This is a genomic window from Pseudobacter sp. (assembly GCF_051955275.1).
Lineage (GTDB): Bacteria > Bacteroidota > Bacteroidia > Chitinophagales > Chitinophagaceae > Pseudobacter.
In genome coordinates, this window is sequence record NZ_JBQCGW010000024.1 from 1 (window position 1) to 45,704 (window position 45,704).

43 protein-coding genes are annotated in these 45,704 nt (G+C 46.9%); 20 read left to right on the forward strand and 23 right to left on the reverse strand.

All coding sequences use genetic code 11. The features are described from left to right. Together ACTHMC_RS02630 and ACTHMC_RS02635 are read left to right on the forward strand one after the other, a co-directional pair. On the forward strand, nt 1–786 hold a 786-nt coding region (locus ACTHMC_RS02630), incomplete at its 5' end, for a helix-turn-helix domain-containing protein (RefSeq protein ID WP_440410559.1). Nucleotides 787–883: 97 nt separating this feature from the next. Beyond that, nucleotides 884–1,570, forward strand: coding sequence for an SH3 domain-containing protein (locus ACTHMC_RS02635; protein ID WP_440410561.1), 687 nt, complete (start codon nt 884–886; stop codon nt 1,568–1,570). A 46-nt stretch (nt 1,571–1,616) separates the two neighbouring features. On the opposite strand, the gene ACTHMC_RS02640 is transcribed toward ACTHMC_RS02635, so the two are convergent. Then, complete coding sequence (locus ACTHMC_RS02640; RefSeq protein ID WP_440410563.1) at nt 1,617–4,058, reverse strand: prolyl oligopeptidase family serine peptidase; 2,442 nt, start codon at nt 4,056–4,058, stop codon at nt 1,617–1,619. A gap of 1 nt (nt 4,059) precedes the next feature. Then, the gene (locus ACTHMC_RS02645) at nt 4,060–4,278 is read right to left on the reverse strand and encodes a hypothetical protein (protein WP_440410565.1); all 219 of its coding nucleotides are present in this window, start codon (nt 4,276–4,278) and stop codon (nt 4,060–4,062) included. Between the two features lie 264 nt (nt 4,279–4,542). On the opposite strand from ACTHMC_RS02645, the gene ACTHMC_RS02650 reads away from it, so the two are divergent. The 4 genes from ACTHMC_RS02650 to ACTHMC_RS02665 are packed head-to-tail and all read left to right on the forward strand — an operon-like array spanning nt 4,543 to nt 5,754. Continuing rightward, nucleotides 4,543–4,878 carry a hypothetical protein gene (locus ACTHMC_RS02650; RefSeq protein ID WP_440410566.1) on the forward strand — a complete coding sequence of 112 codons (336 nt, stop codon included), beginning with the start codon at nt 4,543–4,545 and terminating at the stop codon, nt 4,876–4,878. Further along, nucleotides 4,875–5,267 (forward strand): ATP-binding cassette domain-containing protein, encoded by a 393-nt coding sequence (locus ACTHMC_RS02655; protein WP_440410568.1) that lies wholly within the window; start codon nt 4,875–4,877, stop codon nt 5,265–5,267. Before ACTHMC_RS02650 ends, ACTHMC_RS02655 begins: the two co-directional genes overlap by 4 nt. Continuing rightward, nucleotides 5,261–5,551: a hypothetical protein gene (locus ACTHMC_RS02660; protein ID WP_440410570.1), complete on the forward strand. Its 291-nt coding sequence runs from the start codon at nt 5,261–5,263 to the stop codon at nt 5,549–5,551. Before ACTHMC_RS02655 ends, ACTHMC_RS02660 begins: the two co-directional genes overlap by 7 nt. Nucleotides 5,552–5,553: 2 nt before the next feature. After that, on the forward strand, nt 5,554–5,754 hold the full coding sequence (locus ACTHMC_RS02665; RefSeq protein WP_440410572.1) for a hypothetical protein: 201 nt from the start codon (nt 5,554–5,556) through the stop codon (nt 5,752–5,754). On the opposite strand, the gene ACTHMC_RS02670 is transcribed toward ACTHMC_RS02665, so the two are convergent. Continuing rightward, nucleotides 5,748–6,761 (reverse strand): hypothetical protein, encoded by a 1,014-nt coding sequence (locus tag ACTHMC_RS02670; protein WP_440410573.1) that lies wholly within the window; start codon nt 6,759–6,761, stop codon nt 5,748–5,750. The two genes, ACTHMC_RS02665 and ACTHMC_RS02670, sit on opposite strands and share 7 nt — an antisense overlap. A gap of 621 nt (nt 6,762–7,382) precedes the next feature. Here ACTHMC_RS02670 and ACTHMC_RS02675 point away from each other — a divergent pair. Next, nucleotides 7,383–9,014 (forward strand): tetratricopeptide repeat-containing sensor histidine kinase, encoded by a 1,632-nt coding sequence (locus tag ACTHMC_RS02675; protein WP_440410575.1) that lies wholly within the window; start codon nt 7,383–7,385, stop codon nt 9,012–9,014. A 4-nt stretch (nt 9,015–9,018) separates the two neighbouring features. After that, nucleotides 9,019–9,684 (forward strand): response regulator, encoded by a 666-nt coding sequence (locus ACTHMC_RS02680; protein ID WP_440410577.1) that lies wholly within the window; start codon nt 9,019–9,021, stop codon nt 9,682–9,684. 8 nt (nt 9,685–9,692) lie between these two features. Here ACTHMC_RS02680 and ACTHMC_RS02685 read toward each other — a convergent pair whose 3' ends face one another. The 7 genes from ACTHMC_RS02685 to ACTHMC_RS02715 form a co-directional block, all read right to left on the reverse strand. Next, the gene (locus ACTHMC_RS02685) at nt 9,693–11,351 is read right to left on the reverse strand and encodes a serine hydrolase domain-containing protein (protein WP_440410578.1); all 1,659 of its coding nucleotides are present in this window, start codon (nt 11,349–11,351) and stop codon (nt 9,693–9,695) included. Between the two features lie 21 nt (nt 11,352–11,372). Next, entirely contained in the window at nt 11,373–12,638 is a 1,266-nt protein-coding gene (locus ACTHMC_RS02690) for a hypothetical protein (protein ID WP_440410580.1), read from the reverse strand. 66 nt (nt 12,639–12,704) lie between these two features. Further along, a complete protein-coding gene (locus ACTHMC_RS02695) occupies nt 12,705–13,013 on the reverse strand; it encodes a winged helix-turn-helix domain-containing protein (protein WP_440410581.1) in 309 nt (102 codons plus the stop codon). Continuing rightward, nucleotides 13,010–13,615, reverse strand: coding sequence for a hypothetical protein (locus tag ACTHMC_RS02700; protein WP_440410583.1), 606 nt, complete (start codon nt 13,613–13,615; stop codon nt 13,010–13,012). Before ACTHMC_RS02700 ends, ACTHMC_RS02695 begins: the two co-directional genes overlap by 4 nt. 192 nt (nt 13,616–13,807) lie before the next feature. Beyond that, nucleotides 13,808–14,032, reverse strand: a complete 225-nt coding sequence (locus ACTHMC_RS02705) for a hypothetical protein (protein ID WP_440410584.1) — start codon at nt 14,030–14,032, stop codon at nt 13,808–13,810. Nucleotides 14,033–14,099: 67 nt separating this feature from the next. Then, the gene (locus ACTHMC_RS02710; protein ID WP_440410586.1) at nt 14,100–16,253 is read right to left on the reverse strand and encodes a DNA topoisomerase 3; all 2,154 of its coding nucleotides are present in this window, start codon (nt 16,251–16,253) and stop codon (nt 14,100–14,102) included. A gap of 36 nt (nt 16,254–16,289) precedes the next feature. Further along, nucleotides 16,290–19,079 carry a glycoside hydrolase family 2 gene (locus ACTHMC_RS02715; protein WP_440410588.1) on the reverse strand — a complete coding sequence of 930 codons (2,790 nt, stop codon included), beginning with the start codon at nt 19,077–19,079 and terminating at the stop codon, nt 16,290–16,292. Nucleotides 19,080–19,376: 297 nt separating this feature from the next. Here ACTHMC_RS02715 and ACTHMC_RS02720 point away from each other — a divergent pair, with 297 nt between their 5' ends. Both ACTHMC_RS02720 and ACTHMC_RS02725 read left to right on the forward strand, forming a co-directional pair. Beyond that, complete coding sequence (locus ACTHMC_RS02720; RefSeq protein ID WP_440410590.1) at nt 19,377–19,646, forward strand: SemiSWEET family sugar transporter; 270 nt, start codon at nt 19,377–19,379, stop codon at nt 19,644–19,646. A 130-nt stretch (nt 19,647–19,776) separates the two neighbouring features. Further along, nucleotides 19,777–20,355, forward strand: coding sequence for a YciE/YciF ferroxidase family protein (locus ACTHMC_RS02725; protein WP_440410592.1), 579 nt, complete (start codon nt 19,777–19,779; stop codon nt 20,353–20,355). Between the two features lie 75 nt (nt 20,356–20,430). Here the strand turns inward: ACTHMC_RS02725 and ACTHMC_RS02730 are convergent, their stop codons facing one another. Together ACTHMC_RS02730 and ACTHMC_RS02735 are read right to left on the reverse strand one after the other, a co-directional pair. Continuing rightward, complete coding sequence (locus ACTHMC_RS02730; RefSeq protein WP_440410594.1) at nt 20,431–20,727, reverse strand: hypothetical protein; 297 nt, start codon at nt 20,725–20,727, stop codon at nt 20,431–20,433. A 24-nt stretch (nt 20,728–20,751) separates the two neighbouring features. After that, nucleotides 20,752–20,934, reverse strand: coding sequence for a DUF3606 domain-containing protein (locus ACTHMC_RS02735; RefSeq protein WP_440410596.1), 183 nt, complete (start codon nt 20,932–20,934; stop codon nt 20,752–20,754). A gap of 170 nt (nt 20,935–21,104) precedes the next feature. On the opposite strand from ACTHMC_RS02735, the gene ACTHMC_RS02740 reads away from it, so the two are divergent. Beyond that, nucleotides 21,105–21,491, forward strand: coding sequence for an acyl-CoA thioesterase (locus tag ACTHMC_RS02740; protein WP_440410598.1), 387 nt, complete (start codon nt 21,105–21,107; stop codon nt 21,489–21,491). Between the two features lie 129 nt (nt 21,492–21,620). Continuing rightward, entirely contained in the window at nt 21,621–22,682 is a 1,062-nt protein-coding gene (locus ACTHMC_RS02745) for a hypothetical protein (RefSeq protein WP_440410600.1), read from the forward strand. 238 nt (nt 22,683–22,920) lie between these two features. Here the strand turns inward: ACTHMC_RS02745 and ACTHMC_RS02750 are convergent, their stop codons facing one another. The 9 genes from ACTHMC_RS02750 to ACTHMC_RS02790 form a co-directional block, all read right to left on the reverse strand. After that, complete coding sequence (locus ACTHMC_RS02750) at nt 22,921–24,075, reverse strand: DUF4476 domain-containing protein (RefSeq protein WP_440410602.1); 1,155 nt, start codon at nt 24,073–24,075, stop codon at nt 22,921–22,923. Nucleotides 24,076–24,301: 226 nt separating this feature from the next. Next, nucleotides 24,302–25,837, reverse strand: a complete 1,536-nt coding sequence (locus tag ACTHMC_RS02755; protein WP_440410604.1) for a DUF4832 domain-containing protein — start codon at nt 25,835–25,837, stop codon at nt 24,302–24,304. Nucleotides 25,838–25,855: 18 nt separating this feature from the next. Beyond that, on the reverse strand, nt 25,856–27,472 hold the full coding sequence (locus tag ACTHMC_RS02760; protein WP_440410606.1) for a glycoside hydrolase family 31 protein: 1,617 nt from the start codon (nt 27,470–27,472) through the stop codon (nt 25,856–25,858). A gap of 9 nt (nt 27,473–27,481) precedes the next feature. Then, nucleotides 27,482–28,297 carry a hypothetical protein gene (locus ACTHMC_RS02765; protein WP_440410608.1) on the reverse strand — a complete coding sequence of 272 codons (816 nt, stop codon included), beginning with the start codon at nt 28,295–28,297 and terminating at the stop codon, nt 27,482–27,484. 17 nt (nt 28,298–28,314) lie between these two features. Continuing rightward, a complete protein-coding gene (locus tag ACTHMC_RS02770) occupies nt 28,315–29,877 on the reverse strand; it encodes a RagB/SusD family nutrient uptake outer membrane protein (protein WP_440410610.1) in 1,563 nt (520 codons plus the stop codon). A gap of 18 nt (nt 29,878–29,895) precedes the next feature. Then, entirely contained in the window at nt 29,896–33,114 is a 3,219-nt protein-coding gene (locus ACTHMC_RS02775) for a SusC/RagA family TonB-linked outer membrane protein (RefSeq protein WP_440410612.1), read from the reverse strand. A gap of 77 nt (nt 33,115–33,191) precedes the next feature. Beyond that, nucleotides 33,192–34,268, reverse strand: coding sequence for a FecR family protein (locus ACTHMC_RS02780; protein WP_440410614.1), 1,077 nt, complete (start codon nt 34,266–34,268; stop codon nt 33,192–33,194). Next, nucleotides 34,265–34,813 (reverse strand): RNA polymerase sigma factor, encoded by a 549-nt coding sequence (locus ACTHMC_RS02785; protein ID WP_440410616.1) that lies wholly within the window; start codon nt 34,811–34,813, stop codon nt 34,265–34,267. The genes ACTHMC_RS02780 and ACTHMC_RS02785 overlap by 4 nt, the downstream gene beginning before the upstream one ends. 164 nt (nt 34,814–34,977) lie before the next feature. After that, a complete protein-coding gene (locus tag ACTHMC_RS02790; protein ID WP_440410618.1) occupies nt 34,978–35,856 on the reverse strand; it encodes a MerR family transcriptional regulator in 879 nt (292 codons plus the stop codon). Between the two features lie 400 nt (nt 35,857–36,256). Here ACTHMC_RS02790 and ACTHMC_RS02795 point away from each other — a divergent pair, with 400 nt between their 5' ends. From ACTHMC_RS02795 to ACTHMC_RS02830, 8 genes are all read left to right on the forward strand, one after another. Further along, complete coding sequence (locus tag ACTHMC_RS02795; RefSeq protein ID WP_440410620.1) at nt 36,257–37,231, forward strand: fasciclin domain-containing protein; 975 nt, start codon at nt 36,257–36,259, stop codon at nt 37,229–37,231. A 78-nt stretch (nt 37,232–37,309) separates the two neighbouring features. Then, nucleotides 37,310–38,314, forward strand: coding sequence for a sensor histidine kinase (locus ACTHMC_RS02800; protein ID WP_440410622.1), 1,005 nt, complete (start codon nt 37,310–37,312; stop codon nt 38,312–38,314). Between the two features lie 4 nt (nt 38,315–38,318). Then, nucleotides 38,319–39,074, forward strand: a complete 756-nt coding sequence (locus ACTHMC_RS02805; protein ID WP_440410624.1) for a LytR/AlgR family response regulator transcription factor — start codon at nt 38,319–38,321, stop codon at nt 39,072–39,074. A gap of 14 nt (nt 39,075–39,088) precedes the next feature. Continuing rightward, complete coding sequence (locus ACTHMC_RS02810) at nt 39,089–40,588, forward strand: phytoene desaturase family protein (RefSeq protein ID WP_440410626.1); 1,500 nt, start codon at nt 39,089–39,091, stop codon at nt 40,586–40,588. Further along, nucleotides 40,585–41,421 carry a phytoene/squalene synthase family protein gene (locus ACTHMC_RS02815; RefSeq protein ID WP_440410628.1) on the forward strand — a complete coding sequence of 279 codons (837 nt, stop codon included), beginning with the start codon at nt 40,585–40,587 and terminating at the stop codon, nt 41,419–41,421. Before ACTHMC_RS02810 ends, ACTHMC_RS02815 begins: the two co-directional genes overlap by 4 nt. Nucleotides 41,422–41,442: 21 nt before the next feature. Continuing rightward, nucleotides 41,443–41,904, forward strand: coding sequence for a beta-carotene hydroxylase (locus ACTHMC_RS02820; RefSeq protein ID WP_440410630.1), 462 nt, complete (start codon nt 41,443–41,445; stop codon nt 41,902–41,904). 138 nt (nt 41,905–42,042) lie between these two features. Next, nucleotides 42,043–43,062, forward strand: coding sequence for an SDR family NAD(P)-dependent oxidoreductase (locus tag ACTHMC_RS02825; protein ID WP_440410632.1), 1,020 nt, complete (start codon nt 42,043–42,045; stop codon nt 43,060–43,062). A 21-nt stretch (nt 43,063–43,083) separates the two neighbouring features. Beyond that, nucleotides 43,084–43,821, forward strand: coding sequence for an SDR family NAD(P)-dependent oxidoreductase (locus ACTHMC_RS02830; protein WP_440410634.1), 738 nt, complete (start codon nt 43,084–43,086; stop codon nt 43,819–43,821). 62 nt (nt 43,822–43,883) lie between these two features. On the opposite strand, the gene ACTHMC_RS02835 is transcribed toward ACTHMC_RS02830, so the two are convergent. Next, complete coding sequence (locus ACTHMC_RS02835) at nt 43,884–45,503, reverse strand: serine hydrolase domain-containing protein (RefSeq protein ID WP_440410636.1); 1,620 nt, start codon at nt 45,501–45,503, stop codon at nt 43,884–43,886. Nucleotides 45,504–45,546: 43 nt separating this feature from the next. Then, the coding region (locus ACTHMC_RS02840) for a helix-turn-helix domain-containing protein (protein WP_440410638.1) at nt 45,547–45,704 on the reverse strand (158 nt) is incomplete at its 5' end.

Here is a 45,704-nt window from a genome sequence, read left to right on the forward strand (position 1 = left end):
CAGCACGGTCGTGTGAATTTCGGGTTTTACACTGTATTCCTGAAAGATGTTAAATGCGGCGATATGCAGTACGGGAAAAATTATTACGATTACCAGGAAGGCACCCTCGTGTTTGTGGCCCCTGGCCAGGTGATCGGATTCGAGAATACAGGTGTGCCCTACCAACCGCAGGGATTCGCCCTTGTATTCCATCCGGACCTCATCCGCGGCACCAGCCTGAGCAGGAATATCGGTCAATATAATTTCTTCTCGTATGACGTACATGAAGCCCTGCACCTTTCCGAGCAGGAAAGACAGATCGTTGTGGATTGTTTCCGGCGCATCGATATGGAGCTGAGACGCGGTGTTGACAAGCACAGCAGGAACCTCATCGTATCCAATATTGAATTGTTTCTCAACTATTGCACCCGGTTTTACGACAGGCAGTTCATTACCCGCGATACTGCCCATAAAGGAACACTGGCCAGTTTCGAGGGCCTGCTGAACGAATACTTCCAGACCGGCAAGCCTCAAACGGAAGGCCTCCCTTCTGTGGGTTATTTTGCGCATCAACTCCATTTATCCGCCAATTATTTCGGAGACCTGGTAAAAAAAGAAAGTGGAAAGACCGCCCAGGAATATATCCAGCTCAAACTGATGGACCTGGCCAAAGAGCGGATCTTTGATACCAGCAAGTCCGTAAGCGAAATTGCCTACGAGCTGGGATTCAAGTACCCACAGCATTTCACGCGGTTGTTCAAGAAAAGGGTTGGTTTTACCCCCAATGAATACAGGATGCTGAACTGATGCTATAGAAGTTTTACTACAGCATATTTCAATATTTTCTATATCCTGTTCCTCCAAAAAAAATGTAATATTGGGGGTACCCTAAACGCTAGCCCAAATGCGCCCCCTATTGTTGATCATCCTGCTATCGGGAATTTCCCGTTCGCATGCTCAGTTTGCATATGTATCTGACAAGGACGGATATGCGAATGTCCGGAAATCCCCCAGCTCAGGAAATAATGTTATCACCCCACTTTTGAACGGCCACCTGGTTTATCTACTGGAGGCAAATGGTAACTGGACAAATATTCTCTTCACTAAAAACGGGAAACAGCAGACCGGTTATATTTTCAATGACCGTGTAAAGATCATTGCCGGCTACAATACTATTCCTATTATTGAGGATGATGCACACAATGTACTTTGTCAGAAAGATTCAGTGAAAGTGCTGGTAAGCACACAGCCTTTCAATAAAGAAAAATACAAACTCTGTTACAGTAAGGACAATCCCGCATACCTGGAAAGCATCAATGGAAAGCACGGCTGGGGTGTTGATGGTTACATGCCCACTTCCGAGTACAAATCCATTCAGATCCAGATCGGGAACAGAAAAACAAACCTTCCGGCAGTTGCGCTGAGCAACCTGTTTGAGCCATCACTCAGTAATACCCGCGTGCAGTATGATCACCGGAAAGACATCCTGTATATCGAGTCGGTGAACAGTGAAGGCGCCGGTAATTATATGGTGATGCTGAAAGTGGAGAAGGGTGTATTCCGTGAAAAATTAACGACGTATGGAGAATAAAAAATGCCTTCAGGCTGCCAACTGAAGGTGTTTTTTTATGCATTGATCAGAAACCTTTTTTTCTGCCATCAGTTGCACTACTCTTTCCTGCATTCTTCACATACTTCTCCAGCCATGCATTCTGTTCGTAGAGCATATGCAACAGGTTCTCTTTTCCCCTGTACCCGTGGGCTTCGTAAGGCAGGCTCACAAAACGCACTGTGCCTCCATGCCCCTTCACGGCATTGAACAGGCGCTCACTCTGAATGGGGAAAGTACCGGGATTATCATCCATTTCTCCATGGATCAGCAACAGCGGAGTTTTTATCTTATCGGCATAACTGAAAGGGCTCATTCCTGCATACAGCTCAGGTGCCTGCCAGTAAGTGCGGTCTTCATTCTGAAAACCGAATGGTGTGAGGCTTCTGTTGTATGCACCGCTTCTTGCAATGCCAGCTTTGAACAGATTCGTATGTGCCAGCAGGTTAGCTGTCATGAAAGCCCCATAACTATGCCCGCCTACGGCCACGCGGTTCCTGTCGCCCACTCCCAGGTCCCACAGTTTATCGATGGCCGCTTCCGCATTCATCCTCAGCTGATCTACAAAATTATCATTGGGCTTTTTGCTGGTGTCAGTTGCCACGATGGGCATCTCTGCATTGTCCAGCACTGCATATCCCTGGGTAACCCAGAATACCGGTCCGCCATAGCTCACCATGGTAAAACGGTCCTGTGAGCCACGGATCTGCGCCGCATCAGCAGCCGAATTGAACTCACGGGGATAGGCCCAGATCAATACCGGCAGCCTGCCGTCTTTCTGAGGATCATAATTTTCAGGAAGATAGAGATCACCACTCAGATCTACCCCATCCGCTCTCTTGTACGTGACCTTTTGTTTGCTGATGCCTTTTAGTTGCGGGTAAGGATTCGCGAAATTTGTGATGGGCAGATCAGCGATCCGCAGTACCAGGTTCTTGATAAAATAATTCGGCATATCCTTCTGCGATTCGCGGCGGGTGAGCAATACCAGCTTATCAGCATCCAGCACTTCTGTTACAGCCTCGTAAGTTCCGGGCTGGCTGCGCCAGAGAATTTCATTCTTTTTTGTGGTCAGATCAAATCTTGCGAGGAAGGGAAGATCTCCCTTCGGAGAACTGCCAACCTGGTTGTTCATGAGCATTTTAGTACCATTATCCACCAGTTTGATCACAGGCCTTCCATATTTATTCTTCTCCGTTACAGGTGTACCGGGATTTGCATACGCATCAGTTGAATTGCGCTCCCACAGCATTTCGAGCTGTCCGGTTGAAGGATTATAACGGCTCATGCGCCCGCTCTGTCTGCTTTGCAGCCGCTCTGATACCAAAGCAAAATCTGCGTTGCCCCAGCTGATGCCACCGAAGCGCCAGGTAGTTTTGAAAAGCTCCCTGGGCTCACTGCTGAATGGCGCGCTGAGTGATAAAACCTGGTCGTGGAAATCAGTCCTGCTTTTGTAAATACCACTGTCAAGCGGCATGCACCAGGTAAGTGTTGCCGGCTCATCATCGCGCCAGTCGAATCCGCGAGGGGCATTCAATACATTGTCATATCCAGATGGGGATAATTCTGAAGAAGGTATGTCTGCGATCCGCTTCACCAGTTTACCGGTGAGGTCGGTGATACTCACTGTTGCATTGAAACCCGATGCAGGCACCAGGTACGAGAACGGTTTGTTGATGGTGCGCAGCAGCAGGAATTTTTTATCAGGCGATAGACTGTAAGAAGAATAAATAGCAGGCTTGCCGATCTTCGTTTCAATTCCGTTCACGTTCTTTACCAGTTGTGCCGTGGCATAGAAAGCAAATAACTGCTCATCGTATGGGGATCTGATCAGGTCCTGGTAAGTACGGCTGGGCGCCGTTTTCCCAAGGTTCTGCTGAATGGCCGGACCGGATGGCATCAGTGATTTCACCGGTGCCGCCGAGGCTGGTTGCAGGATGTTTTTGTACAGGATGGTCTGATCATCCATCCAGGAATACTCCTGCCCGGTAATCACATTGAGTGGCTGCCTGTTCATTTTAGCAGCCTTGCGTGAGGATACATCGATTATATAAAGATCCACTCCTTTATTGGTAGTATTGAGGAATGCGATCTTCTTCTCATCAGGGCTCCAGCTTACATTGCCTGCCAGCATACCTGCAGGAAGGCCTGTTACCTGGTATTCTTTATTGGCCGTGATATCTTTAATGATGAAGTTGTTGATGAAATTCTGACGGCTGGGAGCGAAGTTATTGGGATTGATACGGAGCCCCGCGATCTTCAGTTCGGGTTGCGCAAGCTCTTCCACCGAGGGATAACTGTTTTTTTCCATCAACAGCATCCGGCTTGCGTTTGCATTGATGCTTACAGAAGGAGTGGGTTTCGCGAGAAGCAGGTCTGCAATTTCTTTGGGTGGTGTCTTGTAACCTTCATCCTGGGAAAAGCAGGTAGAGAAAGTGAACAGGCTAAGGATCAGCAGCAGTTTTCTCATGTTATATAGAAATTTTTTTTTCAAATGGATACCAACTTGGACGACAAGCTATGAAAAATCCTGTGCAGAAATAGAAATTTGATGACAGCGGATTGGATTTCCATGTGAAAAAACCGAAAAACCATCCTTTCAAAAATGCGGCTGCCGCATTTATACATTTCGCAAAACCCGCACCAGTAGCGGGTTTCGAAAAATATTTATTACTTAATTGTTGCAACATATATTTAGTTTGTATAACTTTAGTAAATATCCGTAACGCAAAGTAATTTCTCCAACCCATGAAGACTTTTCGTTCCACTTCCAGTATCCTTTCACAATTATAAATCACGATAGCACATCTCTCGTTTCTCTTTTAGCCATGACTCACATTGAACCTGCTTTCGCCAGGTTAGTTTGTTTTCATCAACTTTCAGCTTGCGTCAATTCATGATTGATTGACGAACCATTATTACCAGTCCGGTGAAGGACCGGAAACCTTGTCGCCATGCATAAAAAGACCTACTGGCTGACACTGCTCGTGTCATGCTTAATCAGTTCTATTGCCTTTACACAACAGACGATCAGTATACAATTGATAGAGATCGTCAGGAAGACACCTGTTGCCTATGGCACACTGATCATCAAAGTCACAGATAACAGTAATAAAAAACAACTATACGTTACCGATAGTAATGGCATATCTGTATTCCAGGTAACCGGTCTCAACATCAGTATACGTGCATCACATGTGAACTACCTGCAGGTAGATACGGTGATCCGCCGGATATCGAGATCAGCAATATTTCTTACCGGTACAATGCACTCAACAATGATGTATTGAAAAACATTTCATTGACACTTCCCAGGGGAAAGATCACCGCCATTGTAGGGGCTAGTGGTAGCGGCAAGACCACCCTGGTAAAACTGTTACTTGGCTTTTACAAACCAGACCAGGGAAGTATCCGGATAGGGAATACAATCCTTTCACAAATCCCTTCTGAACAATGGCGGGAGAGTTGCGGCGCCGTATTGCAGGATGGTTATATCTTTTCCGACACCATTGCCAATAATATTTCAGAGTCCGATGAAGTATTCAACCAGGAGAAATTCGATAATGCCGTCTTCGTTTCAAATATCAGGGATTATATAGATTCGCTGGCTTTGAAGGCAAACACCATGATCGGCAGCAAGGCAATGGCCTCAGCCAGGGACAAAAGCAACGGGTGCTGATTGCCCGTGCGGTGTACAAGAACCCCGATTACCTGTTTTTTGATGAAGCCACCAATGCACTCGACACCAGGAATGAACATATCATCATGGAAAACCTGGATAATTTCTATAAAGGGAAAACAGTAGTGATCGTTGCGCACCGGCTAAGCACTGTCTGCAATGCAGACCAGATAGTGGTATTGGATGAAGGCATGATTGCTGAACAGGGCACGCATCATGAACTGGTAGAAAAGCAGGGGATCTATTTTCAACTCATCAAGAACCAGCTGGAGCTCAGCAGTTAAATATGCAAAACAACAATTTCAATCAACTCATCAGGAAGAGGATCGGCCAGATGCCGCCCCGGTTGAAGTATTGGGCGGGCGGCATTATCGGCGCTGTGGTCATCGGATTGATCTACCTGCTCTTCTTTTTTACAATAACCGATCAACAGGGAGAGACAACCCTGATTGAAAAGGTCTTCAAGAAAGAAAACACTAATCATTGATCGGACACCCTGCCTGTTTGCTGCAGTGGTAATATATATTTTTCATACATATAGGGAGAGAGCGGCTTCAATCTTATCCTGGGTTCAGTCGGGCGCCAGCCATGGCTGGTATAATATTCTATATTGTTCCTGTACTTTACATACCAGATCTGCCCGATCGATTCAAAAGTGATAGTTTCAGGCTGATTGATCTTTTTAAAGTATTTGAGTTTCTGGGAATCAAGCGCTACAACAACAGTGTCTCCCATACGCGGTTGACAGGAGACCGGTTCATAATGATCCCCTGCCCAATACATACAACCACCGGCCGAAGCACTCTTCCCTGAAAAAAAATAGATGACAACAGAAGAGATCAGTAACAGAAAGAGCAATAATAAAGCTGTTCTGGAAGAGATAAACGATTCCCATTTTTTTATTAAACTACTTCTGCGTACATGATTTCCCATCATTTCACTGGTAAAAACTTTCTGATTTATTTCAACTTTCATTATATCTACCGGGTGATTCCCTTTATTATTCCAGCTGGAATTTCTGGAATATCCGGATTCTACTGATCCGGTTTCCAGGATTGTTACAGATGCCGGATTTTCAGCAGCAGGCAGGATTTCCTGATCCGTTTCCGGAATCGTTCCGGCTTCCTGTTCAACTTCTTCATACTTCTTATTATAATCATATGGCCTGCCCTTGAAGTCGATCAACCAGGCTAAAAGCTTGATTACCTTTCGATCTGGCTTTCTGGTTCCTTTCTTTAAAAGGTTTTCCAACGGTTTGAATTTCCCAATTTCTATTCTATCTATCGCCTCCAGAATAACTCCTGCATTGCCCCCTTTGCCAAAGAACTCTTTAAGATCAGATTCATCCTTTACATCAAATCTATCTCTGCAAATAGTCATGCACAGGTCTCTCAAACCGGCAAGTGTAGGATTGACCAGGCTGTCAGGGAGTACCCCGGCAGCCTTCTTTTTTTCATAATCCTGTAATACCAGGTCTCTGTAACGGGCAAACATTTTCCGAAAAATTAAGGTGAGTGTATCGTTTAAAATGGAATTGTAAAAGCTTTTCCGGAATACCGTAAGAATTACCGGAATTACTGGAATTGTTTACCAATCCGCCTCTTACCCGCAATAATTTTGATCCCGGAATCAACAAACACCTCGAAAGCTAAGAGGTCCTCTGTACAGAATTGATTTCTCCGTGAGCTGCGAGAACGGAAGTTTTCAAAACGGCCTGGGAAGCGACTAAAAGGCTTCCGTATTCAATGCTCCATCCTTCCCAAAAAAAGTAAGAAGCGCTTCTTACCCGACTATTTCCCGGCACCGGTGCCTCGCATCCGGCCCCGGATGCCGGATTAATCCATCATTTAAAACTTTAAGCAAATGCTTTCAATAATCTTAGCATTATTCTGGGCCTTCGTATGCCCGGATCAGACCACTACGCACTGTAATAACAATCAGGGACAGGTTACAACTATGGATGATACCGGTGGCGAACCAGGACGGATTCCGCCCAGGCCTCCAAGACCATAATCATCAACGGAAAGGCAGGATTTATTCCTGTCTTTCTTTTTTTCAAAAACGAGATTGGCATTAAGATATATATTTTTTTATATTTAAGTCAAATTACCATTTTTGAGAACCTTAACCTTGCTGCTGCTTACTTGGGCTATCATTCCTGTTGCCTGCAAAGAACATCCCAAAACAGCCCAGCCCGAATACGAACCAGATTATCTCAAGGGAGAATCCCTTTTTCTGGCCAACTCCGATTCTGCCTTTTATTACCTGACTAAAGTGACTTCGGAATCAAAAGACAGTCTGAGCATTGCCATGTCCTACAACCTGATGGCCTGTATCCAGTCTGATGCCGGAGATTATTTCGGTGCTCAGGAATCAGCGCTTTCCGCATTGAAATATCTCAATACACAAAAACAAAGCGATCAGTATTGCCTGATGTCTACCTATGTTGGACTGGGAACTTCAATGCTCAATCTGAAATATTATGATGACGCATTAAGATATTTTAATCTTGCATTACAAATCAATATCGGCGAAAGCGAAAAAAATACTGCTCTGAACAATATCGCCCTCGTTTACAAAGGCAAAAATGAATTTGCCAAAGCTGTTTCCATTTACCGGGCAATAGAAAAGCAAAAACTGAAACAGGATGATTATGCCCGTGTGATCTCCAATCTTGCCAATGCCAGCTGGCTGAACGATTCCGGTTATCAGGCCGCTCCGGAGCTCTGGCAGGCAATGCAGATCAGAACATCGCTCAACGATGACTGGGGCCTCAATGCCAGCTACTCACATCTTTCCGATTTCTACACAGGATCAAACCCGGATTCAGCCCTGATCTATGCAAAAAAAATGTACGCTGTTGCCCAAAAGATCAAAAGCCCGTCCGACCAGGTGGAAGCCCTTGAAAAGCTGATCAGGCTTAGTCCTCCTGCTTCTACAAAACAATATTTTTTTCGCTATCAGTTTCTGAACGACAGCATCCATACAGCCCGCGACAGCGCCCGTAACCAGTTTGCACTGGTACGGTATGAAACGGAAAAGAGCAAGGCTGACAACCTGGTATTGCAAAAAGACAACACAGAAAAAAGAATACAGATCTTCTCGCAATGGATAATCATTTCAGGAACCCTCCTTCTGGCAGGTTTTCTTTTCAACCGGTACCGGAAAAGGAAGCAACGGAGCATGAAAGAGCTGAAACTCAAAACATCCCGGAAAGTACATGATATCGTTGCCAATGGTCTTTATGGTGTTATCACTGAACTTCAGCACAAAGAACAAATTGACAAAGATGACCTGCTGGATAAGATCGATTCGCTCTATGAACAATCCCGCGATATTTCTTATGAATTTGCCGATCTGAATCAGGATATATATGAAAGCGCCAGTAAAATGCTCGCATCCTTTGCCACTGCTGATACAAGGGTAGTCACCGCCGGTAATAACAAAGAGCTATGGAACAAATTGAAGCCTCATGCCCGGAAAGAGCTGGAGCATATCCTGAAGAACCTCATGATCAACATGAAAAAACATAGCCAGGCCCGTAACGTAGTGATCAGATTTGAAAAACAAAATAATCAGTTGATGATCCGGTACCAGGATGATGGCATTGGCCTTCCTCCGCAATTTAAATTCGGGAATGGATTGTCAAATACGGAAAACCGTATTTCTGCTTTGGGAGGCAGCTTTACTTTTGAGAAAACCGAAACAAAAGGATTAAGAATCCGGATTATTATCCCAATCAACTGAAAGTATGATCCAAAAAGTACTCATAGCAGAAGATCATGAAAGCTCAAATATTTCCATTCAGAAAACGCTGGAAGAGTTGGAGATCGGACATATCGATTATGTTTATTATTGTGACGATGCCTTTTCAAAAGTTGGAAATGCGCTGAACACAGGCAACTCCTATGATCTGCTTATTACTGATCTTTATTTTGAAGAAGACCAGGTACCGCAAAAGATAGACGGAGGGAAAGCGCTTATCGCTGCGGTGAGGAAAGTGCAGCCGGATTTAAGAGTGCTTGTATTTTCTGCGGAAAGCAATCCCTATATGATTGAAAACCTTTTCCAGAAATACGAAATAGACGGTTTTGTCCGGAAAGCCCGGAATGATGCCAAAGAATTGAAAAAAGCAATAGAAACCATCGCAGCCAATCAGCGGTATTTTCCACGGCACCTGATGCAGCTGATCAATCAAAAGAATGTCCACGATTTCTCTGACTTCGATATCACTATCATTTCACTACTGGCAAACGGATTGATGCAGAAAGATATCCCGGCTTACTTAAAAGAGAACAAAATAAAGCCCTCTGGATTGAGCAGTGTTGAAAAACGCCTCAACCTGATGAAACAGAAATTCGATTTTTCCAATAATCAGCAACTGGTGCTTTATTGCCAGAGTCTGGCGCTTATATGATGAAGTTCCTATTCCGTTTTCCTGAATTTCACCCACCTCAAAACCGGATTTCCATATTCAAATCCTGTAACCGCTCCTTTATCATTCCTCAGCATCCTGATGATCATCATCCCTCCCTGAAAAGCGTTAGTGTCAACCGGTTTAAATGGGAGTTTCTTTTCAGGAGTATGTTCCAGTTGAATGATCAGCATGCCGTCACCCGCCGTTACTGTGAATGCAGTACCAATCTCATCACTTGCATACCGGCCTTGCATGGCGCGCAACTCATCAGCTGATGGAGCATACATCCTTGCACGATGGAGCGTGGTGACCAATCCTTCCATCGACTTCAGCTCGATCAGGTCTTTTGATACAAAATTCAGTTCAAATTCATCCTGCGACATATACTGCACTATCGCACCCACGCTTTTGAATCTGTTTTTACCAATTGCAGCCAGGGCAGGTCCGTTGGCTATCCGCAGTCTAATTCCATCGTACTGTATCCGTACCGGCTCGCCTGTCCTGTCGTTAAAATACAGTCCTGCCCTTGATTTCAGATCAAGAGCCGCGAGTGCCGCACTATCTGTTATTTCACCGGGAATATTTTTTGTTTGGTCTTTCAGGTCTGCCGCATCGACCAGCAAATCAACAATCCGATGAGCAAACTGCATGCGGTTGGTGCCATCACCTGAATTGCATAAGATGGCAATGCTCAATCCATGTTCAGGATATCGGCCCAGCCAGCCTTTGTAACCTGCAGCACTGCCGCTATGCCAGATCTCTTTCACACCGCGGTAGCTATCCAGGAAAAGTCCACGTCCATACCCCAGTACTCTCCCGTTGTTAAGTGTTGCGGGTTCCTGGATTTTAGCGGTAACGAATTTACCAAGACGTGCATCTGTAATTGCATCGTTCCAGATTACCAGATCACTCGCAGTGCTCATCAAAGCACCACCACCGCCGCGGTCATTATCCATCAGGATCATCATCTTCCAGTTATTATTTTTCTTTTCATAGGCAAGTGCCCTGTCAGGAATAATATCCCGCAGATCATCCTTGTAACTGGTGCTCTTCATGCCCAGTTTTTCAAATAATCTGGCATTCGCAAACGCAGCAAAACTGTTCCCCGTTTTCCGCGCAATGATCTCTTTCAGCAATACATAACCGCTGTTTGAATAATCCCATTCGTCACCGGGGGCAAAATTCAGGCCGCGTTGCCGCATCACCAGTTTCAGTGCATCGGGATCACCATTGGTGATCGGCATCATGCCGGTCCAGTCGCGGATGCCGGAAGTATGCGTCAGTAAATGATCCAGCGTGATCTTAAAACCATAATCAGGTAATTCAGGTATATACTGATGAATATCTTCAGTGAGAGAAAGCTTTCCTTCTTCCACCAGCAATAAGGTGGCGGCCGCTACAAACTGCTTGGCAAGAGAGCCTGCATCAAAGACCGAATTGACACTGAGTGGCACTTTCCTTTCCAGGTCAGCACTTCCGTAGGCACGGTTCAAAATCACTTTGCCATGTTGTGAGACTGTACAGACGCAGCCAGGTGCTTTTTCGCTGGTCCAGTTGAAGATCTTATCTATCTCTGTGAGCTTGTCCTGCGCCATAACACTGGTATGATGCAAGAAGATCAGTGATAGGGTAAGCAGCATGCCGGCTTTGGCAAATATATTTTTCATCTGTTGCAATTTTTTGAGGTTCTATCTGAATCCGAAAATAATGGGGAAGAGAAAAGTGACGATGATGGCCCAGGCTGCGTACACCGGCAGATAAGCTGCAATGGAAATTCCCACATCGCCCGCTTCTTTTTTCTTCGAGGCCACCAGGTATAATTGCCGGGTCACCAGTAAAATGTTTATCAGGATCAATACATTTCCACCCAGTACTGCCAGCCTGTTTGGTGTGAGCCCCCATGAAGAGATGCGGAACAGGATAGCGGCAAGCACGATGCCGTTCACTATGATGGTAACAACAGAAAGTAATAACAGTATCCAGATCTCTGCCGCTGTCTTTTCATGCCGGGATGCTTCTGCGATGGAAAAGAAGATGATGGCCATTACCCCGATCAGCAGCACATTGAAGAGCAGCAGGAATTCCCTGTCATTGAAAGGGTCCTTGCTCCTGGAAACAAATGCTACCAGGAATACCACCAGCATTACCAGTACCAGCGGGCTGAATATCCTGGCTATAACAGGCGATACTTTTCCAACCAGCTGCGGATTTGATTGTACCAGGTAAGTTCCCAGCAAGGGGGCTGCAGAAAGTCCGGTTATTACCACATAATTAAAATAGATCTTTTCTATTTGGATTCCGATCATGGAAAAGAGATTGATGGTAACAGCTGTGAGGATCCCACCTGCAATCAGGATGAGCGTGGTCATCACCAGCAGGTCGCCATTGTAGCTGAGAAAATTCAGTCTTTTTCCCGGCTGATTGTTTGTATCACCAAATACAAATCCGAGCAATGACCAGAGAAAAAGCGGCAGGTGAATGCAGGCCAGTTGCGTGGTGTCGTGTTCCATTACATCAGGGAGCGAATTGATATACACAACACTGGCCAGCATCGCTATTGTTACGAAAAGGATCTTGCCGGTTCCTGCTTTATGCTTCCAGGCGAAATAGGCCGTAAGAAAAGGAAAAACGATAAAGCCAACATTACGCATGTAAAATGGCTCTTCATTCAACCCGAAGATGACAGGCAGTTTCGCCACGAGTGCCGCCATCACGGAAGCGATGATCACAAAGAGCAGGTCGTGGCGCAGATCAGGTGCAGCAGCTGTGCCGGTATAGTTCAGCCTTGCCTGCCAGAATCCCAGGAGGGAATTGTTCTGCAGGCCGGGATACAGCAGGTTGAAGGAGCGCTTGAAAGCCGGTTTGTCGGATCTGTACAGCGTTTCCAGCGCTGCGGGATCATGTTGGTTAGCCAGGATCTCTTCTTTCATATGAATGGTTATAAGTTGATTCACAATGCTTGTTTAAAATTTTTGAAAGAACTTTGTATTTCAAAGTAAAAGGACAAAAAAAATGGGTTTTTAGGGTTTTGTCTTGTTTGAATTGAGTAATTGCTCCAGTGTTTTCAGGTGATCGTCGAATGCTTTTTTACCTGCCTTCGTCATATAATATTTTGTATTTGGTTTCCTGCCAACGAATGATTTGTCCACTCCGATGAATTCTTCTTTTTCCAAAGCCTTCAGGTTGCTGGCCAGGTTACCATCCGTTATATCCAGGTAATCCTTGAGGGCATTGAAGTCAAGCATCTCATTCACGGCCAGCACCGACATGATTACCAACCTGATCCTGTGCTCAAATGCTTTATGTAAACCATCGATGGATATTTTCATCTTTCGTACCTGTAATGCATGTAAATGCCATAAACAATATGGACCACGCCAAACCCCAGCGCCCATAGCAGCAGTCCGTACTCCGTGAAATAAGAACCAATCAGTCCGAGCCCCACATTGATCAGTCCCAGGCTTTTCATTTCTGCATAGGTAAACTTTCCGGCACTGTACTGTGCGAGGCCATAGAAAAGCAAAGTGAACGGTGCAACGAACCCCGTCATTCCTTTCGCCATCATGATCAGCACCAGCAGTCCACCTGCAACCAGCGGCACGCCCATATTCACCAGTAACCGCTTCCCTACCGGATTGCTGAATTTCTCCTGCATCCTGCCAGCCTTTTTCCAGGAAAGCAGGAAGGCCGTACCGAGGGCCAGTACCAACACAATCAATCCTGTCAGCACCAACGATTGTATCTGGTCACCGGCCGCAATATCTTCACCAGGTTCAAAGTCCAGGATATACCAGGCAACGAAGGCACCGGCCAGGGCGTAAATACCCGCCATCACACCTGCCAGCCCGGATAACGACAGAAACCTGGAAGACCGCTCCATCATGGACCGCATCTCCGTTATGTCCTGAATATATTCCCGTTCATTTTTCACTTGAAAGTACTTTGAATTTCAAAGCTAAAGTAAAATCCTTGATTTAGCAAGCAGATATGCCATTTTTTATTGTATCCGGGAAAGTTCTGGACCGGCGGGGGAAAATCCGGTTTTAAAAGGGTCTGTCCCTTAAAGACAGGCTGAGCATGGATGGCAGCAATCAGGAAAGTGCAGAGTTTTGCGGCGTGGGCGCTATAAATAACGGAATACCTGCTTACGGTATTCTTCAAAGTCCTGCTCATTGGAAAAAGACTGGAATCTGTCCTGCCTCCCATCCCTGTTCTCTCTAACGAGGATCACTTCCTGCCCGCCAATGATGGTGCGTTTTGCTTTCTCGAAAATCAGTTCCAGCTCCTGCACATCGCGGATGGTCTGCAGCTCTTCTATGCGGTTCACTACAATTACAAAGTCTTCCATACTGCTTGTTTATCGTAAAGTTATGCTCTTCTTTCCTCCTTTGTAGCCTGGAGATTTCTGGCCGGGATCACTGTTCTATGATCAATTCAAAATTACTGTTGAAACTCAGCTTGCCTTCTGTTTCCACTTCACTGCCCGGTATTTTCCACCCCTTCAGTTTACCGGTCTTGCCTTTGGCAATCAGATCGGCAATCTGTTTATCCGTGAGTTTCTTTCCGAATATCTCAAAAGGCACCTTGAATCCACAGACACTGAAATTGGCACAGCCATAGGCTGTATTGCCTTTGCGGAGCGGATGTGATTTACATTTCGGACATTGCTGTTCATCGATGGCTACCGCTTTTTTCGGTTCTTTGGCATCTTTAGGCTCTTTGGATTTGTCTTCTTTCTTTGGTTTTTCGCTTTTCTCCTTTTTCTCAGGCTGTTCGGGCGCAATGGTGATCACCTTGTAATTGGCCGTCTTTACCTCTGCGGTAAGATCGATCACCATTTGGATCAGTTCCTGCTTGAAGGTTTCCATCGCGTACTCGCCTTTTTCTATCTGCCGTAATTTTCGCTCCCAGATCCCCGTTAGTTCAGGGCTTTTCAGTAATTCCGTCTGAATGGTATCTATCAGATCGATACCCGTTTGAGTGGCAAAAATATTCTTCTTCTTTTTTTCGATGTATTTCCGGCGGAAAAGTGTTTCAATGATATTGGCGCGGGTGGAAGGCCGCCCGATGCCGTTATCTTTCAGCAGTTCCCGCATCTCTTCATCATCCACCTGTTTGCCGGCAGTTTCCATGGCGCGCAGCAAAGTGGCCTCGGTAAAGGCTTTTGGAGGGGAGGTCTTACCCTGGTGTATCCTTGGTGTATGCGGACCGGTTTCGCCTGCTGTAAAAACGGGCAGGATCTTTTCCTTTTCTTCCTCGTCCCCTTCTTTTTTTGCACTGACATCATTGGCATATACTTCTTTCCATCCCGGCTCCAGGATCTGCTTTCCTGTAACCTTGAAAGCCACCTGCCCAACTTTCCCGAGCACGGTGGTATTGGAGATCTTACACTCAGGATAGAAGGCCGCAATGAAGCGCCGCGCTATAAGGTCATATACCCGCTTCTCCTCAGGTCCGAGGTTTGACGGAAAGATGCCGGTAGGAATGATGGCGTGGTGATCGGTCACTTTCTTATCATCGAATACAGTCTTTAATTTGGGGATCGGCTGGGCCAGCACCGGGGCAGTGAGGACCGCATAAGGCGTCAGGTCTTTCATGATCCCTTCAATTTTCGGATGCAGGTCTTCTGACAGATAGGTAGTATCTACCCTTGGGTAAGTAACCAGTTTTTTCTCGTACAGGTTCTGTACATATTTCAAAGTATCATCTGCCGAATATGCATATTTTTTATTGGCTTCCACCTGCAAGGCGGTGAGGTCAAAGAGACGGGGATTTCCCTCTTTACCTTCTTTCTTTTCAAAACTGGTGATCTCGAAAGGATGTTCTTTCAGATAGGCCAGTCCTTTTTCCGCCCTGTCAAGCACTTTGATCCGGTCGATGGTTGCCGTGAACTCCACATCGCGGTACATGGTTTTCAGTTCCCAGTATTCTTCCGATGTAAATGCATTTATCTCTTTTTGCCTGGCCACGATCATTGCCAGGGTGGGCGTTTGCACCCTTCCGATGCTCAGCACGGTTTTGCCCTGGGCAAACTTTTTAGTGAAAAGGCGGGTGGCATTCATGCCCAGCAGCCAGTCCCCGATAGCGCGGGCACTGCCCGCTGCATATAAATTATTGTACTGTTCGGATTCTTTCAGTTTCTGGAAACCTTCGCGGATAGCGTCTTCTGTGAGGGATGAGATCCAGAGCCTCTTCACAGGCACGGCACATTGCGCTTTGAGCAATACCCACCGCTGGATGAGCTCTCCTTCCTGGCCGGCATCACCGCAGTTGATCACTTCATCACATTGTTTTACCAGGGTCTCAATCACTTTGAACTGCTTCTGTACACCCGCATTTTCAATCAGCTTGATGCCGAAGTTGGCCGGGATCATGGGCAGGTATTCCAGTCGCCAGAATTTCCATTGTTCCGTATAATCATGCGGCTCCTTCAGGGTACAGAAATGCCCGAAGGTCCAGGTGACCTGATACCCGTTGCCTTCATAATACCCCTCCTTACGTTGTTTGGCGCCAATCACATCCGCAATATCCCGCGCTACGCTTGGCTTTTCCGCAATGCAAACCTTCATAGTGGATGAAAAGAGGGCAAATGTCGGGAATTCCGCTTATTTCAGTAATTGTTTTATCCATTCTGTTGTAACCGTCACGGATGGTCCGAACGCAGGGCTCTTCATATATTCCAGCAAACTGTACCGCAGTTGCTTTGCCTGCGGGCGGTTATCCAGATCGGTCATCAGGTCCATACCGGAGAAGATCAGTCTTCCCTTCCCCACCTTCACTTCAAAAAGATTCGCAAGATTTCCATTGGTCACAAAATTATCGATCACACGTACGATCACGGCTTTATCCGGTATTGAATCCAGTTTCAGCGTTTTGCTTTTTTTAGTGAGGTCCCACCATTGCCAGTCCGTGTAGGTATCTGTCGGAAAATTCCGGAGCGCAGCATGTTTTGATTTAATGAGCAGCCCCATGGTACCTGGCTGATCAGGAAAATGCACCGGGCTCCAGAAAACAGGAACAAACCTGCCGGTGATGCCTTTTATGGTATCCACGGGTGGCGATAATAGAACTGTCTTTCCTTTGTCAAGTGCAGCTTTCGCTTCTTCATAAGATCCTGTCACCAGAACATGATCTGCTGTTGAACGCAGGTCAGCAGGATATATCCAGATATTCCAGCTGTTATGAAAAGCAGTCCCGTTCACACGCAGCTCCACCTGAAGCCTTGCGGCAGTGGAAATTTCCTGCAATGGAAATTGCATCGTCCCCGCTTTCAGCCCGTTTCCAACAGGATAGTCCCGTTTTTCAAAAACGCCTTTGGCGAGCAATACTCCTTTATCATTCCGGATATTCCATTCAACTGCCGCCTGCTTCAATGGCTGGAAGAAGTTTGCAAGTTCTGCCTCTGCCGTGAAAGTTTCATTATTCAGGTAAACCGCTTTGGGATAACGGATCAGCGGTGTGAGTGCATTATTGAATGCTTTGAATGCAGCAGCGGAAACAAATCCCTTCGGTTGCCAGAAAGCATTCAGTAGACCTACCAATGCAGTCCCCTGCCCAGGAAAATCCTGCAATTGCAATAACTGGAAACCATCGAAGCCCCTGGTTTTCATGGCACGCTCTATTTCTTCTTTGTATAAAAGAGTGGCCAGTTTACCGGAAGCATACAGGAATTCCGGTGCTTTGTGTAACAGTCCTTTTTCTGCCAGGTCATTTTTGATGGCAATGAAATTGTGAGGAACAAGATTGCCGGTATATTTCGCTATCTCAGAAAGATCAGGGTATACGGAATACTGACCGATCTCGTGGGAGATCACCGGCATTTTGATGATGGCAGAAGTAGCGGTGTAATCTTTGGAGAAGTCGGGCGACTGATCATTGAACACTCCCTGTCCACGCACCCATCCGTCTTTTGTCCATTGTGTTATGAAGAAATCGTCCTCACGTTGAGGGATACCTGTAACCCCTTGCTGAAATGAAAAACTGGTAGTGGTATATAACCTCCGGCCATCCCTTTCTTTCAGCTCATGCACCAATGCATTAAGCTGATCGAAATTCCCTTCGAGTTCATTACCCATTGAAAAGAAGAGAAAGGAAGGGTGATTGCCATATTGACCCAGGATGCGGGCTGCTTCATCTTTAAGGAAACTGAAAGTGGCGGGATCCTTTGCCACAGTAAGGCTCCAGTGCGGAAGTTCCACCTGCAGATAAAACCCAATTTCATCTGCGGCTTCAAAAGCCACGCCGGGTGGGCACCAGCTGTGAAAACGGAAACTGTTCAACCCAAAATCCTTCGCCTTTTTATAGAGGTCAAGCCATTCCTGCTTTTTCATGGGCGGGTAACCGGTAAGCGGAAAGATCACACATTCCAGGTTTCCACGGATGAAGATGCGCTGGTCATTCAGGTAGAGATCATTGTGCTGCACTGTGAGATCACGCAGACCGAAAGCCGTTCTGAGCGTGTCGCTCCCATCAGCAGATTGTAAGATTGTAATCAGCTGATAGAGTTTGGGAGAGAATTCATTCCAGCGTTTTGCAGTGGGATCCATGGGCAGGCCTGCTTCAAAACTTTCTCCTTTATCCTGTTCGTTGTTAGTGGAAACTGTCCATTTCTTTTTGGTGACCGGATCGATCACGTAACTTTTCACCGTGTATGGTTTACCTGATGGATTATTGATGGAAAACCTGATGCGCAGTTGCTTTTCTTTCCATTCCGGCGTAATGTCTGCATGTATCAAAGACAATGCGGGTTTTGCTTTCAAAGAAATATATCCCAGGATTCCATTCCATTTGATCTGTGTATGGTTGGTGTAGGCATGCGCCATTTCGTAGCTGTCTTCACTGGCATATCTCTTTGAAGTGGCATTGATCTCAGGAAACAAATCACTGTTATCGATTGTGATGGTGAGCTGGTGCTGCCTGCCTGGCTGTAACCGGCCGGTGAGATCATATACATGTTCTGTTACCAGGGATTGCTGCGAAACAGGAATTTTCACTCCGTCGATGCTGATCTCCGACCTCCAGATCACCCTGCCCAGGCTAAGGATGATATTTTTATTTTTCCATCCGGAAGGGATACGGATTGTCCTTGAATAATGAGCTTTCCCCGTATAACTCACTTTCCGGGCCAGGTGGCCCAGTGAAGCGATATTCAGCAAAGGCTTCTCCATGTTTTTTTTACCGATTCCCGCATCATCCAGGGTACCGGGAAGCTTGATGGTATACACCGGATGAAGACTGTCTTCCAGCTGCACTTTCCACATGCCATTCAAGAGTATCTGCTGAGCATATGAAGATTGCGACAATACTGATGACAGCAATGCCATACCTGCGGCCAGGAATTTAAATGCCCGTTTTACACTTCCGCGATCATTTTCCATAAAGCTGAAACCTTGCATGCTTTGAATTGAATTAAATGTAAACTTATGAAAATAGGGAATCGCAAAGAGAAGGCGATGGTCCTGACAGGTATAATCCTACCTGATCACGGGCCTGTGTTGCCTGTAATCTGAGACACGAGCGGGGAATAAGCTGGTAGTTGCCAGACTGAAGGGATAAAGATCATTGAAAACGAGGTTATATCAATGGATCATTTTATGGAAAAAATGGACATTATTACGAAGCTCAGGCATCGTACCCGCTCTGGCCGCATTGGCATATTTTTTTCCGCGAGCAGTATAAATTCCAGTAATGCCATGGAAATGGAACAAATCATCGGGATTGTGGCCAGTATTTGCACAGGTGTTTCTTTACTGCCCCAACTCATCAAAATAATCAAAGAGAAAAAAGCTGATCACCTGTCCCTTGGCATGATGATGGTTCTGCTTGGCGGATATATTTTATGGATCACTTACGGTTTCTTCAAATCAGACCTGATCATCATTATTTCCAATATCGTTTCACTCTTACTCAACATTGCAACCATAGTAATGTCCCTGAAATATAAAGGATCCAAAAACAGTTGATTTGTGCAACAACTTCTACAAAACTCAGTCTGGTGCTGATTTTCAAGGGAAGCCAACTGTTACGGCAAGCTTCATCCTTTTTATTTTCCCATGGCATGTAGTTTGAAATCAATGCTATAAACTTATAGCTATGGCAAAAACTAAATCGCCTGCCAGAAACAAAAAAGCTGCTGTATCAGCCGGCGCGGCAAAAGGAAATTCTCAACTGGAAAAATATTTTCATGATGCATTAAAAGATATTTACTGGGCAGAGAAAGCATTGACAAAAGCCCTTCCAAAATTGAAAAGGGCTTCTACCACAGATCAACTGCAAACGGCCATTGATACGCATCTCGAACAAACCAGGGAACAAATTACAAGACTCGAAGAAGTGTTTCAGCTCCTTGGCAAAAAAGCCCAGGGTAAGAAATGTGAAGCGATGGAAGGTCTGGTTAAAGAGGGAGAAGAAGCAGTGGAGTCAACGGAGAAAGGCAGTATGACCAGGGATGTGGCTATTATTGTGGCTTGCCAGAAAGTGGAGCATTATGAGATCGCCACCTACGGAAGCCTGGTGCAACTGGCCAGGACCATGGGAAATGCGGATGTGGCCAATGTACTGGAAACTACACTCGAAGAAGAAAAAGAAACAGATCTGTTACTCACTTCCATCGCTGAAAACAATATTAACTGGGAAGCAGAACAGGAGGAAGAAGTAGAAGAAGAAGCCTGATTGAGATGCTGAAGGAATTTAGCAGAAAGGCCGGCAAACGCCGGCCTTATCCATTTACTATATTTCAAGAGATCATTACCAAACATCCTTCTTGTGGATGGCTCTGGTATCCCGGATATATTGAACCACTTCATCTTCCGGGTCTGCCTGGAGCAGCCTTTCTGAAAAAGAACGGTCCCAGTCATTCACTGCCTGCCGGATACTCACACCGGTGCCGAATATACCGTTTTCGGTATCCGGGCCCAGGAGACAATTATAACCTTCTCTGTCGCTATACACTGTAGGCCTGAACTCGCGTACTGAAAATGGAAGATCGGCAGATGTGTAATCGATCTTCACAATTGATTTTTCATCAACCGCCATTTGCTGCATATACAATGATTAGAAGGTTAGTAATTAATTACGCTGTAAATAGGCAACAATATTCACTCTTAATGGACCTGCCTTTTCTATGGCCTGCCTGATCTCTTCATGGCTTTTGCCAGGGAACTGACGATGCAGATATTCCACTTCGGATGGGTCTTTGGCATCCACCCGGATATCATCCTGTTTGCCCGTATTCTGTTTATTATCTGACATGGGAAATAAGTTTAAAGGAATTCCTGCAATAGCTGTACCAGCGTAAAAAAGCCCGGTTTCCACCAACTTTGAGGAAAAATCTGTAAATCTCATCCCATATGGTTAATTTCATCCGCTGGCAGCATCAACTGCTACCCTGAAACATTAGCTAACAATCAACCACTTGCCAAATGACAAGAGAAGAAAGGATTGCCCAATCTGAAACTCACGTATTTAAAGTTGTTTTCCCGGATTCCCTCAATCACCACAATACCATGTTCGGCGGCAGGGTGATCATGATGATGACAGAAACCGCCTTCATGACCGCCACCCGCTTCTGCCGGCAGACATTTGTTCTGGTCAGCAGCGGACAAATTGATTTCAAAAAGCCGATACCTGCCGGCACTATGGTGGAACTGGTCGGCCGCATACATAAAGTGGGTAATACCAGTATCAAAATTGAAGTGGATGTTTTCCTGGAACACCTCCATGAAGATGGCAGGGAAAAGGTGGTCAACGGGATCTTTACACTGGTATCGCTCGACGAAAACAGTAAGCCAACACGCATTCTTGTATAAATGAAGGCGTCATTCACCGCCTCCATTCTATGATTCGTAATCGGTTTTGTGACAGCCATACATGATTGTGCCTTGCATGCTTGCAAAGCAATATTCCTGTATATACATTGGAGTCACAAAATTCTTTTTATGAAAAACGTTTTCTACAAAGCCAGCCTGGCAATGATCCTCCTGAGCGCCGGACCAGCTACTGCCCAGGACTGGAAGCCTCTGGGCGATCCAATTACCCGCAACAACAAGATTGCATTATCAATAACCACTACCGGTAAGGCATACACGGCGTATGACAATACCATGAATGGATTGAACGTAAAATCATTCGACGGAAAAAGCTGGGCACAGGTAGGCAAACCTGATTTCACAGGCACCCACTCTCCCATCTTTGATCTGGCAACTGACCAGGAAGGCATTCCTTATGTAGCGTACCGTTGCGTAAAAAAAGGAACCACCGGAGAAAAAGCGTGGGTAGAGAAATTCGATGGCAAACAATGGGTAGCTGTAGGACCAGATGCTATCAGTACCGGCTCCGTGAATGATATCACCCTGGCATTCGACAATAACAATAAACTTTATTGTGCATTCGCTGATTACAAACGCCAGAAGCTGGCCATAATGCAGCTTGATAACAACAACTGGGTGGAACTGGCTTCCCCGCAGGATCAATCCACCTGTGATGAGATCACGCTCAAATTCACCAGTACCAACGTTCCTGTGATCTGCTACGCAGATACCAAAAACGGGAAAAAAGTTACCGTAAAATCCTTTGATGGCACAAAGTGGACACTCACCGGAAGCGCTCCCGCATCAGATAAGGAAGGGAAGTATATCAATATGAGCCTCGACAGTAAAGGCCATCCTGTGGTGGCCTACCAGTACACCTGGGATGGAAAGATCCTGGTCAACAAATTCGACGGCAAAGCATGGACAAAAGTGGGGGAGCCAGTATTCGACAGCTACAATGATAATATATCCATGACGCTCGATGCCCAGGACAGTCCCGTAGTTGCTTATCATGTGAACAAAGGCAACAGCCCCATTGAAGTGAAAAGGTTCAATGGAAGCAGCTGGACAAAATTATCCGATGCCGGCCTTGGCAGTTATTACACGTCCATCATCAATTATAAAGGTACCCTCTATATCACATTCCAGGAAAACGGAAAAGGTGGTGTGGTAAAGCAATTATCCAACTAAGAACCGGAACATAATAAATCATGGCGTGGCCGTTCTCCGGAACGGCCTTTTTTATGCCAACGGGGGCCGACTAAAATGGGATATCGCCATTACACAGTGAGCAGTCGCATGCGTCCCTGCGAGTGACGGATATGCCGTGGCCTCCTGCGACACAGTGCTCGCCAGAGGCGGGCAAATAGAAGTCACTCGCGGGGGACGCGAGTGACCGGGCACAGCGAAAATAAAGGGGGCTAACCTTTTAATTCCTTTTCATATAATCTGTCAGCTCTGATTTGCTGGCATCAAAAGTAAATTCTTGGTTCACCAGGTAGAAATTTCTTTTATCATGCGAAACAGAATAAGCATATTTTGCGAAATCCAGTTTTGATTTCTCGAAGCTCATAAGACCTACAATGGATCTTACCTGCGCTACTGTGAGGCAATTATTCCTGGCAATCAGTTTAGCCTGTTCAAATTTGGTATCCTCAAAAGTGCTGCTGCGAATCACTCCCAACGCCTGATCCAGCTCTTTGTCAGAGAAAGCAAAACCACGGCAGTTAACCTGTTCACAGCGCGGAAAGGAAGGACCAGGCTGCTGACCTCCTGGCCATCCGGGATTATCAGGGCGAGGCTGTCGCGGCCCTGCTGCAACAGCAAAAGCACGCAGGTTATACTGGTGATCCTTGCTGGCAACGGCATTGATCACAAGGTCATAATCTTCGGTATTGTACATATGGAGGTATCCATATTTCGCCACTTCAAACTGGTCACTGGAATAATCGGCGATCATCTTCACCATGCCTGCAACCTGGCTGGCTGTAACACAGTGGTTGTCCATAGCCTGCATGGCTACTTTTGCCTTACCATAAGAATAATATTCATCACTGATCTTCTTTTTGAGAGTAACGAAAGCCATTTCAGAAAGGGTTGGCGCCTGGCAAACCGTACGGTTGGGGAGATACTCGCCCCTGTTTGGCGGGATAGGATATCCTCCATCGCGTGGATCATTGCCACGCGGCGGACGGCCAACATTATCCGAACAACAGCCGCCATTACGGGAATCGCAGCGTTCACAACAGGCCCTGTCCCGGCGGTCGTTGAAATCAGGAAGGCCTTCCAGCAGATACTGCCTGTTTCTTTTCCTGAGCGTAAGAGGCTGTAGTGGTCTGCTGGTAACCAGTTCCTGTACCAGCGGAGCAAAAGCCGGATTCTGGAATGCGATCTTGATCACGGATTTACCGGATCTGATCACAAACCTGATAGTACTGACCGGTTGGGCAGTCTGTGCAACATCATTGACGTACACATAGAATTTCGATTTGTCTTCTGTGCGGATGATCAGGGGAAAGGATTCCTGGGCCAGCAATGGGCTTGCAAAGAACAATAATAACCCGAGGATAAATTTTACATTCATACGGTAAAAAATTAAATGATAGTGTGAAAACTGCTATCTAACGCTGTTTTTGCCAAAAACGATGCATTACCGTTTCCGGACAAACCAAAACGCCAGGCAGATGCCACAACCGATGCAAGCCATTGCCGCATTCGTTACCGCAAAAACGCGATTCATCTCAGTTTATTTCATTCTGTATTTTTTTGGAGGTTATTACGAGGAATGCCACAGTCGCTCGCATCCCCGATTATTTTACTTCCAGCACAATGTTCAACTTATTCAAGCCGGTAGCGCTCTCCCAGGTATCCTTATTCGCTAACCGGATGGCATACTCCGGGCGGTTTCCAATACTGGCGTATTTATCCGGAAGTGATAAGTAAATTTCATAATTACCGGCAGGAACAGCAGCAGGAACAATTACAGCACCATCCCATTTGGTAATACCGCTGTACCATTTGCGGGGATCGGCATCCGTATCGATCACAGTCTGCTGACCGGTAGTTTTGTTTCTCAGAACAAGCTTTACCTGGCGGGGATTGTAGCAGGATGCATATCCTTTATTGAGCAATTCAATGTTGAATTTCAGGGTCTCTCCCCTGGTGATGCTTTTGGGAAAACCGGCCGACTTCAAAACAAACCTGTACCCCAGCCTTCTTTTGATCTCCTCCATGCAGCCATCTTTCTGCCAGTCGTTATTCACATCATTGTTATAAGCACAATTCAGGAAACTGTAATGCATCTTTTCCATTTCAGTCTGGGCGATGCCGGCAGGCTCGCAATCATTCTGCGGACTGTAATCATCAGTACAGGTTTCACCTCCCACCACCACATAGCGGCTGTCTTTATTCTTATAATCTTTCAGAATGTTGAGGTCTGATTTTCGATCAGAAACCGAATTCCCGTAATCTTCATAGGTTCCGTAATCATCGGCAGATGCCAGGAAGCAATCATTATGAAAAGCGATCCTGGCCTTATCCGTTCCGCTGAATGCTTCCCCTTCCGAAAGAGCGCCCACATTGGTAAGTGCGCGCACACCGTAGACATAACGCTGTTTCAATTGCGGATAACGTACCTGCACCATCCTGTCAGCCGGCACTGCATCCAGGAGGGCGCGCAGTACTTCGATCCGGTCGTTCCAGTTATTATCCAGCAGCTTTCCTGCGGATGCATTACCCGAAGCATCGCCAAAATGATCAGTATAATATTGTTCGCCCCAAACACCCACAAAGCCCATCTGCACACAGGCGATCACATCAGCATTTTCTGTGAGCACTTCTTTCAATTGTGCAATATGCCCAAGCACTACCTCTTTGGGAGCATCTCCATAAGGTGGACAGATAAATTTCTCCGGGCAGCTGCCTGCTTTGGAGGAAACGGTATAGGTAAACCTGGGAATGAGCTTGGAACCGGCAGTACGTGCGATATTGAAATCAGCACGCACACTGTTTATGAATGCTGCAGACAATGGTTTGTCCTTGAAAATATCCAGTACATAATATCTGAATACGAGGCTGCTGGTCACACTGTAAGTGCCCCCATCCGCCTTTGCGCCTGTTCTCCATTCCCTGAGTTGCGAAAGGTCCAGCGCCGTATAATTACTTGCCCTGGTTTCACTGTAACGATAAAAACCTCTTTCCGGATTGGGAAAATCCTCTGTGCTTTCTGTATAGGTCACCATTGTATTCCCGGGATCCTGCGCAGCAGTTTTTACAGGTTTTGAACAAACCACAGAAGTAAAAACTATGGCCAGGCAATTGAAAATCATTTTCACGTTAGCGATCATCGTACGAATTTAAGAGGATTATTTTCCTGTCAGTTCAAAGAAAGGCAACTGGTTCAATGCTGCATCAACGGTGATCTTAGCAGGGCCTTTGAACAGTTTACCATCGATGTATCTCCATTTTCCTTTAGGCAAGAACACTTCCCTCCTGCCGCTCTTAGTCAGCACAGGAGCCACCAAAAGACTGGTTCCTACCATGAACTGATCATTACAGGCTTCGAACCCGGCGCCCGGGAAAACATATTCCATATGCCGTACAACAGGCTCACCTGTCACTGCAGCTGTTTTCACCAGGTCCATGATCAGCGGCGTATATTTCTTTCTCAATTCAACGGCAGCCTTTACTGCTGCCAGATGCTCCTGATCCAGGATCCGCCAGGGAGCAACGGAAAATTGCATCATCGGCATCAGGGCATGACATTGGGCAGAACGTACCACCAGGTCCTGATCCAGCTTGCTGGCATCCACATTATCAAAAGAGCTGTAGTCTCCGCCTCCGATCATATCCGGGCAGGTAAAGGAATAGCCCAGTAAACCTGCCGTTGTCATTCCGGGCACTAATTTCTGCAGGTCTTCCCAGGTATGGTTCTTATCCCTCAGGCGCTCTGCGAGCGGCTCTCCGCCACGCTTCCACATGGCCCGGTATTCATTCAGAGCATATTTGAGGCCAAAGGCGCCCCATAGTTCAGTATGCTCATTAGCAGCTGCTTTTTTGAAACTGATGGCATTGGCCGGATAATATTCCGGGTCACCGGCATCCAGTTTGAAACCATCCACTCCATATTCATTCACCAGTTTATCCAGCTGCTGCTGGTACCAGTTGATAGCTTCAGGGTTGGTAAAATCCATCACCATACTGAACCCGTTCCACCAATGGATGATCGCAGGCCTGGTGCTTGATTCCCAGCTGAGGCTGGCATCTCCCCCATTGTCCATCATCACCCACTTCTTTTTCATGAGGAAACGTGCTTCCTCAGAATCCGGGCGGATAAATGGACAAACCCAGAGCATCACTTTAAAACCCAGCTGGTGCAATTCATCGATCATTGCTTTGGCATTTTCAAAACGGTCCTTCCTGAACTCGAACCTGCCATAATACGGAGCCCAGTTATCATCGATCATCAGTACGCCCGGCTCAAATCCATTATTGATGATATCATGAGCGTACTTCAGGATGTCTTTCTGATTCTGATCATAAATAAGCTCGATCCAGGTATTATACTGTGGTTTTGAAAACAGCAGCTCATCCGGCATCTTGCCGGAAGGCGGGAAAAATTTCCTGCTGGCGGATGCGTACGCATCAGCCAGTGTAACTCCTGCTCTTTCAATGATCAATTCTTTGTTCTCACTGAAAACGATCTCCTTATCAGAAACGGTAAAAGCAAAAGGATGGTTACTCCAGACAAAACGGCCTTTATTGGAAAGCAATACCGGAGCGGCCTGGTTGCCTCTTACATCCCCGTTCAGATTCAGGGTATACCCGGATTTGAAGGGTGCATGCTGACTTTCGTTCACGGCAGCTCCATACCATTTCTCGCCAGGAAGAAGTGCAATACGTTGCTGTGCATTCAGCACGGATAACTGAAACAGTAATATAACAGCAATCAATAACCGAAAACTATAATTACATCTCTTCATGTGTACAGATTATTTATCTCTCCATTTATCTACTTTGATCCTCCAGACAGGTCCGCGGTCAGTGCCGGTATAATCCCATGAAACATCGGATCCGGTAATGGTCATGGCCTGTGTTTCCCAGGTGCCTCTTGTAACAAATATCTGGGTCAGCTGCCAATCTGTGTAACCAGGTGTATAAGGGATGGAGAGGCAGTAACAATTGGCCATATCCGGATTCTTATGGAACCTGTACTGCGGTTCATCCCTGCTTCCCCAGCCATTGATGCTTCCGAAAATATACAGATCATCGGTGGCTGGCGTTGTAGCAGGTGTTTCCAGCATGATGGTGATCTGGTTGTTTACGATACAATCTGCAACCGGGTCACAGGTTAGCACGTCCACTCCGAAGAATGTTTTCTTTCCTATCTCTCCATTATTCTTATCAAATGAAGTTACCACTATTTTGTAAACCAGTCCCCTGGCCGCTTTCGGGATATCCAGCTGCACATTGAAAAGATGATATTCAGGTCTGTAGAAAGAAGTGATCTCCGTGGAACTGAGCAGGTCATCATCTGTGGTATATAGCTGGAAGATGATCTTACCCAGGCCCGCAGGCGATCCCGTATTGCCGCTGACAGGAATGTATTTACCCTTGATGCCCGACATGCTGGGAATGGTGTCATCCGCCAGGATATCTTCTTTATTGCTGATGTTATCAAGTTTAAATAATGTAAGTGAGCTGTTGATCTCTGTTTTACCGGAACTCTTGTTGCAGCTGATAATCACCAGCACGGCCATCAGAGAAACCATCAACCCTGCAAGCAGCCACCTGTTATTCTTTTGCATGATCAATATTTTTATTATCAGTAACCTGGTGTTTGTGATACAACACCTTTACTTAATTCTATTTCGGACTGAGGAACAGGATACAGCATATAAGCATCATCCCATGGGCGTGTTGTGGTATTGATCTTACCCGTACGGATAAGTGCATTCTTCAATGAATCCGTACCCCAACGACGAAGATCGAACAGGCGCCATGCTTCCATACCAAGTTCAAGCCGCCTTTCATTCCTGATATTCCTGAGCAGTTCCTCATCTGAGTATGCCTGGTAATCTGTTTTGGATGGAACAGTCAGTCCAGCCCTGCTCCTCACTTTCAGCAGCAGGTCAATGGCAGCATCTTTATTTCCTGCACCAATGGTAGTGCCTGACATCAATGCTTCGGAACGCATGAGCAGCACATCTGAAAACCGGAATAGTGGCCAGTTCAGCGGGATGATATCATATCGTTTGTAATCGCTTTGTGATTTTCCGGGCACCACATGCTTGCCCATTCCGGGTGCTCCGGCATTGCCGCACATGGCAACACCCTGCAGAACATCATCTGTTGTGGTAGCGGTATATTTCCTTCTTCCGTCTCCCGGCTGGAAGGCACTGTACAGATCGCCGGAAGGTGCGTTCTGTCCCCACATGCCATTACCACACCCCACGCGGATGGGAGTAAGTGTGCCATCAAAGGAATCAGGTCCCCATCCACCGCCATTGTCGGTGAAATTCTCAACACGCTGGATCTCCCATACAGACTCTATCCCGTTGGCAGTGGCCTGCACAAAATTGGCATAGTAATCAGCATTCAGATCATACTCACCAGAGCTGATGACTACCTGCGCAGCAGCAGCAGCTTCCGTATATTTTTTATCGAAGAGGTACACCTTGGCCAGCAGGGTGCCTGCTGCGCCTTTGGTTAATCGTCCGATCATCCTTTCATCGATGGTAACCTGTTTGGTGGGCAATACCGGAATGGACTCTGTGAGATCTTTCTCGATCTGGTCGTACACCGCCCTGGCAGTGGCTCTTGGCATATTTACATCTTCCGCATTGCCTGGGTTGATAGGTTTGGTGAACAGGGGAACACCACCATAATAGTTCACCAGCATGAAATAATAAATAGCGCGCAATGTTTTGCATTCTGCCATGAAGCGGGCTTTCTTGTCATCCGGGATCGTGGATTTTTCGATCCCGTTAATGGCAATATTGGCACGGTTGATCCCTTCATAAAATCCCTTGTACATATTCTCAAATGCAGGACTGAATTTAGCTTCAGCAACATTGGTATAATCCGTAATCGGATTGATGTCTACAAAGGGAGGACTTCCATCGTCGCGGTTCATGCCGAAATTACTGTCATCCGATGCGCCGTCACCCAGGGTCCAGAACATACGGTCGAATGTTTTGTCCCACCCTGATACATCATACACGCCCACCACAGCCTGAAAGGCCTTGGCCTCTGTAGTAAAATATGTTTCGATGGTGTACTGGCCGATAGGTTTTTTATCCAGAAATCCTTTATTACAACCCCAGACCGCTACCGTTACAACGGCAACTGCAAGACCGGAGAAAATTATCTTTTTATATTTCATCATGGCGGAAATTATTAAGCATTAAAAAGTGACATTGAAACCAAACAGGAACATGCGGGGTTGGGGATACACGCCCCTGTCCACACCGATCTGCAGGTCCCTGTTGGCCGAGAACACATCGCTGTAACCCGTGGAATTGATACCGATCTCAGGATCGAAACCTTTATATTTCGTAAAAGTGAAAAGGTTGCTGGCGCTGATATAACACCTTATCCTTTCCACCTGGATGCTTTTTGAAATGGCGGCAGGTATCGTATACCCCAGTTGCACGTTCTTCATCCTCAGATAAGATCCGTCCTGCAACCAGAAGCTGGAGAAGCGGCTGTTCTTGGCATAATCGTAATCGCGGAAAGCAAGACGGGGGAAATTTGCATTCGTATTTTCTGGCGTCCACCTGTTGTTTACATCGGCCAACCGGTTGATCCCTTCATTGTATCTTGGATCGCCAACAGTTCCCTGTTGATAGAAATAATTATAGATCTTATTACCTGCCACTCCCTGAAAGAGGATACTGAAATCGAAATCCTTATAACTCAGGTTCAGGTTCAGGCCATAGGAATATTTTGGTGTGGGATTTCCGATGATGGTCCTGTCATCTTCATTGATCTTATTATCTCCGGTGATGTCTTTATAGCGGATGTCCCCGGGACGCAGTTCCTTACCTATCAGGTCAACCGGGCCTTTGGCAATTTCGTCTTCACTCCGGTAAATTCCATCGGCAATGAATCCGTAGAATGCGGAAATAGGATGTCCTACTTTGGTCCTGGAAGGCTGGTAAGCGCCTACCAGCGTGCCGTCTGGCGGTACAATGAAATCCATATCGCCGAGACTGAGCACTTTGTTATTATTCACACTTCCGTTTGCATTGATGGAAAAGTTCAGTTTTCCGATGGAATTACTATAACCGACAGTGGCTTCAAAACCTCTGTTCTGAATATTATCTCCATCGAGGTTCACCAGCGGAGGATTGGTGCTGGAGCCGAAGATATCGCGCACTTTAGGGATCACGCGCATGCCTTTGGTGATGCGGTTGTACCAGTCGAGCGTAATGTTCAACCGGCCTCTGAATGCTGTCACATCCAGGCCGATATCAGTTTGCCTCAAACGTTCCCATCCTGTACCGGTAACGCTTGCATACTGCCCCAGTGAGATACCACTCTGAGACACGCCACCCATGCCATAATTGGAATTGATCTTAACCAGTGAATATCCCGGATAAGCCAGGTTGCCGATATTGCCCATTTCTCCATAACTGGCGCGGAAACTAAACTCATCGATCTCTTCTATTTTTTCCATGAATTTTTCCTTCGCCATTCTCCATTTCACGGAAGCGGCGGGAAAGAAACCCTTTGGCTTATCGGTAACATAGGCAGGTGATCCTGCATCCTCTCTTCCGGTCACCTGGAAATAATACTTTTCTTCATAATTATAACTGAGCCGGCCGAACAGTGATGTATAGGCTATTTCAGAAGGGGGAGTGAATGGGAAGCTGATGGTGGCAGGATCGCCAAGTCCCGGCTGTTGAAAATCAGGATCCTGGTTGGAGAAGTTACTCTGACTGTAGTTGATGGCTTTATTGTAAACATATTGCGCCACATGTCCGGCAGTCACTTCAAGGCTATGGCCTTTCAGCCATTTGGACCAGGTAGCGTAATTATCCCAGTTCCAGTTATGCCCTCCATATTGTCCTGCATAGAGATTGGTAGCTGCAATAGGCGCTGCTGCAGCCCCCATCAGGCTTCCATTGAAAACAGAATAAGTTCCTGAATATTGTCCGGCAGCAAATGTGGAACGGAAGGTAATGCCGAAGGGCAGCTTCACCTGTCCGAATACACTACCCGACAGATTGTTGTCAGTATATTTCGGATTGCTTTTTTCGATAGTATTGATGGGGTGATAGATATTTCCATACCAGTTGATATTCACCACAGGCGCCACGCCGTAGCCACCGTTGTTATCATAAACAGGTATATCCGGCGCATAGAAAACCGCAGACTGCATAAATCCTGTACGGTCGTCATTGGTACCTGCCACCACTTTCCGGTTAGACGTTGAATAGGCCAGGGTAACACCCATCCTTAACCATTTGTTGGCATTGGTTTCCGCGTTGGCGCGGAGTGAGGTGCGCTGAAAGCCGCTATTCACCATGGTTCCGTCTTCCTTTCTGTGACCTGCAGAAAAATAGTAAGACGATTTGCTGTCGCCTCCCGAAATACCGATCGTTCCATCAATCACCTTACCGGTATTGAATACATGGTCCTGCCAGTTGGTTCCTCCTTTGGGAAGGTTGGCAATGCGTTCCGGGGTCGACCATTCGGGATTGACAGGGATGGGTACAAAAGAAACAATGTCTTTATGCTGCTCATTGAAGGCATTGATGATATCTGTGTTAAGCTGTGCTTTTTGTTGTGTGTTCAGTACTTCCAGCTCCCTCCATACATTGGATATGCCGGTGAAGCCATCGAAGGTTACTTTGGCTTTACCGGAAGCAGCGCCTTTCTTGGTTTTGATCAGGATCACACCATTTGCGGAACGCACGCCGTAGATAGCCAGCGCGGCGGCGTCTTTCAGGATGTCGATGCTCTCGATATCATTAGGGTTCAAAAAAGAAATGCCCTGTGGTTGTACGATATCATCCACCACGTACAATGGTTCGCTGCTGCCTGCGGGGCTGGCTGTTGAGATACCGCGGATGCGAACGCTGATCTGACCGCCGGGATCGCCGGTGCTGCTGGTCACCTGAACGCCTGCGGCGCGTCCCTGCAATGCCTGATCGATGGTGGCCACTGGCGATTTCCGCAGTACGTCTCCCGATACACTGGAAACGGAACTGGTAAGGTCCTTCCGCTGTTTGGTGCCGTACCCAACCACCACCACATCTTTCAGCTGGTCCGAGCCTGGTTTTAGGCTCACAATAACGGTGTTATTGCCACCTGCTTTCAGGATATAACCGGTGATGGTGCGGCTCTGGTAGGCCACCGCTGAAAATTCAAAATTGTAAGTGCCTTTAACAGGCAGGTTCTCAAATGAAAATTTACCCAGGGAATCCGCCATGGTGCTGTAAAGTCTGTCGCCGGAAGCGTTTTTGGCGGTCACCGATGCAAAGCCGATGGGATCGCCTTTACTGTTGGTGACAATACCGCTTACAGTAGCTACGGGGGATTGACGGGCAAAAGTGAAGGTTGCTGATAGCAGGAGGGCCATCAGCACACAAGCCGTTAGTTTTAGTAGTTTAAGCATATCGTATTTGTAGAAAAGTACTCTGATATGTCATACTACGTTTTCCGGAATGACTATCCCCTAAACAGAGTCAAAGTTTATTTTGATATATAGAATTTCCTGTCTGCGACCTTCTTCACTTCCAGGTTGTTGATGGCGGCGATATTGTGCAGTATCCTGTCAATGGACTGTGTAGTATCAACAGAAATGAATACGTTGATGGAGGCCGAGATCTCTGTTGGATAGTTGATCTCCACTTTGAAGCGTTCCGCCAGCTGGTCGAGCACCGTTTTCAGGTTTTTATTCTGGAAATTTATCTGGCCGTTGTTATCGGCGGATGCAACGGAATTCTCTGACTGGTCATGTTCATCTGTCACGGGATCTGCGCCTGGCGTGCGTTTTTCAGGTCCGGTCTTTAGAGTTCCGGCAGGAGATGTTGCAGCCAGGTGATTGTCCGGGAATTTCTCAAACAGGTCTTTCCCGATATTGAACCTGATCCTGTCGCCGGGAAGCAGATAATTGGCGATGGTTTCATCCTGGAGTTTTTTCACCACTACCTTGCCTTCGAACAATGCCACGGAAATACTGCTGGCGTTGCCGTCAACGCTGAAGCGGGTACCCAGCGCCGTGGTGGCTACCTTGCCGCAAAAAACAGTAAATTGCTTCTCCTTGTTTTTGGCGACATCGAATTCCGCTTTTCCTGTCAGGTGGATCTCTCTTTTTGTGGAATTGTAATTATCCGCATACCGTATTTCGCTGCCGGGGGAAAGAGTGACCAGGGTATTATCCGGGAGCCTTAGCTGCTGCGCCGCAGTTGTATTGTTCTTTTTGATGGTTTCGCTGGTGGTTGCCAGTTCATTGGAACCGGCAGCAGGACTGCCCTGGTTGAGGTACCTGATACCGAAGAACAACAGCAACACGGCTGCGGCGCTCACTAATGTGGTGAGGATCCTTTTACCGCGTTTACTGCGATGGATCGACTGTTCTATATTCTGGTAAAGTTCTTCATCAACAGCGGGTGATGGTTGGGACGAAACATATTTATCCCATTCCTGTTCGGGTAAAAATTCTTCCACGGCGTCCGGATGCTGCCGCAGGTAACGTTTTACATACGCTGCTTCGTCATCCTGGCACTCGCCTCTTAAGAATTTTTCTATGAGATATTTATCGATCAATGTATAAACAGGATTGTGTTGAATAAAACTAAAACCGGGAAAAACGGTTTGATGAATTTCAGAGCAAGGTTGATATGGTTTTCCACTGTTTTAGTGGAAATGGAAAGCATCTGGGCAATTTCATTGTAGCTGTAACAGTTCAGCCTGCTTAACCTGAACACCCGTTGCCGTACCGGTGGCATCTGCCTGATCAGCATTTCCAGTTTGCGTAATGTATCATTGTAAGAAACGGATTCACTGACCAACTCCCACTGCTGTGATCTCGATTCATTCAACTCTGCTTTGCGTAATGCTTTTTGTTTCCTTATTTCATCGATCATGATGGTCCTTGCTATCCTGAACAGAACGGATGAAAGAGTAATGTCATTCTGTAAGCTTTGCCTGTATTTCCAGAGCTTGATAAATGTAAGCTGTACTACTTCCTTGGCCAGTTCCGGAGACCTTGTTTTATCATAAATATACCTGTACAGGGGCACCTGGAACAGCTCAAAAGCTTTTCGCAAGGCATTTTCGTTGCTGGCTTTTAACCCATCAATTAATGGCATAGCAGTAGTTTGACTTACCAAATCTAATGAATAAAATGAAGGAAATGAAAGCAGGCATTACCGGCTGGTGCAAGGGAATATCAGTATATGCCGGAATTTCAGCGGAGAAACGGAAGCGCAAACGGTTGCGTAAAAAAAGCGATAGCTGAACTTACATCGGTCCCTTAGAGGAAATCCAGCAATTCAGAGGGAGAGGCCAGCAAATGCGTATGCCTGCCATTTTTCATTTGGCCCAGCACTGCTGCACTGCCCGCCACCAGGAGACTGATATCCCTGGGCAGTTGCATACGCTTTCTCAAATCAGAGAGGTTATCTTCTTCCGTGCGCGTGGTAAAGAACAGCAAGACATGCGAAACCACAGTTCTTTCAAGGATCTGCGGAACCTGTTCATAGGGAACATTCTGACCGAGATAGATAGTAACAGCACCTTTGGAGCGGATGATATAGTTGGCAAACAGCAGGCCGATCTCATGCCACTCACCCGGAGGCAGCATCAGGATAAATGTTTTACGGTTTTTTCTTCTGACCGTCAGCATGTCCGTTGCAGCAAGCAGTTTGCGGCGCACCAGGCAGGAAGCGAAATGCTCCTGCACCGGCGTGGCATCTTCCACAGACCACATCAATCCGATCTTCTGCAGGAAAGGATAAACAACTTTCAGCATAGCATCAAATACACCATATTTCTTAATTGCCGCACTGTACACCTTTTCACAGGCAACCTCATCCAATTCAAGCATTCCTCCTACCATATCATTCACAAAGGCCAGCGCCGTATCATCACCCTCCGCATCTCCGTTCTTCAGGTCAGATACTGCTGCATGTAACTCATGTTCGTTCAACTCAGCGATAGAAGATATCTTCATACCACTGGCCAGCAGCGTAGACACATTGAGCAGCTTCCGCACCTGGTCATCGTCGTACATCCTGATATTGGTATCGGTCCTTCCCGGCCTGATCAGATCATACCGCCGCTCCCAAACCCTGATAGTAGTAGCTTTTATGCCGGACAATTGCTCCAGCTCCGAAATATGATATAATCTCATAATACTGTAAAAATAATAAATCATTCCTGGTTCCGGACTGCCCGCACATGCCGGATGAAAAAAGGAAGGAATGACCATATTAATATGAATTAAAGGTATATATTTTGTCCAACTTTTTATTAAATTTGTTGGACAAAAATATTTCAGTTTTTTACAGGGCGTTGCACAGCTTTGGAAACCGTCAATAAAATATGGAACATTTTTCCAACGATTGTGGAGATGAATGAACAAAATGACAGCTCTTTTTTTATGGGAATAAGTATCGGTCAGCAGCAGTGAAACCTGAATTACAATTCGCTCCGTTTTTATGCGGATTCACTCCTGGAGATGATCTACCGGCAAGGTTTAGGCTATAGGGAAGATTGAATCGCATCATTAAAACATTCACAAAAGATCAATTATGAAATCTTCACCTTTATTCAGCAGAATTTTACTCTTATGCGTATCAGCCAGTTCATTGGCGATCACTGGTTGCGACAAAGACGACGATGATGATAATGGCATGCAGATGAATGTAACGCAAATTGTAGTGAACGATCCGCAGTTCTCCCTGCTTGAAGCCGCCGTAACAAAGGCAGGCCTGGCAAATACCCTGGCAACTACCGCCAATATCACTGTATTTGCACCGGACAACGACGCCTTCAGGAAACTGGACCTTAACGGTGATGGCGTAGCGGACCTCGACACCGAAGCCAAGATCATGGCGCTCGATAACAGCGGCGTGGCATTGCTAACATCAGTGCTTCAATATCATGTTCTGGGCAGCAAGGTCACTTCAGGCAATGTGCCAGCAGGTCCTAACGCAGAGATCACAACGCTCGGAGGCAAGAAAGCATTCGCTACCCGCAACAGTGCCGGTGTATTCATCAATGGCGTGAAAGTGAAGAAAGCAGATGTGAATGCCACTAATGGAGTGATCCATGTAACAGACCGGGTTTTACTGCCTCCTGCGGGGAACATCGTGGAAACAGCCGCAGCCAATCCAAATTTCACTTTCCTGGTGGCAGCTGCGCAAAGGGCAGGTACTGACATCGTAAATGCGCTCACTGCCGCAGGGCCGCTCACAGTATTTGCACCTACCAACCAGGCATTCATCGATGCAGGATTTCCAACAATTGCCGCCATTCAGGCAGCTGATCCCAATGCATTGAAACCGATACTGCTTTACCATGTGATCGGTGCAAGGGTGTTCTCTTCTGATCTTACAGAAGGCGCTCAGCCGGTAACTGCAGGTGGCGGCAAACTCACCATCACACTGGCAGGCGGTGCTAAAGTGAAGGGAAATGGAAACGCACAGGCATCTGGTATCGTGGCAACCGATATAGTCACCTCCAATGGAGTGATCCATGTGATTGACAAAGTGCTGTTGCCATAAGCCATGCAGCAACGAAGTGAATGATGAATTGATAACTGATCAATACGATGGAAGATGTTTGCTAACAGGTACAGGTACATGTTTATATTATTGTTGTCTGCTTACGCATTTATCAATACGGTATTATGCGAAGTGTATCACTACTTCAACATACAGGTGGCCTGGCAGGATGCGCTCATCACTATCGTATTGATCACTTTTTTGAGCTGGGAAGGAAGCAGATTGATCGAAAGCCAGGTCAGGAAACGGTTTCCGCCTGATCGCAAGCAGGTATGGTTCCTGGGCGCATTCTTCCTGGCAGGTATGGGAATTTCATTGTCAGCAGCAGTATTGGTGGTTTATGTAATAGGCGCATGGGTGTACAAATACCCGTATCCTTTATATGAGATGCCCCTCAAGCTGAACCTGATCTATGCGGGACTCATCAACCTCCTGTTCCATTTATTGAATGCCATCCTGCTTTTTTTCAGGGAGTACAGGCTGAAGTATATGGAAGCGGAGGAACTCAAACGGGCCAGCACACAGGCACAACTGCTGGCCGTAAAAACACAGGTGAACCCGCATTTCCTGTTCAACAACCTCAACGTACTGAGCAGTATGGTGATCAGGGACAATCCGGGGGCCAATAAATTCATTGAAGAATTCGCAAAAGTGTACAGGTATATTCTGAACAGCCAGGATAAAGAACTGGTGGAACTGGAAAAAGAGCTGGCATTCATCAAACCTTATGTATACCTGCTGCAGCAACGGTACCCTGACGGTTTGAAAGTGGATATCAATATCCCTGACCGTTACAATAACTATTATATCATCCCGGTTGCCTTGCAGATGCTGATCGAAAATGCGATCAAACACAATACGATCTCGCGGAACAGTCCGCTCTATATAAAAGTGACCACCAATGGCGGGGACATGCTGGTGATCAGAAACAACCGGCAGCCCAGGCGTTCAGTGGAGCAATCGAACAGGATCGGTCTGCAGAATATTGCCAAACGCTATGAACTGGTATGCGGAAAGGAGATCTGCATCAACACTACAGAACAGGAGTTTGAAGTGGTATTGCCATTATTGCATCTAAATTGACCATATGAGGATACTTATCGTGGAAGACGAGTTGCTGGCAGCGGAGCGCCTGCAACTGATGATCGGGCAGTACGACCCGTCCATCGCCAATATCCATTGCACGGAAAGTGTGGAAGAAACCATTGCCTGGCTGGAGCAGCACCAGGCTCCCGACCTCATCTTGTCTGACATACATTTGTCTGACGGGCACAGCTTCGAGATCTTCAGACGGATTTCCTACAAAGGGCCTGTTGTTTTCACCACCGCTTACGACCAATATGCCATGGAAGCCTTCCGCCTGTTTAGCATCGATTATATCCTGAAACCCGTTACAGCCGAGGCGCTCACCAAGGCATTGAACAAATACAAAGAGATCATGAGCCCCGCCATCGATTACCAGCAGGTGCTGCCCAAAGTGCAACAGGCGGCGGATGATGGCTACAAACGGCGCTTCCTCGGGCGTATCGGCCAAAGGCTGCAATTCATCAGCGTGGAAGACATTTCTTTTTTCCAGGCGGAGAACAAGATCGTATACCTGACAGACAAACAGGGCGTACGATACCTGATAGACCATACCCTTGAAAAGCTGGAGCAATACCTGAACCCTAAACTGTTTTTCAGGCTTAACCGGAAATTCATTGTGAAGGACTCTGCGATAGAATACATCAGGCCCTACCTCAACAGCCGGCTGAAGCTGACGGTAAAAGGCGCAGACAGCAGGGATGAATTCATCATCAGCCGGGAACGTGTATCAGAATTCAGGGCCTGGGCAGAATGCTGAGTTCAACTTTATCAATGAAGGAAAATAAAATGGCTAAAAAAAGAATCTCAGTGATCGGGGCCGGTTTTGCAGGCATTTCCGCAGCAGCCTATGCAGCGAAAGCAGGCCATGATGTACATGTGTATGAAAAGAATAACATTCCCGGAGGACGCGCCCGGCAATTCGAAACACACAACGGTTATGTTTTCGACATGGGCCCCAGCTGGTACTGGATGCCGGATATCATCAACAATTTTTTCCGCGACTTTGGTTACAATGCCAGTGACTTCTATGATCTTGTACCGCTCGATCCGCAGTTCCAGATCATCTTCTCCAACGGAAGGATGGTGATACCATCGGATTACAATGAATTGAAAGCACTGTTCGCTTCCCTTGAACCCGGTGCAGACAGGCAGCTGGACGCATTCATGAAATCAGCACGCTACAAGTATGAAACAGGCATGCATGAATTCGTGCAAAAGCCCTGTCATTCCTGGTGGGAGTTTGCCTCCCCCAAGGTAGCAGCCAGCGCTTTCCGGCTCAACCTCCTAAGTAATTACCGAAGCTATGTCAAAGGATATTTTTCACATCCCTGGCTGGTCTCACTGATGGAATTCCCCGTGATCTTCCTGGGCGCTTCTCCCAAACAGATACCTGCTCTGTACAGCCTCATGACCTATGGCGGCTATGCACTGGGCACCTGGTATCCGATGGGTGGATTTTATCAACTGGTGCTGGCCATGAAACGAGTAGCGGAAGAACAGGGTGCCTGTTTTCATTTCAACAGCCCCGTGGAGCGGATCAATACAAACAACAAAATGGTAACCGGGCTTCAGATAGCAGGACAGGATCATCCCTGCGACGCAGTGATCGCTGCGTCGGACTACAACCATACGGAAACCCTGCTGCCAGCTGCATTGCGTAATTACAATACTGAATACTGGGAAAGCAGGACCTTCGCCCCCTCCTGCCTTATTTATTACCTGGGAGTGAATACATCCATTCCCGGCCTCAGGCATCATACGCTTTTCTTTGAGCACGATCTGGACACACATGTGGATGAGATCTACCAAAGCAGGCAATGGCCCGGCGATCCGCTGTTCTATGTTTGCTGCCCGTCTAAAACAGACCCTTCCGTTGCACCCGCAGGCCATGAGAACCTGTTCCTCCTGATGCCGCTGGCTACAGGCCTGGAAGACAGTGAGCCCACCCGGGAACACTACCTGGATATTATGCTCCGCCGGATAGAGAAGGCCACCGGCTGCAAGGACCTGGCATCCAGCATAGACTACAAGAAAAGCTATTGTGTGCGTGACTTCAAGCATGACTACAACGCTTATGGAGGCAATGCATATGGCCTTGCCAACACGCTGAAACAAACGGCTGTGGGAAAGCCGGCCATCAGGAGCAGAAAACTCGGTAACCTGCTGTTCACCGGGCAACTTACGGTACCAGGCCCCGGTGTTCCTCCATCCCTGATCTCCGGAAAGATCGCTGCAGCAGAAATTAAAAACCTAAAAAAAATTCAGCTTTGAAAAATCTATTTGACCAGCTATCCCGGCAGGTAAGCAAAGCCGTTACCCAAAAATACAGCACCAGTTTTTCCCTCGGGATCCTGGCACTCAGCCCATCCATCAGGCCTGCCATCTATGCGATCTATGGTTATGTAAGACTGGCAGACGAGATAGTGGACAGTTTCCACGAGTACAACAAGAAAGCCTTGCTGGAAAGATTCAAAGAACAAACGTGGCAGGCGCTGGAGGAAGGCATATCCCTGAACCCTGTTCTCCAATCGTTCCAGGAAACAGTGAACAGCTACAAAATAGACAGGACGCTGATCGTACAGTTCCTCAACAGTATGGAAATGGATCTCAGTCCCGTTGACTATGATACAGCGCTGTACAAAGAGTATATTCTTGGTTCCGCTGAGGTAGTTGGACTGATGTGCCTGCAGGTTTTTGTGGAGGGCGACCAGGCCGCGTTCAACTCCCTGAAGCCGTATGCCATGAAGCTGGGCTCCGCCTTTCAGAAAGTCAATTTCCTGCGCGACCTGAATGACGATTACAGGGTCCTCGGCCGCACTTATTTTCCGGGGATCAGCATGGATGTGTTCGACAACCAACTGAAATCTACGATTGAAGAGGATATTGAATCCGAATTCCGGGAAGCGCTGGCAGGCATCAAGAAACTGCCCGGCTGCTCCAGATTCGGTGTGTACCTCGCGTACCGGTATTACTATTCGCTCTTCAAAAAGATCAGGCGTGTACCTGCTCAAAAGATCATGAACGAAAGAGTGAGAGTGCCCAACCTTCATAAACTGTCACTCATGATGAGCAGCTATGTGCAATACAGGATGGCCATTATCTGATCATATATTTCAAATCAACCGATGAACCTCTTACTGGTACTGATCACCTTCCTGCTGATGGAAGCCGCCACCTGGCTGATCCACAAATATATTATGCATGGGTTCCTTTGGTCTCTTCACAAAGACCATCATGATCATAGCCATGAGGGTCACCTGGAGCGCAATGATCTCTTCTTCGTGATTTTTGCGCTGCCAACCATTGCCCTCCTGTTTGCAGGCATGCGCGCGGATTATAATTATTTATTCTTCATAGGGCTGGGCATACTGTTGTATGGAATGGCCTATTTCTTCGTGCACGATATCTTTATCCATCAGCGTATCCCCTTCCTCCGCAATACGAAGAACCCCTATCTGCTGGCCATCAGGCGGGCGCACAAACAGCATCATAAACATACCGGCAGGGAACAGGGTGAATGCTTTGGTTTCCTGTGGGCCCCATGGAAATATTTTTCCATGTATTTCCGTTCAAAAACATCCAGATGAGAATATGAAACAGCTGGCTTATTGCAATCTATATAATGAATAAACAGCCGTTGGTCTTTTAAACAAACAAATCCGGCCTTTTGAACAAAGCCGGTGGAAATGCAGCGCGCTACTTTTGTATCAGCAAAACAAATAAAAATGATACAGAACAATTACCAGGGTGCGCTGCAACACCCGCTCAGCAATGGTTTCAATGCCCAGTCAACAACAGCAGACGTTATCAGAGGAATTGATCTTACCGGTAAAACAGCCATCGTTACAGGCGGCAATGCCGGCATCGGACTTGAAACAACAAAGACCCTGGCAGCAGCCGGCGCTACCGTGATCATTCCCGCCCGTGATGTGGAAAAGGCGAAAAGGAACCTGGAAGGGGTTGCCCGCGTGGAAATTGAAGCGATGGACATCATGGACCCGTTATCGATCAATGCCTTCGCCCAAACATTCCTTTCTTCTCACCGGCCACTGCACCTGCTGATCAATAATGCGGGGATCATGTGGGTACCATTCCGGAAAGATGCCAGGGGCATAGAATCACAACTGGCCACCAATTATATCGGGCAATTTCACCTGACTGCCGCACTCTGGCCTGCGCTCAAACAGGCAAACGGAGCGAGGGTGGTGAATGTTTCTTCACTCGGCCATCATATGGCGCCTTTCAATTTTGAAGATCCCAATTTCCAGCACCGCGAATATGAAACATTGCAGGCTTATGGCCAGTCGAAAACTGCCAGCAATCTTTTTGCCCTGGAGCTCGACAATCGCGCGAAGCCATTCAATGTAAGAGCCTACTCCGTGCATCCCGGCTCCATTGCAGGTACAGAACTGGCCCGGGAAGCACCGCTTGAATTGTTCATCAAAATGGGTTTCCTCGATGAGAACGGGAACATGCGCCCGGAAGTAATGGCAACACTGAAGACCATTCCACAGGGAGCAGCCACCACCGTGTGGGCCGCTACCAGTCCGCAACTCGATACTACCGGTGGCGTGTATTGTGAAGACGGTAACATTGCTGAACTGATCGCTGCTGATGCCTCCATCCCCACTAAAGCACATCTGCATGTAAATGGCGTGCAGGAGTATTCACTGGATGAGCAAAATGCGAAACGCCTCTGGGCACTCACAGAAGAAATGACAGGCATCCACTTCGAAATCAAATAGTATACCACTAAAAAATATTAAATGAAAAGTTTACAAGGAAAAGTTGCCCTCATCACCGGCGGCAACAGCGGCCTGGGCTATGCAGCAGCAAAGGACCTGATCGCAAACGGAGCGCAGGTGACCATTACCGGTAGAAGAAAAGAAGCCGTGGCCAAAGCAGCAGCGGAACTGGGCGCCATTGGTGAGGTGGCGGATCAGTCGAGCCTGCAGGATATTGAGAACCTGGTGGAGCATGTAAGGCAGGAGTCTGGCAGGATCGATATCCTGGTCATCAATGCAGGCATCACCAAACTGACCACTATTGAAAACGCAACGGAACAGTTGTTCAACGAGATGATCGACCTCAACCTTAAGGGAGCTTATTTCACATTGAGTAAGTTCATCCCTTTGCTGAACGATGGCGGATCCGTGGTGTTGATCTCTTCTTCATCCGCTTCCACCTCCACTCCGCAAAATTCCATCTACACCGCCAGCAAAGCGGCGATCAATGCCGTGATGAAAATTGCCGCGGTTGAATTAGCGCCCAGGCGCATAAGAGTGAATGCGGTCAGCCCCGGTCCGTTTGCCACTGAAATATTAGCAAAAGCAGGATTGACGGGCCCGGAGATGCAGGAGCATATCATTGCAGGCGTACCGTTGGGAAGACTTGGAATTCCTGCTGAAGCAGGAAAGCTGATCCGCTTTCTGGCGAGTGATGACGCATCGTTCATAACAGGTGCGGAGTACCTGATCGATGGAGGGCAGTCCATCAATCATTGATGGAAATTTGTTAAAAAGGCCAGCTCACCAGTAGCCTCAGTGCTAGTTTTTCCCTGGAGTTTTCATTTTCCAACGATTGCCGGAATAATGAACTCTTCCATCATCTTATCCGCCTGCCTGTGCGCATAAGCCGCGCCATAGGCAGTGGCTGTCAACACTACCACCAACGGCTGGTCTTTAAAGATGAAGATCTTGTTTCCTCCGTTGCCGGAGCAGTGATACACTTCATATTCTTTTCCATTTACCCGGTACACTTTATTCCAGAAAAGATATCCGTAGTATTCACCGGGCCTACCTGTTACGGGCAGTTGATGAGAGAGACTTTCGTTTACCCATTTTTCCGGAATCACCTGTTTCCCGTTCCATTTTCCTTTGTTGGCATAGAGCTGCCCGAATTTAGCGAAGTCCAGTGCATTCATGCGGATGCCTCCGGCTGTATTGGCAACGCTCTGCGGTGTATGCTCCCAGCGATAGTTGGTGATCTGAAGTGGTTTAAAGAGATGCTCTGCTGCATATTGCTCCAATCCACCGGGCACAACCTTATGGAGCGTGCTGCCCAGCAACATCACGCCAGCTGTGAAATAATGCCACTGACCATGATACTTGACAGTATCGATCGGCAGATCTAAAGTGAACTTCACCCAATCATCGGTCGGATACATATTTTCTTCATTACCTGGTGATGCCGGATCGGAATCATCTCCATTGAAGCGGGAACTCATTGTCAGCAATTCCTGCAATGTTACCTGTGCTTTTTCCCGAGAGTAGTTTTGATATTGCTGCAATTGATAGAATTCTCCGAGTGTTTGCATTGGTGATTTCAAATGACCATCGCGGATGGCGAGGCCGCAAAGTGCAGACGCAAAAGTTTTTCCAACAGAGCGCGTATTATGAATACTATCACGGGATGAACCATTGAAATATTCTTCGAAAAGGATCTTGCCGTTTTTCAAGGCAACCACACTGGTGATATGTTTGAATACATCTGCTTCTATATTGGCCCGCATTATTTTGATCCTGTCTCTATTGAATTTATCAGGAGATGTAACTAAACCAATATAAGGCCTTACCGGAGATAATTGGACATCAGTCAGGTTGATTTTGGGCGTTCGTTCAACCTGAAGCACCAGTTCTCCTTCCGCAATGATATCGCCGGTAATTAGTCCGGGATTTTTAACATAAGGCCGCAAAACGATCCGGAGATGGTGTGCACCATCCGTCAGTGTGCTGTCGCCGCCATTGAACATAAACCTGTTCCAGGCAGACTGGCTCCACCACCTGCCTTCACGCTGGTTATCGATCAGTGGTTTTGTCCAGATCGTATCAGTCTGCTGCTCCGCAGCGCGGGGCGCACCAGGCATCAATTCAGTTCGATAGATCAAAATTCCATCTACAAAAAAAGAGAATTGATAGTTTCCGAGTTTGGCAAGTGAGTCCCGATGAATGGAAGGCGCCAACGCTTGCAGACAGGCCGTCAAAGGCTTTTCCAGCGAAACGGTAAGGTACAGGTTGGTTTTGTTGGTGAACCGCAACGGTTGCACCCCTTGTTGCTTTATCAGCGTATCAATGGGAAATGCTGCCTGGCTGAAAAACAATTTACGGACAGGACGTTGCGCTGATGCATTTACCGCAAATGCAAGATGCACAATCAGGAGGGTGATTCTTATTGAATTTGACGACATGGTATAAAATTAGCCCTGATACTGTCCCCAAAATAGAACCTGGTTAACATCTGCCGATGAGCCTGCGATAGGAAAGCGGCGTCATGTGATGCGCTGCTCTGAAATGCCGGATGAAATGGCTCTGGTCAGCAAAGCCACAGTCAGCCGCGATCTCAGTGAGTGAGCGTGATTTATCAGCAAGCAGTTGCGTGGCCTTTTGCA

Excerpts from the sequence above, each read along its gene's own strand:
- ACTHMC_RS02635 (WP_440410561.1), top strand. The coding sequence starts at position 884 with ATGCGCCCCCTATTGTTGATCATCCTGCTATCGGGAATTTCCCGTTCG.
- ACTHMC_RS02640 (WP_440410563.1), bottom strand. The coding sequence starts at position 4,058 with ATGAGAAAACTGCTGCTGATCCTTAGCCTGTTCACTTTCTCTACCTGC.
- ACTHMC_RS02645 (WP_440410565.1), bottom strand. The coding sequence starts at position 4,278 with ATGTTGCAACAATTAAGTAATAAATATTTTTCGAAACCCGCTACTGGT.
- ACTHMC_RS02650 (WP_440410566.1), top strand. The coding sequence starts at position 4,543 with ATGCATAAAAAGACCTACTGGCTGACACTGCTCGTGTCATGCTTAATC.
- ACTHMC_RS02665 (WP_440410572.1), top strand. The coding sequence starts at position 5,554 with ATGCAAAACAACAATTTCAATCAACTCATCAGGAAGAGGATCGGCCAG.
- ACTHMC_RS02670 (WP_440410573.1), bottom strand. The coding sequence starts at position 6,761 with ATGTTTGCCCGTTACAGAGACCTGGTATTACAGGATTATGAAAAAAAG.
- ACTHMC_RS02680 (WP_440410577.1), top strand. The coding sequence starts at position 9,019 with ATGATCCAAAAAGTACTCATAGCAGAAGATCATGAAAGCTCAAATATT.
- ACTHMC_RS02685 (WP_440410578.1), bottom strand. The coding sequence starts at position 11,351 with ATGAAAAATATATTTGCCAAAGCCGGCATGCTGCTTACCCTATCACTG.
- ACTHMC_RS02695 (WP_440410581.1), bottom strand. The coding sequence starts at position 13,013 with ATGAAAATATCCATCGATGGTTTACATAAAGCATTTGAGCACAGGATC.
- ACTHMC_RS02705 (WP_440410584.1), bottom strand. The coding sequence starts at position 14,032 with ATGGAAGACTTTGTAATTGTAGTGAACCGCATAGAAGAGCTGCAGACC.
- ACTHMC_RS02710 (WP_440410586.1), bottom strand. The coding sequence starts at position 16,253 with ATGAAGGTTTGCATTGCGGAAAAGCCAAGCGTAGCGCGGGATATTGCG.
- ACTHMC_RS02715 (WP_440410588.1), bottom strand. The coding sequence starts at position 19,079 with ATGCAAGGTTTCAGCTTTATGGAAAATGATCGCGGAAGTGTAAAACGG.
- ACTHMC_RS02720 (WP_440410590.1), top strand. The coding sequence starts at position 19,377 with ATGGAAATGGAACAAATCATCGGGATTGTGGCCAGTATTTGCACAGGT.
- ACTHMC_RS02725 (WP_440410592.1), top strand. The coding sequence starts at position 19,777 with ATGGCAAAAACTAAATCGCCTGCCAGAAACAAAAAAGCTGCTGTATCA.
- ACTHMC_RS02730 (WP_440410594.1), bottom strand. The coding sequence starts at position 20,727 with ATGCAGCAAATGGCGGTTGATGAAAAATCAATTGTGAAGATCGATTAC.
- ACTHMC_RS02735 (WP_440410596.1), bottom strand. The coding sequence starts at position 20,934 with ATGTCAGATAATAAACAGAATACGGGCAAACAGGATGATATCCGGGTG.
- ACTHMC_RS02740 (WP_440410598.1), top strand. The coding sequence starts at position 21,105 with ATGACAAGAGAAGAAAGGATTGCCCAATCTGAAACTCACGTATTTAAA.
- ACTHMC_RS02745 (WP_440410600.1), top strand. The coding sequence starts at position 21,621 with ATGAAAAACGTTTTCTACAAAGCCAGCCTGGCAATGATCCTCCTGAGC.
- ACTHMC_RS02750 (WP_440410602.1), bottom strand. The coding sequence starts at position 24,075 with ATGAATGTAAAATTTATCCTCGGGTTATTATTGTTCTTTGCAAGCCCA.
- ACTHMC_RS02755 (WP_440410604.1), bottom strand. The coding sequence starts at position 25,837 with ATGATCGCTAACGTGAAAATGATTTTCAATTGCCTGGCCATAGTTTTT.
- ACTHMC_RS02760 (WP_440410606.1), bottom strand. The coding sequence starts at position 27,472 with ATGAAGAGATGTAATTATAGTTTTCGGTTATTGATTGCTGTTATATTA.
- ACTHMC_RS02765 (WP_440410608.1), bottom strand. The coding sequence starts at position 28,297 with ATGCAAAAGAATAACAGGTGGCTGCTTGCAGGGTTGATGGTTTCTCTG.
- ACTHMC_RS02770 (WP_440410610.1), bottom strand. The coding sequence starts at position 29,877 with ATGATGAAATATAAAAAGATAATTTTCTCCGGTCTTGCAGTTGCCGTT.
- ACTHMC_RS02775 (WP_440410612.1), bottom strand. The coding sequence starts at position 33,114 with ATGCTTAAACTACTAAAACTAACGGCTTGTGTGCTGATGGCCCTCCTG.
- ACTHMC_RS02785 (WP_440410616.1), bottom strand. The coding sequence starts at position 34,813 with ATGCCATTAATTGATGGGTTAAAAGCCAGCAACGAAAATGCCTTGCGA.
- ACTHMC_RS02790 (WP_440410618.1), bottom strand. The coding sequence starts at position 35,856 with ATGAGATTATATCATATTTCGGAGCTGGAGCAATTGTCCGGCATAAAA.
- ACTHMC_RS02795 (WP_440410620.1), top strand. The coding sequence starts at position 36,257 with ATGAAATCTTCACCTTTATTCAGCAGAATTTTACTCTTATGCGTATCA.
- ACTHMC_RS02800 (WP_440410622.1), top strand. The coding sequence starts at position 37,310 with ATGTTTATATTATTGTTGTCTGCTTACGCATTTATCAATACGGTATTA.
- ACTHMC_RS02805 (WP_440410624.1), top strand. The coding sequence starts at position 38,319 with ATGAGGATACTTATCGTGGAAGACGAGTTGCTGGCAGCGGAGCGCCTG.
- ACTHMC_RS02810 (WP_440410626.1), top strand. The coding sequence starts at position 39,089 with ATGAAGGAAAATAAAATGGCTAAAAAAAGAATCTCAGTGATCGGGGCC.
- ACTHMC_RS02820 (WP_440410630.1), top strand. The coding sequence starts at position 41,443 with ATGAACCTCTTACTGGTACTGATCACCTTCCTGCTGATGGAAGCCGCC.
- ACTHMC_RS02825 (WP_440410632.1), top strand. The coding sequence starts at position 42,043 with ATGATACAGAACAATTACCAGGGTGCGCTGCAACACCCGCTCAGCAAT.
- ACTHMC_RS02830 (WP_440410634.1), top strand. The coding sequence starts at position 43,084 with ATGAAAAGTTTACAAGGAAAAGTTGCCCTCATCACCGGCGGCAACAGC.
- ACTHMC_RS02835 (WP_440410636.1), bottom strand. The coding sequence starts at position 45,503 with ATGTCGTCAAATTCAATAAGAATCACCCTCCTGATTGTGCATCTTGCA.